This is a genomic window from Methanoculleus sp. 10 (assembly GCF_913757945.1).
Taxonomy (GTDB): domain Archaea; phylum Halobacteriota; class Methanomicrobia; order Methanomicrobiales; family Methanoculleaceae; genus Methanoculleus.
In genome coordinates this window covers 225450-279635 of sequence record NZ_CAJYDP010000001.1, presented here as the reverse complement: position 1 = coordinate 279635, position 54186 = coordinate 225450, and the positions used below count along the sequence as shown (strand labels likewise).

Annotated in this window: 63 protein-coding genes and 3 tRNA genes (1 of these 66 cut by a window edge); 19 read left to right on the top strand and 47 right to left on the bottom strand. The window is 62.6% G+C overall.

Annotated elements, in window-relative coordinates:
* Nucleotides 1-19: 19 nt before the first annotated feature.
* From QZ408_RS01450 to QZ408_RS01325, 26 genes are all read right to left on the bottom strand, one after another.
* Nucleotides 20-289, bottom strand: coding sequence for a hypothetical protein (locus QZ408_RS01450; RefSeq protein ID WP_292489072.1), 270 nt, complete (start codon nt 287-289; stop codon nt 20-22).
* Nucleotides 282-1760: a DUF4062 domain-containing protein gene (locus tag QZ408_RS01445; RefSeq protein ID WP_292489070.1), complete on the bottom strand. Its 1479-nt coding sequence runs from the start codon at nt 1758-1760 to the stop codon at nt 282-284. Before QZ408_RS01445 ends, QZ408_RS01450 begins: the two co-directional genes overlap by 8 nt.
* A 299-nt stretch (nt 1761-2059) precedes the next feature.
* Nucleotides 2060-2317 (bottom strand): hypothetical protein, encoded by a 258-nt coding sequence (locus QZ408_RS01440; protein ID WP_292489068.1) that lies wholly within the window; start codon nt 2315-2317, stop codon nt 2060-2062.
* The gene (locus QZ408_RS01435) at nt 2314-5184 is read right to left on the bottom strand and encodes a hypothetical protein (protein WP_292489066.1); all 2871 of its coding nucleotides are present in this window, start codon (nt 5182-5184) and stop codon (nt 2314-2316) included. The genes QZ408_RS01440 and QZ408_RS01435 overlap by 4 nt, the downstream gene beginning before the upstream one ends.
* Entirely contained in the window at nt 5181-5522 is a 342-nt protein-coding gene (locus QZ408_RS01430; RefSeq protein ID WP_292489064.1) for a hypothetical protein, read from the bottom strand. Before QZ408_RS01430 ends, QZ408_RS01435 begins: the two co-directional genes overlap by 4 nt.
* On the bottom strand, nt 5519-5686 hold the full coding sequence (locus QZ408_RS01425; RefSeq protein ID WP_292489062.1) for a hypothetical protein: 168 nt from the start codon (nt 5684-5686) through the stop codon (nt 5519-5521). The genes QZ408_RS01430 and QZ408_RS01425 overlap by 4 nt, the downstream gene beginning before the upstream one ends.
* Nucleotides 5683-5943: a hypothetical protein gene (locus QZ408_RS01420; protein WP_292489060.1), complete on the bottom strand. Its 261-nt coding sequence runs from the start codon at nt 5941-5943 to the stop codon at nt 5683-5685. Before QZ408_RS01420 ends, QZ408_RS01425 begins: the two co-directional genes overlap by 4 nt.
* Nucleotides 5944-6157: 214 nt before the next feature.
* On the bottom strand, nt 6158-7312 hold the full coding sequence (locus QZ408_RS01415; protein WP_292489059.1) for an ORC1-type DNA replication protein: 1155 nt from the start codon (nt 7310-7312) through the stop codon (nt 6158-6160).
* Between the two features lie 159 nt (nt 7313-7471).
* On the bottom strand, nt 7472-9388 hold the full coding sequence (locus QZ408_RS01410; protein ID WP_292489057.1) for an SIR2 family protein: 1917 nt from the start codon (nt 9386-9388) through the stop codon (nt 7472-7474).
* Between the two features lie 141 nt (nt 9389-9529).
* Nucleotides 9530-9790 carry a type II toxin-antitoxin system HicB family antitoxin gene (locus QZ408_RS01405; protein WP_292489056.1) on the bottom strand — a complete coding sequence of 87 codons (261 nt, stop codon included), beginning with the start codon at nt 9788-9790 and terminating at the stop codon, nt 9530-9532.
* Nucleotides 9780-10037, bottom strand: a complete 258-nt coding sequence (locus QZ408_RS01400; protein ID WP_292489055.1) for a type II toxin-antitoxin system HicA family toxin — start codon at nt 10035-10037, stop codon at nt 9780-9782. Before QZ408_RS01400 ends, QZ408_RS01405 begins: the two co-directional genes overlap by 11 nt.
* Nucleotides 10038-10048: 11 nt before the next feature.
* Complete coding sequence (locus tag QZ408_RS01395; RefSeq protein WP_292489054.1) at nt 10049-11278, bottom strand: site-specific integrase; 1230 nt, start codon at nt 11276-11278, stop codon at nt 10049-10051.
* 63 nt (nt 11279-11341) lie between these two features.
* Nucleotides 11342-11452 (bottom strand) — tRNA-Met (locus QZ408_RS01390).
* A gap of 72 nt (nt 11453-11524) precedes the next feature.
* On the bottom strand, nt 11525-13000 hold the full coding sequence (locus QZ408_RS01385; protein WP_292489051.1) for an acetyl-CoA carboxylase biotin carboxylase subunit: 1476 nt from the start codon (nt 12998-13000) through the stop codon (nt 11525-11527).
* A 41-nt stretch (nt 13001-13041) separates the two neighbouring features.
* Nucleotides 13042-14793: a sodium-extruding oxaloacetate decarboxylase subunit alpha gene (gene oadA / locus QZ408_RS01380; protein ID WP_292489050.1), complete on the bottom strand. Its 1752-nt coding sequence runs from the start codon at nt 14791-14793 to the stop codon at nt 13042-13044.
* A gap of 53 nt (nt 14794-14846) precedes the next feature.
* The gene (locus tag QZ408_RS01375; protein WP_292489049.1) at nt 14847-15500 is read right to left on the bottom strand and encodes an energy-coupling factor transporter transmembrane component T; all 654 of its coding nucleotides are present in this window, start codon (nt 15498-15500) and stop codon (nt 14847-14849) included.
* Nucleotides 15482-16174, bottom strand: a complete 693-nt coding sequence (locus QZ408_RS01370) for an ATP-binding cassette domain-containing protein (protein ID WP_292489047.1) — start codon at nt 16172-16174, stop codon at nt 15482-15484. The genes QZ408_RS01375 and QZ408_RS01370 overlap by 19 nt, the downstream gene beginning before the upstream one ends.
* Nucleotides 16175-16176: 2 nt before the next feature.
* Complete coding sequence (locus QZ408_RS01365) at nt 16177-16848, bottom strand: energy-coupling factor ABC transporter ATP-binding protein (protein ID WP_292489045.1); 672 nt, start codon at nt 16846-16848, stop codon at nt 16177-16179.
* The gene (locus tag QZ408_RS01360) at nt 16845-17354 is read right to left on the bottom strand and encodes a biotin transporter BioY (RefSeq protein WP_292489043.1); all 510 of its coding nucleotides are present in this window, start codon (nt 17352-17354) and stop codon (nt 16845-16847) included. Before QZ408_RS01360 ends, QZ408_RS01365 begins: the two co-directional genes overlap by 4 nt.
* Nucleotides 17355-17426: 72 nt before the next feature.
* Nucleotides 17427-18407 (bottom strand): biotin--[acetyl-CoA-carboxylase] ligase, encoded by a 981-nt coding sequence (locus QZ408_RS01355; protein ID WP_292489041.1) that lies wholly within the window; start codon nt 18405-18407, stop codon nt 17427-17429.
* A 5-nt stretch (nt 18408-18412) separates the two neighbouring features.
* Nucleotides 18413-18835, bottom strand: coding sequence for a DUF2111 domain-containing protein (locus QZ408_RS01350; protein ID WP_292489239.1), 423 nt, complete (start codon nt 18833-18835; stop codon nt 18413-18415).
* 31 nt (nt 18836-18866) lie between these two features.
* Complete coding sequence (locus tag QZ408_RS01345; protein WP_292489040.1) at nt 18867-19445, bottom strand: hypothetical protein; 579 nt, start codon at nt 19443-19445, stop codon at nt 18867-18869.
* Complete coding sequence (locus tag QZ408_RS01340; RefSeq protein ID WP_292489038.1) at nt 19442-20878, bottom strand: RtcB family protein; 1437 nt, start codon at nt 20876-20878, stop codon at nt 19442-19444. Before QZ408_RS01340 ends, QZ408_RS01345 begins: the two co-directional genes overlap by 4 nt.
* 9 nt (nt 20879-20887) lie before the next feature.
* A complete protein-coding gene (locus tag QZ408_RS01335) occupies nt 20888-21295 on the bottom strand; it encodes an archease (protein ID WP_292489036.1) in 408 nt (135 codons plus the stop codon).
* A 3-nt stretch (nt 21296-21298) separates the two neighbouring features.
* On the bottom strand, nt 21299-21568 hold the full coding sequence (locus QZ408_RS01330; RefSeq protein WP_292489034.1) for a hypothetical protein: 270 nt from the start codon (nt 21566-21568) through the stop codon (nt 21299-21301).
* A gap of 50 nt (nt 21569-21618) precedes the next feature.
* Entirely contained in the window at nt 21619-21933 is a 315-nt protein-coding gene (locus QZ408_RS01325) for a DUF2551 domain-containing protein (RefSeq protein ID WP_292489032.1), read from the bottom strand.
* A gap of 369 nt (nt 21934-22302) precedes the next feature.
* On the opposite strand from QZ408_RS01325, the gene QZ408_RS01320 reads away from it, so the two are divergent.
* The 5 genes from QZ408_RS01320 to QZ408_RS01300 all read left to right on the top strand — a co-directional run bounded on the left by QZ408_RS01320 (nt 22303) and on the right by QZ408_RS01300 (nt 26986).
* Nucleotides 22303-23157: a protein translocase subunit SecF gene (locus QZ408_RS01320; RefSeq protein WP_292489030.1), complete on the top strand. Its 855-nt coding sequence runs from the start codon at nt 22303-22305 to the stop codon at nt 23155-23157.
* Nucleotides 23154-24614 (top strand): preprotein translocase subunit SecD, encoded by a 1461-nt coding sequence (locus tag QZ408_RS01315; RefSeq protein WP_292489028.1) that lies wholly within the window; start codon nt 23154-23156, stop codon nt 24612-24614. Before QZ408_RS01320 ends, QZ408_RS01315 begins: the two co-directional genes overlap by 4 nt.
* Before the next feature lie 158 nt (nt 24615-24772).
* Nucleotides 24773-25060, top strand: coding sequence for a thioredoxin domain-containing protein (locus QZ408_RS01310; RefSeq protein WP_292489237.1), 288 nt, complete (start codon nt 24773-24775; stop codon nt 25058-25060).
* Nucleotides 25057-25707: an NADPH-dependent F420 reductase gene (gene npdG / locus QZ408_RS01305; RefSeq protein ID WP_292489026.1), complete on the top strand. Its 651-nt coding sequence runs from the start codon at nt 25057-25059 to the stop codon at nt 25705-25707. Before QZ408_RS01310 ends, npdG begins: the two co-directional genes overlap by 4 nt.
* Nucleotides 25708-26455: 748 nt before the next feature.
* A complete protein-coding gene (locus QZ408_RS01300; protein WP_292489024.1) occupies nt 26456-26986 on the top strand; it encodes an aldolase in 531 nt (176 codons plus the stop codon).
* Here QZ408_RS01300 and aglJ read toward each other — a convergent pair.
* On the bottom strand, nt 26969-27895 hold the full coding sequence (gene aglJ / locus QZ408_RS01295) for an S-layer glycoprotein N-glycosyltransferase AglJ (RefSeq protein WP_292489022.1): 927 nt from the start codon (nt 27893-27895) through the stop codon (nt 26969-26971). The two genes, QZ408_RS01300 and aglJ, sit on opposite strands and share 18 nt — an antisense overlap.
* A 39-nt stretch (nt 27896-27934) precedes the next feature.
* On the opposite strand from aglJ, the gene QZ408_RS01290 reads away from it, so the two are divergent.
* Entirely contained in the window at nt 27935-28516 is a 582-nt protein-coding gene (locus QZ408_RS01290) for a DUF99 family protein (RefSeq protein WP_292489020.1), read from the top strand.
* On the opposite strand, the gene QZ408_RS01285 is transcribed toward QZ408_RS01290, so the two are convergent.
* The 3 genes from QZ408_RS01285 to QZ408_RS01275 form a co-directional block, all read right to left on the bottom strand.
* Nucleotides 28506-28952, bottom strand: coding sequence for a universal stress protein (locus QZ408_RS01285; protein ID WP_292489018.1), 447 nt, complete (start codon nt 28950-28952; stop codon nt 28506-28508). The genes QZ408_RS01290 and QZ408_RS01285 overlap by 11 nt on opposite strands.
* Nucleotides 28953-28997: 45 nt before the next feature.
* Nucleotides 28998-29450 (bottom strand): type IV pilin, encoded by a 453-nt coding sequence (locus QZ408_RS01280; RefSeq protein WP_292489016.1) that lies wholly within the window; start codon nt 29448-29450, stop codon nt 28998-29000.
* Nucleotides 29451-29556: 106 nt separating this feature from the next.
* Nucleotides 29557-30465, bottom strand: coding sequence for a transglutaminase domain-containing protein (locus QZ408_RS01275; protein ID WP_292489014.1), 909 nt, complete (start codon nt 30463-30465; stop codon nt 29557-29559).
* Nucleotides 30466-30684: 219 nt separating this feature from the next.
* Here QZ408_RS01275 and QZ408_RS01270 point away from each other — a divergent pair, with 219 nt between their 5' ends.
* The 4 genes from QZ408_RS01270 to QZ408_RS01255 all read left to right on the top strand — a co-directional run bounded on the left by QZ408_RS01270 (nt 30685) and on the right by QZ408_RS01255 (nt 36279).
* A complete protein-coding gene (locus QZ408_RS01270) occupies nt 30685-31626 on the top strand; it encodes a radical SAM protein (protein WP_292489012.1) in 942 nt (313 codons plus the stop codon).
* Nucleotides 31627-31943: 317 nt separating this feature from the next.
* Nucleotides 31944-33362, top strand: a complete 1419-nt coding sequence (locus tag QZ408_RS01265; RefSeq protein ID WP_292489010.1) for a sugar porter family MFS transporter — start codon at nt 31944-31946, stop codon at nt 33360-33362.
* 1 nt (nt 33363) lies between these two features.
* Nucleotides 33364-35253 carry a glycoside hydrolase family 15 protein gene (locus QZ408_RS01260; protein ID WP_292489008.1) on the top strand — a complete coding sequence of 630 codons (1890 nt, stop codon included), beginning with the start codon at nt 33364-33366 and terminating at the stop codon, nt 35251-35253.
* Nucleotides 35254-35283: 30 nt separating this feature from the next.
* Nucleotides 35284-36279: a protein phosphatase 2C domain-containing protein gene (locus QZ408_RS01255; protein WP_365995295.1), complete on the top strand. Its 996-nt coding sequence runs from the start codon at nt 35284-35286 to the stop codon at nt 36277-36279.
* Nucleotides 36280-36890: 611 nt separating this feature from the next.
* Here QZ408_RS01255 and QZ408_RS01250 read toward each other — a convergent pair.
* The 4 genes from QZ408_RS01250 to QZ408_RS01235 all read right to left on the bottom strand — a co-directional run bounded on the left by QZ408_RS01250 (nt 36891) and on the right by QZ408_RS01235 (nt 38203).
* On the bottom strand, nt 36891-37409 hold the full coding sequence (locus tag QZ408_RS01250; RefSeq protein WP_292489006.1) for a HEAT repeat domain-containing protein: 519 nt from the start codon (nt 37407-37409) through the stop codon (nt 36891-36893).
* Nucleotides 37410-37656: 247 nt separating this feature from the next.
* On the bottom strand, nt 37657-37782 hold the full coding sequence (locus QZ408_RS01245; protein ID WP_292489004.1) for a hypothetical protein: 126 nt from the start codon (nt 37780-37782) through the stop codon (nt 37657-37659).
* A gap of 225 nt (nt 37783-38007) precedes the next feature.
* Nucleotides 38008-38080: transfer RNA gene (locus QZ408_RS01240), tRNA-Asp, on the bottom strand.
* A gap of 16 nt (nt 38081-38096) precedes the next feature.
* A tRNA-Tyr gene (locus QZ408_RS01235) sits at nt 38097-38203 on the bottom strand.
* A gap of 147 nt (nt 38204-38350) precedes the next feature.
* Here QZ408_RS01235 and QZ408_RS01230 point away from each other — a divergent pair.
* The gene (locus QZ408_RS01230; RefSeq protein WP_292489233.1) at nt 38351-39895 is read left to right on the top strand and encodes a 2-isopropylmalate synthase; all 1545 of its coding nucleotides are present in this window, start codon (nt 38351-38353) and stop codon (nt 39893-39895) included.
* Nucleotides 39896-39933: 38 nt separating this feature from the next.
* On the opposite strand, the gene QZ408_RS01225 is transcribed toward QZ408_RS01230, so the two are convergent.
* The 12 genes from QZ408_RS01225 to QZ408_RS01170 form a co-directional block, all read right to left on the bottom strand.
* Nucleotides 39934-40299: a prefoldin subunit beta gene (locus tag QZ408_RS01225; protein WP_292489003.1), complete on the bottom strand. Its 366-nt coding sequence runs from the start codon at nt 40297-40299 to the stop codon at nt 39934-39936.
* A gap of 171 nt (nt 40300-40470) precedes the next feature.
* The gene (locus QZ408_RS01220) at nt 40471-40710 is read right to left on the bottom strand and encodes a KEOPS complex subunit Pcc1 (protein WP_292489002.1); all 240 of its coding nucleotides are present in this window, start codon (nt 40708-40710) and stop codon (nt 40471-40473) included.
* On the bottom strand, nt 40707-41111 hold the full coding sequence (locus tag QZ408_RS01215; RefSeq protein ID WP_292489001.1) for a hypothetical protein: 405 nt from the start codon (nt 41109-41111) through the stop codon (nt 40707-40709). Before QZ408_RS01215 ends, QZ408_RS01220 begins: the two co-directional genes overlap by 4 nt.
* The gene (locus tag QZ408_RS01210; protein ID WP_011844513.1) at nt 41108-41239 is read right to left on the bottom strand and encodes a DNA-directed RNA polymerase subunit P; all 132 of its coding nucleotides are present in this window, start codon (nt 41237-41239) and stop codon (nt 41108-41110) included. The genes QZ408_RS01215 and QZ408_RS01210 overlap by 4 nt, the downstream gene beginning before the upstream one ends.
* A gap of 6 nt (nt 41240-41245) precedes the next feature.
* Nucleotides 41246-41536, bottom strand: a complete 291-nt coding sequence (locus QZ408_RS01205) for a 50S ribosomal protein L37ae (protein ID WP_292489000.1) — start codon at nt 41534-41536, stop codon at nt 41246-41248.
* 55 nt (nt 41537-41591) lie between these two features.
* Complete coding sequence (locus QZ408_RS01200) at nt 41592-42296, bottom strand: ribosome assembly factor SBDS (protein ID WP_292488999.1); 705 nt, start codon at nt 42294-42296, stop codon at nt 41592-41594.
* Nucleotides 42297-42308: 12 nt separating this feature from the next.
* Nucleotides 42309-43031: an archaeal proteasome endopeptidase complex subunit alpha gene (gene psmA / locus QZ408_RS01195; protein WP_292488997.1), complete on the bottom strand. Its 723-nt coding sequence runs from the start codon at nt 43029-43031 to the stop codon at nt 42309-42311.
* The gene (locus QZ408_RS01190) at nt 43031-43513 is read right to left on the bottom strand and encodes an Rpp14/Pop5 family protein (protein WP_292488995.1); all 483 of its coding nucleotides are present in this window, start codon (nt 43511-43513) and stop codon (nt 43031-43033) included. Before QZ408_RS01190 ends, psmA begins: the two co-directional genes overlap by 1 nt.
* Nucleotides 43510-44154, bottom strand: coding sequence for an RNase P subunit p30 family protein (locus tag QZ408_RS01185; protein ID WP_292488993.1), 645 nt, complete (start codon nt 44152-44154; stop codon nt 43510-43512). The genes QZ408_RS01190 and QZ408_RS01185 overlap by 4 nt, the downstream gene beginning before the upstream one ends.
* 32 nt (nt 44155-44186) lie before the next feature.
* Entirely contained in the window at nt 44187-44777 is a 591-nt protein-coding gene (locus QZ408_RS01180) for a 50S ribosomal protein L15e (RefSeq protein ID WP_292488991.1), read from the bottom strand.
* 129 nt (nt 44778-44906) lie between these two features.
* Nucleotides 44907-45401, bottom strand: coding sequence for a cyclic pyranopterin monophosphate synthase MoaC (moaC, locus tag QZ408_RS01175; protein WP_292488988.1), 495 nt, complete (start codon nt 45399-45401; stop codon nt 44907-44909).
* Between the two features lie 128 nt (nt 45402-45529).
* A complete protein-coding gene (locus tag QZ408_RS01170) occupies nt 45530-46933 on the bottom strand; it encodes an NAD(P)H-hydrate dehydratase (RefSeq protein WP_292488986.1) in 1404 nt (467 codons plus the stop codon).
* Nucleotides 46934-47212: 279 nt separating this feature from the next.
* On the opposite strand from QZ408_RS01170, the gene QZ408_RS01165 reads away from it, so the two are divergent.
* The 6 genes from QZ408_RS01165 (at nt 47213) to pyrI (ending at nt 51859) form a co-directional block, all read left to right on the top strand.
* The gene (locus tag QZ408_RS01165; protein WP_292488984.1) at nt 47213-48610 is read left to right on the top strand and encodes a DHH family phosphoesterase; all 1398 of its coding nucleotides are present in this window, start codon (nt 47213-47215) and stop codon (nt 48608-48610) included.
* A complete protein-coding gene (locus QZ408_RS01160) occupies nt 48552-49052 on the top strand; it encodes a PUA domain-containing protein (RefSeq protein WP_292488982.1) in 501 nt (166 codons plus the stop codon). Before QZ408_RS01165 ends, QZ408_RS01160 begins: the two co-directional genes overlap by 59 nt.
* Nucleotides 49034-49375 (top strand): nascent polypeptide-associated complex protein, encoded by a 342-nt coding sequence (locus QZ408_RS01155; protein WP_292488981.1) that lies wholly within the window; start codon nt 49034-49036, stop codon nt 49373-49375. Before QZ408_RS01160 ends, QZ408_RS01155 begins: the two co-directional genes overlap by 19 nt.
* Entirely contained in the window at nt 49372-50097 is a 726-nt protein-coding gene (locus QZ408_RS01150; RefSeq protein WP_292488979.1) for a methyltransferase domain-containing protein, read from the top strand. Before QZ408_RS01155 ends, QZ408_RS01150 begins: the two co-directional genes overlap by 4 nt.
* A gap of 401 nt (nt 50098-50498) precedes the next feature.
* The gene (pyrB, locus tag QZ408_RS01145; RefSeq protein WP_292488977.1) at nt 50499-51395 is read left to right on the top strand and encodes an aspartate carbamoyltransferase; all 897 of its coding nucleotides are present in this window, start codon (nt 50499-50501) and stop codon (nt 51393-51395) included.
* On the top strand, nt 51392-51859 hold the full coding sequence (gene pyrI, locus QZ408_RS01140) for an aspartate carbamoyltransferase regulatory subunit (protein WP_292488975.1): 468 nt from the start codon (nt 51392-51394) through the stop codon (nt 51857-51859). The genes pyrB and pyrI overlap by 4 nt, the downstream gene beginning before the upstream one ends.
* Here the strand turns inward: pyrI and QZ408_RS01135 are convergent.
* Nucleotides 51852-52310 (bottom strand): phosphopantetheine adenylyltransferase, encoded by a 459-nt coding sequence (locus QZ408_RS01135; protein ID WP_292488972.1) that lies wholly within the window; start codon nt 52308-52310, stop codon nt 51852-51854. The genes pyrI and QZ408_RS01135 overlap by 8 nt on opposite strands.
* 619 nt (nt 52311-52929) lie before the next feature.
* On the opposite strand from QZ408_RS01135, the gene QZ408_RS01130 reads away from it, so the two are divergent.
* Both QZ408_RS01130 and QZ408_RS01125 read left to right on the top strand, forming a co-directional pair.
* Nucleotides 52930-53421, top strand: a complete 492-nt coding sequence (locus QZ408_RS01130; RefSeq protein WP_292488971.1) for a gamma carbonic anhydrase family protein — start codon at nt 52930-52932, stop codon at nt 53419-53421.
* Nucleotides 53414-54186: the 5' portion of a CoB--CoM heterodisulfide reductase iron-sulfur subunit A family protein gene (locus tag QZ408_RS01125; RefSeq protein ID WP_292488970.1), read on the top strand. 502 nt of this gene lie beyond the right edge of the window; 773 of the gene's 1275 nt are visible here — the first part of the coding sequence; it begins with the start codon at nt 53414-53416; its stop codon lies beyond the right edge, outside the window. Before QZ408_RS01130 ends, QZ408_RS01125 begins: the two co-directional genes overlap by 8 nt.

Sequence of the window (54186 nt, the reverse complement as noted above, 5' to 3'; positions counted from 1 at the left end):
GGCAGCGGGGAGCTTGTAATCAAATGTTCGGAGCTCGGCTTCGAACAGATCCCAGGAGCTCCGAACATCCACCCTCCATCGGGCGGCGGCCGGGGCGGTAGGAGAACGTGCTCCGGCCCGACCCCTCGCTCATCAGAAGCCCTTTCCCGACCAGGCCACCAGGAGCCACGGTGATGTCGTGCGGATGCTCCTTCGTCACCTCTTTGAGCCTGCCGTGGTTAATGCATCCCCGGAAGAAGGTGACGACCAGCATCTGCGTGAAAATCCCACGCTCACCGACGCTACTCATCACCGCCTTCGGTGATCTCCCAGCGGCCACCCTTCTTTGGACCTACCCGTTTGAGCTGACCCGCCCGCTTCAGTTGCTGGATCTGCCATTCAATCCCTTTGGGTGTGATACCGATCTGCTCTGCGAGCTCATTCGTGCTGATAGATGGGTTGGCTGCGATCAGGGCCAGGATCTTATCCCTAGTTTTTTCCCTAGTTTCTTCCCTAGTTTCTTCCCTAGTTTCTTCCCTAGGTTTTTCCCTAGGTTCGCCGGCACCTCTACCCCGGATCCGGCGGATGATCGTCTGGAACCCATCACTGACAGCAAACTCCGGCTCCGGCAGCCCGGCCTCGGTGCAGCGCCGGATCATGTCCCGCGTCCCCGTGCCCATCCGCTCGATGTAGCCGGTGAGATACATAGGTTCGGCAAGGAGCGGGTTGCCCGGCACCGAGCCGTGGGCCTGCCGGAGTTTCTCGAGCGTCAGGGACGGCGGGAGCGTGCCCGGGTTCCAGACCTCCAGGCGGTCGGCGAAGAGCATCACCTGGACGCTGCCGTTGCTCGTGTAGTCGCGGTGGGCGACCGCGTTCACGATCGCCTCCGCCACCACCTCTTTAGGGATCTCGTAGCGCACCGGCGCCTGCGGGCCGGCCTCGCGGGTGCCCACCGAGAGGGCGATCTTGCTCAGGACGAAGTCCACCGCCGCGTCCACGAGATCGAAGACCGTGCCCTTGTAGACCTGGTAGGAGGGGATCGGTTTGGCCACCTCCGTGCCGTGGAAGTGGGCGCACTTGATCTCGGAGGAGATCAGGAATCGTTGCGGCTGCTTCCCGAAGAGGAGGACTGCCGCGTTCGTCACCCGCCCGTCGCCGAGCAGGTTCAGGTGCTCCAGCAGGTCAGCGGGAGAGGCATCGGGGGCGAGGGGGAACCGGCGGGTTGCCCTGGCCGTGCGGAGGAACCACGCCATCCGCTCAGGATCCAGGTGTTCGAGTGTCGCCTTCGTGCACGGGGCCGCGTCGAAGGGGCCGGAGCGGATGAGCTGCCTCTCCTCCAGGTACTCGACCAGCGCCGCATACAGCCCGGCGACGAGTTCGGAGGGAGTGTTGAACCGTTTCCGGATCAGGCCCGCCTGCGCTCTGCCAACGAGCGCACGCATCTTCGGGTGGCGGGCGGCGTCATCCATGCCCCTGACGTAGATGAGCCGGTACTTCCTTTCAGCGGTGGCGAGGTCGAACTCCCGCTCGGTCGGCGAGACCCCGCCGGCGTTCTCGGAGCCGTAGTCGTCCCCGAAGAGCCCGACATAGATATCGCAGCGCCGGACCTCGTCGAGGTACAGGTCGTCGGTGCGGCGGTCGGCGGCAGGGACGTCCTCGAAGAGGAAGACCTCGAAGAACCGCCGCATCAGTGCGTCGCCCCGCAGGTAATCGCGGAGAGCCGCCCGCTCGTCGGCGAACTCCTTCTGCACGCTGCTGATGAAGATGCGGACGGGGTTCATGCCGCAGCTCTTATGACGTTCATCGCAGATGCTCCCAAATGTGTCCAGGCACCGATCTTTCCGACTGCCATCTCTCCCCTCTCTATGCCTCTGATCTCGTTCTGAGTATTCTCCCGGGAATGAAGAAGAATGTAACGTGTTTATGCCGGCAGGGTTGTTTGCTGCTATCGGAATGAGATTCAATCCGAACTGCATTGACGTTAACGGTTTGCACCGTGCCGCGTCGGATGATGGTGCAATGAGATGGCGTTCTGCTCTAACGAACTATTGAGCGGGTAACCGTTCTGCATCCGTCAGTTTTACGGTGCGAACCGAGCCGTTGCCTCCCGCTCCCGCGTGTTCATCAGCCCCAGTGCTGCCGTGACCCAGTAAAACCCGAAGAGGGTCATCATATAGGCGTTCCCCTCCACCGTCGCGTATATCACCCACAGCAGGTTCCCCACAATCCAGGCCCCGAACCCTGCCCGTCGGATGCCCTGCGAACGCGAAGCCACCAGCGCCGCTCCGGCCATGCCGAGCACCACGGCCGGCCCCTGCAGGGGATCGACGGGGATCACCGTATTCCCTCCTTTGCGTTCCCTTCCCGCACGAGCCGTGCATAACACCCCTCGCAGACCTTCGCCTGCGCCTCTCGCGAGCGGTAGACCGCCTTCGCGGCGCCGCATACGTCGCACCGGCCGAGCTCGACCTTCACCCGGGCAAACGACCTGGGGTCAAGCACCCCGGAGAGTGGCCGGACGCCGTTTGCAGCATTTGCACCCGTGCTGCAAAGGGGTGCGCAAATAGGAGCGCAAACACTTTTGGTGTGCGGAATCTTCGATATGCCGTAATTTTTACAATTCGACGATAAATCAGCGTGTTCGATCTTTTTATTTGCAGCAGGTCTGGAACCACACGGCAACTCCTGTCCATGCATGGGATCAAGATGCTCTTCCAGTGGAACGGGATCCGGTGAACTGTGTGATCCGGATTTTGCTGCAAACGACCTCTGATCGCCACGATCGATCTTGGACACGCACTCTCCGTTCATCAAATCCGTCTCGCCCCGTTGAGAATCCCCCTTCCCGATCTCTTTGCAACTATGTTTGCGCTCCCCTTTGCAGCAAGGTTGTCGATGTTGCAAACCGTCACCAGAAGGGGGCGGGGAGTCCTCCTCCCCCTCGCCCTCGTCCTCCAGCCAGACCGCGAGCTGCGCTGTCCACTCCCGGTAGCGCTCGGCGTCGAACTGGAAGTGGGACTCGTGCCGGCGGACGGTCGTCCCGGTGCTCTCATCGATGACCGTCGCGTCCACCACGGCGAGCGCCGGGCACTTCTCCAGCAGCCCGCAGTAGACCGTGCCCCTCGTGGTGTAACCCTGCAGGATCCGCCGGACCTGATGATAGGACAATCCGGTCGCCTGCTGCAGCATCCTGACCGTGAACGTCTCCCACCCCATCCGGGCAATCGTGGCGAGCGCCGCGGCCTCGTTCCGGGTCATCTTCGAGTCCTGCCCGCCGCCCTCCTGGTTGATCGCAGCGTAGAGCCGGGCAGCCGCGTCGAAGTCCTGCCGGGCCGCCTCGATCCGGACCTCGTCGCCGGTCTCTTTCCCCTCCCGCTGCAGGAACCGCAGGGCCGCGTGACACTTGATCAGGTCAAAGAGCATCGCGGGGTTCCTGCGGTTCGCGACGTTCGAGAACTGGATCCTGCGGGCGAAGGGAATGCGGACGAAGATCCGCTGCTGCTTCAGGACCGACCAGAGTGCCCGGCAGGTGAGAACGTCCGGGTCGTCTCCCCTCCGATACACGCCTGCCTCCGTCTCCTTGAGGTGCTCGAGCACGCGCCGGTCCTGCTCGGCCGAGTCGTCGATCCATACCGTGAGCATCCGGTTCATCACCTGGTCGTCGCCGGGGTTCTCGACCTTCGCGAGCCACCAGACGCACCGCTCGGGTATCGAGCAGACCCGGAGCTGCCGGTCGGCCGTGACGGTCCGGTGCTCGATGGGTTCGTGGAAGGACGAGGTGGCCGACTTCAGCACCTCCTGCAGGTCGTCCGAGAGCGAGGTGTCGTCGAAGAGGATCACCGTCCCCGGCCGGAGGTCGTCAGCGTAGTAGAGCGCTTTGTTCGAGACGGTGCCGGTCATCCTGTGGGACTCAGGGATGAGGTTGAGCATCGTGGTGCAGGCGTGGCTCTTCCCCTTCCCGGAGTTGCCGGAGATCGAGACGTGCAGCCCCTTCGTGTTCGCCACCGACTGCGAGGCGACGGACATCACCAGGCACTCCGCGACGGTCCGGTCGCCGACGTGGGCTTTGTTGAAGGTGTCGAGGAGGAAGGCGAGCGGGTCGCCGGTCCGGAGGATCTCAATGGCACGCGCCTGGTGCTCATCCTCGATGAGAACGGGAGGAGGGAGCGGTATCTCCTCGGCCTTCTTTGCCGGGGTCCTGGTCCGCTTCGGCTCGTACATCCCCCGGAGTTCCGGCCACCGCTGGGCGCCCCCACCACAACTCTGGTGGTGACAGCCGGCGAAGACGGCGCCGTTCGCGAACTGGATCGCAAACGCCCCGTCTTTGTGGGCTGACGAGAACGGGCACTCGTCGAGGACGTAGAGGGTCCCGCCCTGGTAGGGCCGTGTGCTCCGGACCGCGATCCCGTGGTCGAGGAGCCACGAGGCGAGGTCGATGCCGGGCCTGTTGCCGTTTGGTTTCTTCGACCGCAATGGCTCCTCCCGCGGGAGGAGCGCCGCAAGGTGCTGCAGATACTCCCGCGGCACCATGCGGACATCGTCCGGCACGGCGAGGACCTTCGCCCGCCGGTGCGGTCGCTCCACCGTGTTGTCGCCCTTCCGCGAGAGGGTGCCGTAGAGTTTCCAGATCCGGGCGGCGTTGTGGTTCGCGGTATCGACGGTGACGGCCTCGTTGGAGAAGAGGGCGTCGAGGGTCGCGAGTGCCCCCTTCACAAGCGCGGTGGCCGCATCGTCGTTCGGGAGGTCCACCCGGTAGAGGAGATGCGCCCCGTTCCCGGAGTCAGCCCGGACGGGCGCAGGGAACCCCTGCTCCGCGAGGTAGGTTGCGATCCGCTCCGCAGCGGCGAGCGCCGCGTCGTGCTCGGCGTCCGTGGATGAGACCCCGCTCGGCCGGACCGGGTCGATGTCGACCGGGAACCAGCGCCGGCGGTTGATGTCGGCGTCGGCCGTGGTGGCATCCTTCCGGGACAGCCGCATCTTGATCCGGTTCGCCCGCCGGGCGAGAAGGGCCGGGTTCACGGTGTTGAGGGTGACGTAGATGCCGGCGACCGCTGGATCTGCGTCGAGTGCCTCCACGGCCCGGGCGAGCACCTCGTGGTCGTCGAAGTAGCCAGAGTGGGTGACGCCATCAGCGAGTGCCCGGACCTCGACCACGCTGCCAGAGGCAGCGAGGACGTTCACCGTGTTTCTGATCTCGTCTATCATGCGGTCACCCCCGGCACAAGGGGGAAGAGGGGGGCGGAGATGGCCTCCCCGCGGGCGACCCGCTGGAAACTGATGAGCGGGATGATGTAGGAACCGACGCGGGTGTGGAGCATCACTGCCTTGCCCGAAGCGTTCATCGCCGCGTGGCCCTCAATGGAAGTTTCGCTGACCAGGATCCCGCCCGGGGTCGTCCGCGAGCGGTCCTCCGTGATCGGGATCACCCTGCCGTAGAAGAGCAGGTTCCTGAGGTCCTCAGGCTCGATACGGTAGCGCTCGGCGTCGACTGCGATCCGGAGAGCTCCGCCGGTGCCGTGGGAGAGGGTGCCGGGCTCAGTCATGGCCGGCCGCCTCCGGTAATGGTCGTGACCGTGTAGAAGTGGCAGCCGGTCCGGACGATGTGGATCTCCCGGATCGCCTTGCCGTGCCGGCCGACTTCGGTTGCCACCACCTGCGAGATGAGGTAGAGCGGGACCGGGTTCGGTCTGCATCCTTCCCGACTCATAGCGGGCACGCTCCCGGGGTGGGCATCCTTATATCGTTGCAGTGCCGAGTACCATTGGCGGCCCGGTGCACCCTGGTGCTGTGAACATTTGGTTGTGCCTGGCTGCCGCCGCAGATTGCTTCGTGTTCTCTTCTCGATTCTACCAGGGTCCAGATGCCCTCGCGGATCATCAGTCTCCCGATGCCCCGGTACAGCGGATACCGCTTCTCGAAGGCGTCGACATCGTCCTGGGTTACGAGTCGTGGTTGTCGTTTCATGCGTAACCTCTCTGTTGCAGTTCGCGGCGCACCGGCGCTCTTCTGAGAAAGCACCCGGCGTGCACCGCTTGATTCAACGTGAGAGTACGCGGCTTAAAAACGTGTTGTGCGTAGGGTGATGGTGAAAAGAGGCGTTATTTAACCGTTACTTTATCGGAAAACGGGAAATTGGCCGGAAGGGGGTGGATCCGGCATTCCTCGATACGAAGGGGCATTATGCCGCGCTGGTTTTCCCGATCTTTTCGCAGGCGGCGAGCACCTGATCGGGGGCGAAGCGGAGCAGGATCTCCCGGGTCCGTCCCCGGTCGGTGCGGAGCGGCAGGTCGACGAGACCCGCTTCCTCGAGCCGCTTCAACCGTGTCCGGTAGGTCGTCGCTCCGGTCGAGGTGTACTCCTGCGTCGCCTCATAGACCGCTCCCGACGTCATGTCCGCATCGGTCTGCTGCGCCATCTCCGCGATCCGGTAGAGCAGGGCACGCTCGCCATCGTTCAGGTCCGCGGCCCGCTTCTGCAGGGTGGGCGTGATGATCGACCGGGAGGCGTCCATCACATCCTTCCGGGTGACGGTCCGGCGCCCGGCGCCCTCCGCGTTCTCGGCCGCCGCCCGGACGAGGTCGATCCCGACCCGGATGTCCTGCTCTCTCGCGGTGAGGTCCGCGATGAGGTTCACGTTCGTCTTCGGCACCACGTTAGGGTACAACCCCTGCCGGATCCGGTCGCCGAGGATCTCCTGGATCTCCGACTTTGCGTACGGCGAGAAGTAGACCTCGGTCGGGTGGAAGACCGACCGGACACGCTCGTCGAGCCCGGTGTAGAGGTTCAGGCGAAGGTCGCTGGAGATGGCGAAAACGCCGGGCTTCCTGACGTCCCACGCCTCGTAGAGGCGGAGGATCCGGTAGAGAAGATCGTTGAGCTGCCGGGCTTCGTGCAGGTAGTTGGCGTCGTCCAGGCAGACGAGCAGCGCGGCATCCCGTTCGCCGAGGCGTTTGGCCGCCACCCGTACGACCTCGTCGAGGTGCTTGCCGGTCGCCGGGGGCGTGTAGCCGACGACCGCCTCAAAGATGCACGCGAAGACGGCGAACGGCGTCCGGTGCTGCTTGCAGTTGATGTAGACCGGGGCGATCTGCTGTGTCGTCTCCTCGATCTCGGCAAACAGCCGGCGGACGGTGGTGGTCTTGCCGGTGCCGGGCGGCCCGCGGAGGATCGCGCTCCTCGGACTGCCGCTCCGGAGAGCCGGCCGGGCGAGGAGGGCGAGTTCGCGGATCTGGGCGTCGCGGTGGTGGATCTCGTCGGGCATGTAGGTGAACTCGAAGACCTCGCGATCGCGGAAGACCGTCTGGTCGTAGCGAAGGGTTTCTCTCTGCCTCATAGGTAAGCGATCAGGAAACGGGGGTATATGAACACGCGCCGCGGGCGGGGTGAAAGTGAAGGGAGGGTTTCTATCATTGATTGAAGGGTTACTCTTGCGACGCAAAAGGATAGGGGAGAGTCCTGCCCTTCAGAGGATGCTGAATAGAGTGGACTCTGGTCAGTCGCCCATTGTAACTGATTTGTACCAAACTTTCAGCCGCCCATCTATACTCTTCAGAGTTACCGGTATTTCATTAGCGTTTTTAACAACTAATGCTGTAACTTCCTCCAAGTTTTGAATGATTAGATTTTCTCCTTCCACTTGTATCTCTTGAATGGTAAATTTGCGACCAAAGATGTTGTATGCTCTAAAATAATTGAGAGTCACCCTAATATTTGGCACTCCCTGCTCGCACCAATCGCGGACAAGTTCTTTGTTGTTCATTTTCAAGGTCATGTCGTTAACCTTCCGCTTTTTGCCATCAATGGCTGCCACAATATCTATGAGGGCTTCCTCGTAAGACTCGGATATTTCACCTACCTCAATATGCAGTTTAATTCCAAAATGGGTTTGAATTTTATTAATCTGGGATGTAAGTTGATGCCCTATTCCGATAATTCTCCTTGATTCAGCGGTTGGATCTACTATGTAACTCGACGGGAGGGTGAAAATAGGATCTGAGGACTCAGCAAAGATGAGAATGTCATCCCCGGTCATCCATATATAAAAGAATTCGTATATTTCACTTGCTTGCGCGATATCCTCTAACCCTGGCAGTTTTAAGTTGAATGTATTTTTTTCTCCGTCGTCTTTGTGAGCAAAAATTGACACGGTGAACAGTGGGTGAATAAGTTTGAGATGCATTTTGGTTGGAGTCATGTAGTGCTCCACTTTTACGTTGAACAATCGCTTCCCACTGTTCCGCAATAGGAGTTCTGCGTTAAACTCTTTGAGAGGATGAGGTTGGACTGTCAGAGTTATGTGCTCAAGGCTTTTCGAGTCGAACAAGGGTATGTTTCCAATCTTTGGCTTAAAAATCAGGTCAACTTCTTCGGGAGACAGAGTGAGCTCCTCTACCAACTCGCCTGAAAATAGGTCGTGAATCTTTTCAGCAAGAACACTGTTGGTCGGATCAAGACTTCGAACTCCAAAGTCAAATGTTAGCGGCGGACCCCCAATTTGAGACGACACAGAACTTAACTTGACACCGTCCCTACCTGCACTAAATTTTGCATCAATTTTTCTAGCTGTTAGACCTTTTAAGGCCGATTTAAGGTCTAAACGTCCACTATATGTATCGATAATGAGATTCTCTTCAACCTTTTCTCTTATTAAGGAGACCGCCTCTTCGGCAGACAAGTCGATGTACTTTAAACCATACTTTTCTCTCCATTCGTTCTGTGTGTGTTCTGGAAGCCCTGGCACGATGAGATAACTTTTGACATCCTCGACATTTAGCTTGCTAAAAATCTCCTTGAGAATATATTTCACATTAATGTCGCTTAAGGAGTATCCAATGAAAAGGATTGTATACTTCGACGTTATCGATCGAATTTCGTTCCATAAGAGTCCATTTTTTTCGTCAGAGAAAAAATCGACGTAATCATCCGCAGTGATCAAAATCGTATCCGGTTGGTCGATATCCCCATGGATCTTAAATAGATTTACTTTGTTTCCAGCAACAACTCTTCTGATTTGCTCATCTGTAACAATGACATTTATTCCGGTACCATACACCCGCTCAAACAACGTATCATAGTTTGTCGTAATTATTTGCTCGAAATGAGGTAACAGGGCGATCATTTCGTGATATTCGGTAGAAATAGGATCCTTTTTGAAGGTATCTCGAAGAATCTCTAAAAGTTCATCTCTTGAACCTTTCAGCGATACAAATTCTTGCGCCACTTCATCAAGTCTATGCACTTGCTTAAGATGCTTAATTTCTGTATCAGAAGCATGTGATTTGATAATCTCTGCCAACTTAGTCCCTGTTGGATACCCTGCATAACGCGAAAAACCTGAACCCACCCATAAAACAACTCTTCTTTCTCGAATCTCGGAGACTAAGTCGTTGAGATTATCCTGGGTTTGCATACGTGTGGATTACTCGCATGAATTATAAAAGGTAAGCGAATTGGAACCGCTAGCAGAGAGCTTGATTTACCTATTCTAACTGTGGAAAAGATTCAAAGTTGAATGTGTGAAAAATCGGGGGGTTGAGAACCATTACAAGACCTAAGCAATTTCCCGTGATTCACACGCAACGCCCTTCCCCGCAAGAATATCCCGCAGGTGCTCCCGGCCGCTCGGCTCCGGGATCTCCCGTCCCTCTTGCCGGGCAGTATCGAGCCAGAGGCCGATAGCCACCTTCACTTCGGAGAGCGCCTCCTCTTCGGTCTCGCCGAACGCGGAGCATCCCGGAAGCTCCGGGACGACGGCGATGAAACCCTCGTCCTCGTCGCTGAAGAAGATCTCGATTGCGTATTTATGCGGCATCTTCGTCCTCCAACAGAGTATAGTGCTCAATGATCTTAAGAAGTTGTCTTACCTGGTACGGTTTTGCTTTACCCTTCACGTCCTGGAAGTTGAGGATCTCAGGGATGCCGTCCCGCACATAGACCGTGTGGCTGCCCTTCCCGCCCTTCCGGTGAAAACCGAAGGCCTCCGCCGCATGGCAGAGGTCTTCGAACCGCACGTTTTTCGGGTTGTGCTTCAGGTGCTCGTATGTCTCGCGCCGGTTCATGCTGGGCACCCTTACAACTCACCCTTCCGCTTCTTCTCCTCGATCAACTCGTTCAACAGTTTCCGCACGAGCTCCGGGTTGTCGAGCACGTCCTTGCCCATCGCCTCCTGCACATCCTCCCCGTCGCCGGTGAACGACCTGCCGCAGGTGGAGCAGTAGTTCGCACAGGGGGCGTTGATGGTCTTGCATCCGGGGCACTGCACTGGTTCGAGGTGCCGCTCCTCCGTTTCTTCCTGCTGGATGATGCCGTACTGGCCAAGGACCTCCTTATCGATGTCCTGGCCGGTGAGGTGGGCGTAGGTGGCGAACATATCGGTGTTGAGGTTCCCCCACATCATCAGCTTGATGACGGACTCCTTCATCCCCTGGTTGATGAGGTGCGTGATCCGCGAGTGCCGGAAGATGTGCGGGGTGATCTTCTTGGTGATGCCGGCTCGTTTTGCGATCTTGGGGAGATGCCCGTAGATGGTGGCATGCTGGAGCGGCCGCTTCTGGTGCGTGATGAAGACCAGGGCGTCGCTGGCGGGTTCAAAGGGATAGTCGTTCTTCCAGGCCGCGAGGTACGGCGTGGCCATGACCAGCCGCACGTAACGCTGGGTATGGCACTTGGTATCCTCGACGGAGATTACCGTGCCGTAGGTGTCGAACTGCACGCGACGCCAGGTGAGCCGGCCGAGTTCTCCGATGCGGCACCCGGACTCGTAGAGGAGTGCGATGATCGCCCGGTCGCGGGAGGACCGGCAGGCCCGCAGGAGCGCTCCGACCTCTTCCTGCGAGAGCATCTGGTCGGGGAGTTTGGTGCAGCGATCCATCCGCGGCGGTTTGATCTTCCGGATCTTGGCCTGCGATAGGTCCGAGTAATCGTTCTCGATCATCCAGAGGTAGAACCGCTTGAGGAACATGATGTAGTCGTGCAGGGTGTTCTGCTTGAACGGCCTGTCGCGCTGGTTCCTGGCCTCTTTGATGGTGGCTATGGCAGAGAAGATATCGCCGATGGTCGCTTCCCGGTAGGGGCAGATGTAGCGGCGCCAGTTGACCAGGTGCGACGTGATCTTGTTTACCCGGACGGTTGTGATCCCTTGCGATGCCTGGAGCTCCGTCACGAACTCGGTGATGAGGTCGGCATCGTCGCGGGTGAGGAGGCCCGTGGCCAATGCTTTTCGGACGGCTGTGGCGGCGTAGGTTTTATCGACAGGATGGAACTCTCTGTCAGTTTGGATTGGTGCTGTGAACGCTCCCATGCAAGGGAGGTCTGAATAGAGGTGTAAAAGCGTTTGCTGACAGATCTGAACCTGAATAATAGATGCTGCGGGTGGGATCCGAACCCACGATTTCCAGATGTCCCAGGTTTGGACGCACCGTTTCTCTCGAAAACCCTATGAGTCTGGCGCCCTAACCGACTAGGCCACCGCAGCACACAAAGTGCATTATAACAATGATGTGTTGGCAAATAAACCTTCTGCATCCCGGAAAATAGAGATGAGGGGTCACTTCATGTTTTTCCGGAGGTACACGTCGACCACCGCGGCGATCGCCGCCACTTCCTTCCCCTGCCGGAGCGATGCAGCCAGCGTCTGCATGCGCGTCTCCTCCTCGCGGAGGTAGCGGCGCAGGCTCGCGGCGATGTGCTCCTCCTGCAGGAAGTGCGTGTGCGTATCGCCGGCGACGAAGTGCGGGTTCCTCATGATCGCGTAATGGAGCGGGAGCGTCGTCTTCACACCCAGGACGACATATTCATAGATGGCCCGGCGCATCCGCTGGATCGCCTCCTCGCGGTTGGACCCCCAGGCGCAGAGTTTCGCAATCATCGAGTCGTAGTGCGGGGGGATGGTGTAGCCCATGTGGATGCCGGAGTCGACCCGTATCCCGGGTCCGCCCGGAGACCGGTAGCGGACGATCTTGCCCGGATCCGCGGTGAAATTGTTCAGCGGGTCCTCCGCGTTGATCCGGCACTCGATCGCGTGCCCCCGGAGGCTGACGTCCTCCTGGTCCATCGAGAGGTCCTCACCGGCGGCGACGGCGATCTGCTGCTTCACGATATCGATCCCGGTGATGAACTCCGTGATGGTGTGCTCCACCTGCAGCCGGGTGTTCACCTCCATGAAGTAGTAGTTGCCGTTCGCGTAGAGGAACTCCACCGTACCGGCGTTCCTGTAGTTCGCCGCCTTTGCCGCGGCGATGGCCGACGCCGTCATCCGCTCCCGGAGATCGGGCGTCATGATCGGACAGGGCGCCTCCTCGAGGAGTTTCTGGTGCCGGCGCTGGATGGAGCACTCCCGGTCGTAGAGGTGGAGAGTATGCCCTTTCGCGTCGGCAAGGATCTGGACCTCGATATGGCGGGGTTTCGCGAGGTACTTCTCCACGAAGACCGTTGGATCCCCGAAGGCGGACCCTGCGATCCGCATCCCCATATCGATCGCCTCCTCAAGCCCCTCCTCGCTCTCGACGATGTGCATACCGATGCCGCCGCCGCCCGCGCTCGCCTTCACGACCACCGGGTAGCCGATAGCGGCGGCGACCTTCTTTGCCTCGTCGAGACTGGTGACGCCGTCAGGCGTGCCGGGAAGGACCGGGACGCCTGCCTCGCGCATCATCCGCTTCGACCCGATCTTCGAACCCAGCGCCTCAATCGTCTGCCACGATGGCCCGATGAACGTCAGCCCCTCATCCTCGACCAGCTTTGCAAACCGGTAGTTCTCGGCGAGGAACCCGTATCCGGGGTGGATCGCCTCGGCCCCCGACTTCTGGGCGATATCGCAGATCCGCTCCTTATTCAGGTAACTTTTGGACGGGTGGGCCTCACCGACATAGAAGGCCTCGTCGGCGTATTTGACGTGGAGCGCATTCTTATCGGGCTCCGAATAGATTGCAACCGTATCGATCCCGAGCTCCCGGCAGGCGCGCATAACCCGGATGGCGATCTCGCCGCGGTTGGCGATCAGGATCTTGTCAAAATATTTCATTGTGCAGGTTCTCTTTCCTGATAGGTAACCCGGGGCGACCCTCACTCGATGATCATCAGCACGTCGCCGTTCTGCACGACGTCCCCGGCGTTCACAAAGATCTCCTCGACCCTGCCGTCACGCGGACTCCTTATGGGGTTCTCCATCTTCATTGCCTCAAGAACAATGAGCGTATCCCCCTTCCTGACAGCGCTCCCCTTCTGGGTCAGCACCTGCAGGACCATGCCCTGCATGTTGCTCTTGACGCCGCCGGCGACATCCCCGCGCGGGATCCTCTCTCTCGCCGCCGAGGCGGCCGCCGGGACCGTGACCGAACTCCCCTCCACGGTGACGATCCGGACCGAGAAGATCTCGCCGTCAACCTCCACCTCCATGGAGCTCGGGATCTCCGCGGTCCGCACCGGTTCGGCTGCCGCCGGTTTCGGGATCACCTCGGCCTGGCGCTCACCCCGGAGGAACGACGGGGCGACGCTCGGGTAGAGGATGTAGGTGAGGACGTCCTCCTCCCGGGTGACGAGCCCCTGCTCCACCGCCTCTTTGCGCATCTGCTCGTATATGGGCGCAAGAAGGTCCGCCGGGCGAACCGTGACCGGTTCTTCGCCGTCGATGATCAACTCCCGTATCCCGGGGCTGATCGGGGCGGGAGGGCGCCCGTAGAGGCCGCGGACGTAGTCTTTGACCTCCGTCGTCACGTTCCGGTAGCGTTCTCCGCCCATGAGGACGTTGAAGACCGCCTGGGTGCCCACGATCTGGCTCGTCGGCGTCACGAGCGGCGGGTAGCCAAGGTCCTTCCTCACCCGGGGGATCTCCTGGAAGACCTCTTCCAGGCGGTCGAGCGCATCCTGCTCCTTCAACTGGGAGATGAGATTTGATATCATGCCGCCCGGGAGCTGGTAGATCAGGACGTCCAAGTCGACCCGATCCGCGATGGCGGAAAAGAGCGGTTCGTACTTCTCCCGCATCTCCCGGCAGACGTTGCGCACATTGCGCAGCGGCAGCAGGTCGATGCCGGTATCGCGCGGCGTCCCGATGACGCTTGCAACAACGCTCTCCGTCGGGGGCTGGGAAGTCCCGAGCGCGAACGGCGACATCGCCGTATCGAGGATATCCACACCCGCATCGATCGCCGCCTGGTAACTCAGGGGCGCGACGCCGCTCGTGCAGTGGGAGTGGAGGCAGACCCTGACGTCCACCGTCTCCTTGATCCCGGTGATCAGGTCGCGGGCGTCGTGGGGCATGATCAGCCCCGCCATATCCTTGATGCAGATCGAGTCGCACCCAAGCGAGTAGAGCTCCTCGGCCATATCGATGAACGACGCGACGGAGTGGACCGGGCTTGTCGTGTAGGATATCGCGCCCTGCAGGTGCGCCCCGACGTTCCGCACCTCCTCCATCGCCTTCTTCATGTTCCGGACGTCGTTCAACGCATCAAAGACCCGGAAGATATCGACCCCGTTCTTTGCGGATGCCTCCACGAACCTCTCCACGACGTCGTCGGGATAATGCCGGTAACCCACGAGGTTCTGGCCTCGCAGGAGCATCTGGATGGGCGTGCGCCGAAGCTCGGCCTTCAGCATCCGGAGGCGTTCCCAGGGATCGTCGTTTAAGAACCTGATGCAGCTGTCAAAGGTCGCCCCGCCCCAGGCCTCGACCGAGAAGAAGCCGACTTCGTCAATGGCCCGGGCAAGAGGGAGCATATCCTCAGTCCGGAGCCGGGTGGCGATCAGCGACTGATGCGCGTCCCTAAGCGTGGTATCGGTGATATGGAGTGTATCAGATTTGGCAGCACACATCGAATTTTGCACCTCGAAGGGCTGAGGAGATTGCAATAAAGCCTCTAAAAAATTCACTGTAATAATATAAAAACATCTCGAACGGGTAGGCAGGATAAAAGCCCGAGTATCACCGCCGATAAGGATGCCAGAATGTCTCGCGGGTCTGTTTTGAACCGGGGACATATCCGCCCGCCGAGCGTGTATCCCCGTACCACCAGCAGTCTGGCGACTTCGTCGGCCCTCCGGATCTGGGTGACGATGAGGAGGACTGCGATCGGCACGATCGAGCGGGCGCCGATCGGGACCCCCTTGAGCGCCAGTGCAACCCGCATCTGATCGATCTCCTGCCGGATCACGAGGAGCCCGGTAAGCCCCATCTCGGCGATGAGCCCGATCTCGAACCCGATCCGTCTCCCGAGCCCCCAGACCGCCACGGCAAGCACCTCTCCTTCCTCCGTCTCGGCATACGCCCACGCGGCAAGGAGCAGGACCGCGACCATCCGGACCAGGTAGGAGAGACCGGGGCCGCCCCCCCACGCTGAGAAGAGCGCTGTTACGGCGATCATCGCGATGAGGGAGAGGAGCACTCCGGGCCGCGGGAGAGCCTTTGTGCGCGGCGTGAAGACGAGCCACCAGGCCAGGGCGGCGACGGCGCCCGTCGTGCTCGCGAACGCAGAAAGCGAGAGGACCACGGTGGAGAGAAGCCTCAGCCTTGGATCCTGCATATCGCCTCCCGCGCGTCTTCGAGCCTGATGTTCTCCGGGCGGGCGCCCTGGTCGAGGGCATAGAGAAGATAGGGCGGGGCGTGCCGCCACCGCGGGATCGCGCCGGGCACGCTGCCGAGGGCGGTCAGGGTCCCGCCCTCCATCTCCCAGATGGCGTCCACCCGGGGGAGGACCGCGCGCTCGTGCGAGAAGATGATGGTGATCCCCCGGTCCCTCTCCTCGATCATCCTGCAGGCCTTCCGTTTGGCGGCGCAGTCGAGCGAGCTGAACGGTTCGTCCAGCATCAGCAGGTCCGGGTCCCGCATGATCGTGCAGGCCAGGATCAACCGCTTCAGTTCGCCGCGGGAGAGGTGGAACGGGTCATCATCGCCGCGCCCGGCAAGGTCCGCCCGTGCGAGCACGTCGTCCGGCGCGAGCCCCCAGGACCCGGCCTCTTCGGCAACGGTTGGGCAGGTGACGTGGTATTCGGGGAACTGCAGCAGGAGCAGGGCCGACGTTATCCCCTGCCGCCGGACCGATCCGCTCCCGGGATGGAGGAGCCCGGCGAGCAGGAGGGCGAGCGTCGATTTCCCGCTCCCCACCGCCCCGCTGACCAGATGCACACCCTCGTCGAAGGAGCCGCTGCCCCGGAGGGTGAACGGGCCCCGGGAGAGGAGAGTATCCTCAAGATCCACCCTCACCGGCGGATCCTCCACATCGTGGGGTAGAAACACGTCTCCTCGAGCTGCGCGAAGACCTCTTCGGGCGTGCCGTGGTGCCGGATCGTCCCGCCCGCCATGAAGATGACGTAGTCAGCGCTAGCTGCGAGATCCATCGACTGCGTGCACCAGAGCACGTGGACCGCCGTGCTCTTCCTCACGGCGCTCTGGATGCGCGCGGTCGTCCCGGCGTCCAGGTGCGAGTCGGCCTCGTCCAGGATGAGCACCTCGGGGTCGTCGACATCTGCGGCGGCCAGCGCAACGAGAGCCTTTTCGCCCCCCGAGAGGGCCGATATCTTCTTATCAAGGAGGTGCAGGATGCCGATTGTCCCGGCGACTGCCCTGACCCGCTCATCCGTCTCCGGGCAGGAGCGGTGACGGAACCGGGGGGACGACGCGATCTCATCGTATACCCGGGAGAAAAGAAGCGCCCGGTCGGGGAACTCCCCCACCCACCCGATCCTCACGGCGGACGGCGGCCTCCCGGAGAGCCGGACCGTACCCGCAGAGGGTTCCTCGATGCCGGAACAGACGGCAAGAAGCGTCGTCTTGCCGCTCCCGTTCGGTCCGATCACGGCGATGTGGCTCGCGTCCACCGCCAGATCGGGGATATCGATGATCCGGTGCCGCAGGTTGACGATCCGGATCATGCCACCCGTCTTCCTATAGTGTACGCCGCGAGGACCTTCACGACCTCTCCGGCGATGAACGGGGCGACCCCGAGCAGGACCGCCTGGACGGGCGAGAGCGACGCCGAGTAGGCGAGCCATGCCACACCGAAGAGGTAGGTCGTGAAGGTCGCTGCAATCAGACCAAAAGCCCGGTATCTCATCGACTGCCGTTCGTAGGCAAGCCCGGCGATGAGGGCGGCGGGGATGAAACCGATCAGGAACCCTCCCGTGGGGCCGAGAAGGACCCCGGGGCCCGCCGTGCCGTTGTGAAAGACCGGGAGGCTCATCGCCCCGAGGAGGACGTAGAGGGCGACGGGGATCACGGCATACCGCTTCATGACGACCCCGGCGAGGAGCACAAAGAGCGTCTGGAGCGTTATCGGGACCGGGGGCAGCGGTATGGATATCCAGCTCCCGGCAGCGATGAGCGCAACGAATGTGCCGCTGTAAGCAAGGACCTGGGCGCGGTGTTTCATGTAAACCATCTTACGTTGGCGGGTTGACGATAAAAATCCTGTCAACCAAAAAATTATTGGGGGTCGACATGACCCGGAACGCTAGAGCTGGAAGCAGTCGCCGGCGATAACCCGCTCTATTCTCCCGTTATCCTTGCGGATGATCAGGGCGCCGTGGTCGTCGATATCGATCGCCACCCCTTCAAAGGTCTTGTTGATGGTCCTGATGGCCACCCGCTGGTCGAGCGTCAGGGAGAGGCTCTTCCACTCGCGGATGATGGAGTCGTACTCGCCATCCTCGAGCTGCTGGTAGCGCAGTTCAAACTCCCGCAGGACCCGGGCAAGAAGCGCCACGCGGTCGACTTCGTGACCGACCTCCGCCTCGAGCGAGGTCACCGTATCTTTCAGGTTCGGCGGGAGGTCGGCAAGCGATATGTTTGCGTCGATCCCTATCCCGAGAAGGCCGTAATGGACGGTATCCGCCTCCGCGGCGAGTTCCAGGAGCAGCCCGCCGACCTTCTTATCCCCGGCGAAGATGTCGTTGGGCCACTTGATGAGCGCACTGATGTTGTACTCTTTCCTGATGGCGCGGGCGATCGCGATCGCCCCGGCCATGGTGATCATGAAGAGGTGGTCGAGGGGTATCTTCGGTTTCAAGACGATGGTGATCCAGATGCCGCCGGCAGGCGAGACCCAGGCGCGCCCGAGCCTGCCGACCCCGCCGGTCTGCTCTTCGGCGATGATCACCATGCCGTGCAGTTTCTCGGGATCGGTCTCGCTTGCAAGCTGCTTTGCGACCCAGCTCGTCGAGGCGGTGCGATCGAAGTGGCGGATCTGCTTTCCGATGAACCGGGTGCGGAGCCGTTTATGGATCTCGTACGGGAGGAGTTTACTGGTCGTCGACTCAAGGCGATAACCCTCTGCGCGGGACGATGCAATGCCGTATCCCAGCCGCCGGAGTTCCCGCACCTGTTTCCAGACGGCCGATCGAGTGATACCCAGTTGCTCTGCGATCCGCTCGCCCGATATCGGGCCGGGAGATTCCTCGAGAATCTTCAGTACATTGATTGCCGTGTCCTTCATGTGCATTACCTTTTCGCTGCAGGCGACTCAGTCGGGAGCGGGCACGGGTCCTCGCCGCATACCTGCTTCCTGACTCCCGCGTTCTGCTCCATAAAGCCCGCCAGATCAAAGATGCCGGTCACATCGACGATGCCGATCGCACCGATAGCCCCGCCGTTGCCGTCTCTCACCGGCGCTACCACCACCGGAATGCCCCGGTAAGGGCCTGTGGGGGGTCTGACCCGCTTCACCGTGTTTTCGGCCAGGACCTCCTCGAGGATGGGGCCCGTGTAGGCCTGGTCGATGACCTTCCCTTCCTCGATCCTGATCCCCGGATGATCACGGGACCGCGCCGTGACGGGCAGACGGCCGAGCAGATCATGGATGCACATCATGACGGGAGCGAGATCGCGCGCTGTCGAGGAGGCAGAGATGACGTATTGCTCCATGGCCATATCCATACTTTTCATCATGTTATAGCTAGAATAAGGTTTCCCTCTCGCCGCAGGCGAACTCCCTGATGAATTCGCGCGACGGGTATTCATGGATGCTGGAGATCAGGATCATGCCGTCGCCGATCGCTTTTCCGACGAGAAGCGCCTCGCCGGCCGCCGAGGCGGCAAGGGTTTCACCCCCGTGGGCAGGGAAGGACCCGTCGCATTCGACGGCGGCAGGATCGTACCCCGCAAGCAGGGAGGCGTACCGGCTCTCCCCGGCGAACCGGACGGCACGCGGCCCGTATCCGAACGAGTAGGTCACTGGGAACGGGAGCCAGTCGTAGGCGTCTTCCCGCGGGCACCCCGCGCCGAAGGCGAGCAGCCGCCCCCCGTTCTCGACGAAACGCCGGATGCGCCCCTCGGAGGCCCGGAGTGCCGGGAGGAGGTTTGAGTAGGCCGGGTTTGCAAACCCGGTCGGCACGATGAGCGCAACAAACCGCCCCCGCCAGAAGGGGGAGGCGAGCATGTAGGGGTTGACCATCTCGCAGCAGGCGCCGCAATCCTCGATAAGCCGCGAGAACATGAGAGGGCTGTCCCAGAGCAGCCCGACCCTGCAGGTCACCCCTTGATCACCCCGAGCGGGTTTAACCGGGCGACGATGCCCGACAGACCCGCTTCGTGTACGACGCGCACCACTTCATGGCTCGGCTTATACACCTCGGGCGCCTCCTCCGCGAGGACGGAGTCGTGGGAAGCACGCACCAGGATGCCTTCTTCTGCAAGTTGCAGCCGGAGTTCCTTCCCCCGGACCTCTTTCTTCGCCTTCGACCGGCTGAGCACCCGGCCGGCGCCGTGGCAGGTGCTCCCCCAGGTCTTCTGCATCGCGGTCGTCGTGCCGTGGAGGAGGTAGGAGGACGTCCCCATGCTCCCGGGGATGAGGACCGGCTGCCCGACCGCGGCATACGCGTGGGGGATCCCCGGGGCGCCCGGCCCGAACGCCCGCGTCGCGCCTTTGCGGTGGACGCAGACCTCCGCCTGCGCGCCGTCGACGTCGTGGCGCTCGAACTTGGCGACGTTGTGCGCGACGTCGTAGACGAGCCGCATCTCGTCGTAGTCGATCCCGTACATCTCCGCAAAGACCTTCCGGGCCTCGTGCATGATGACCTGCCGGTTTGCCCAGGCGTAGTTTGCAGCAGAGGCCATGCCGCCGTAGTAAGCGCGGCCTTCCGGGGAGTCGACCGGAGCGCAGGCGAGCTGCCGGTCGGGGAGTTGTATCCGGTACTTCCCGAGCGCGCTCTCGAGTATCCGTAAGTGGTCGGTGGCGACCTGGTGGCCGAGACCCCGTGAACCGCAGTGGACCATGAAACAGACCTGCCCCTCGACAATCCCGAAGACCCGTGCCGCCTCCGGGTCGACGATCTCCTTCACCACCTGGATCTCGAGGAAGTGGTTGCCGGCGCCGAGCGTCCCGAGCTGCGGCGCGCCCCGCTGGCGCGCCTTGGCGCTGACCGCGTCCGGGTCCGCACCCGGCATCGCGCCTTCTTCCTCACACCGGGCAAGGTCCGCCCCGGTGCCGAACCCGCGTTCAACCGCCCACCGCGCGCCGTTCACCATGACCTCGGAGAGCTCCCTGTTCGAGACCCGCAGGGTGCTCTTTGCACCCACGCCCGTCGGCACGGCGGCAAAAAGCCTCTCGATCAGGTCCCGTTTCCTGCCGGCGAGATCAGCCTCGGAGAGAGGCGTCGTGATCAACCGGACGCCGCAGTTGATGTCGAACCCGACCCCGCCGGGCGATATGACGCCCTCGGTCATGTCGAACGCCGCGACACCGCCGATGGGAAACCCGTACCCCCAGTGGATATCGGGCATGGCAAGTGAATGTTTCACAATCCCGGGCAGGGTTGCGACGTTCGCGAGCTGGCGGACGGCCCCTTCCTCGAGCGTCTCCGCGAGGGCCCGGGAGAGGAAGAAACGTCCCGGTACCCGCATGTTGGCGACGTATCCGATGGGGACCTCCCACTCGAGGTCTCCGATCTTATTGATTCCTTCAAGCATATCGATCCCTCAGATATCGAAGATGATATCCACAGCATAGGCCTCCTCTTCTTTAACGATTTCGAGCCCGAAGTAGGATATTCCCTTGATAAGCGCCCCTGCGGAGTGCCGCGCGGGGTCGAAGGGTTCGCCCCTGGCGGTTGCGGAGAGCCGGGTGCCCTGGATATCGAGATCAAAGGTGCAGAAGACGATGTTCTCGACGTCGGTGATGAAGAGCAGTTCCGAGAGGTAGTCGATGAGGAGGGATTCAAGGTCCTCCGCCTCAAGGGAGAACCGTCGTTCGACACCCCGGTCCTCGCAGGGGCCGTACATCACGTGGAACATGGCCCGGCCTGCGTCGGCGAAGAGCTCCGTTATGGTTGCGCCCCGTACCCGCATGAGGACGTCGGCGGTATGGTCCAGTTCTTCAAAACTCATGGCTTAAAAATCTTCAAAGAATATGGGAATCATGCCCCGGTGGATGGCGTCGACGTAGCGCGCCTGGTACTTCGAGATGTAGACGGTATAGTCGCCGACCGGGACCTGCAGGTCGGTCGGTTTGGGCGGTTTCACCGACGTCGGCAGGAGAATCGGGCCGCTGCAGGACGTGCTGACCCGGAAATCGCGTTTCCTCTGGAGGATGTATGACCGGACGTCGTCTGTGACGTATATGCTCCGTGACTGTCCCGGCTCCCTGGTATCGCTCTGCATGGTAGTCCTTCATGTTGGTTCTGGGTAAAAAAAAGGGTATGGTTTTGAATCTATGTGGTCACCAGGATGTTTGCCACCACATCCACGTACTGGTCCTTCAACTCGTAGATCGTGTTCGTTCCGTCCGCGTTCCGTCTCACATGCAGGATGCCTATCCGGGACGCGATGATGCCTACCATGGATGCGACGGAGTGGTAACTGATGGAGAACTGCTCCTGCAACCTCCCGTAGATCTGGGGTATGGTCAGGGATTTCACTTTTACGAAGAGTTTGAGCAGTTCGTGCCGGATTCCGTCCCGGTCCCGTGAGAGATAACCTTTGAGTCGAGCTTCTATCTCATTTTTGAGCTCATAGGGTGATCTCATATGTGCTTGTGATTCGGTATTTTATATATATCTTTTCTTTTCGCTCATTTAATCGGAGATTATGCCAGGAGGACGACAATTGTCTGACAGAATGGGATGCGGGCGGTTATGGAAACCCCGTTAACCTTAACAGTGCCTATCCGGGGTCAAATCCCCGTTTCAGGCGATATCTGCCCGCATGGTTCCCTCCCCGGCGCACCCTCCCGCAGTGCCGCCGCCGGAGCGGACGACAGGGGGATCTATGGGGCGCCCGGACCCCCTCCTCCGGGGGGTATCGGGACAATGCAGCCCCACAGCGAGAGAAACCCGATTCCCGCCTTATATCCATGAGCAACCCTTTAACCTATCACAATCGTACACTAATACAGCATGGAATTTGCCAGATACGACATCAACAAATACTCTCCGCGGCAGATGGTAGCGCTGCCCCTCGTTCTCCTCCTCCTTGCCGGGATCGTGCTTGGCTACACCACGCTCACCACCGGCCTGCCCTTGAAACCGGGCATCGACTTTGCGGGAGGAACGGCGGTCACCGCATTCACCTCTGACAGCAGAGAGACAATAGAGGCGACATTCGCCGGGTACCCGCTTCTATCGGTGGGTGAGGGGATCGGCGGCGGGAAGTACATCCAGTTCGGCCCCATGGACGACGCCCGGTACCAGAGCCTCGTTGCGCTCATCAACGAGAAGTATCCCGATGCAAAGGTGGACCAGATCGGCGAGACGTTCGGGAAGACGCTCCAGGGCCAGGCTTTCCTCGCCCTGCTCTTCTCGTTCATCGGGATGTCCGTCGTGGTCGTCATAGCGTTCCGGAACCTGGTACCGGCGGGTGCGGTCGTCCTGTCGGCCTTTGCCGACATCGCCGTCACCGCCGCGATCATGCAGATCATCGGCATCCCGCTCTCCCTCGGGACGACGGCGGCCCTGCTGATGCTGATCGGCTACTCCGTCGACAGTGATATCCTGCTGACCACGCGCCTCCTGAAGCGCAAGGGGAAGCTTGACGAGAAACTCGCCGGGGCCTTCAGGACCGGGATCATCATGACGACCACGACGCTTGCGGCCATCGCCGCCATGTGGGTCGTCTCCACGGCGGGGCAGGTCCAGATCATCAGCGAGATCGCAAGCGTCCTCCTCATCGGGCTCTTCGTCGACCTGATGAATACCTGGATGCTGAACGCCGGGATTCTCAAGGAGTACATCCTCAGGGGCGGTAAGAAATGAAGAGCGAAACCATCGTGCACCTCATCAAGGACTGGCGGGTTGCCCTGCTGATCGTGCTGGTCGCCGGCTCCCTCATCGGCATCTACCTCACCCCCCCAAACCCGGCGAACGGGCTTGAGGGGAACCTCCAGTTCGGCCTCGACCTCCAGGGCGGTTCATGGCTGCAGATGGAGTTCCAGTCCGTGGTCGTGGCCTATTCGACCGACAAACCGGTCGGGGACCTCATCGAGAACCTTCAGAAGAGCCTCGAAGCGGACGTCATCCAGATCGACGAAAACCACCTGGAGATCAGAAAGGGCGTCTCGCGCGCCGACCTCGAACCGCTATTCGCAGCATCCGATGCGAAGATCGTCGGCTACCAGGAAGGCGTATCCTCCTTCACCGCAGATGAGGTGAAACGGATCCTCAACGACAAGGTGAATGCCCTCGGTATGCAGGACGCGCGGATCAACCTCCTCACCCCGACGGGAAGCGAGTACCCGCAGTACGTGCGGATAGAACTCGCCGGGGTGGATATGGCGACGGCGCAGGAGATCGTCGGCAAACAGGGTATGTTCGAGATCCGGATCCAGACAACCGGAAACGAGACCGAGCATGTCCTCTACGGGGACCAGATCACCAGCGTCGGCGTGCCGCAGAGGAGCCCCGAGACCCAGGCATGGGGTGTCGGGTTCACGCTCTCCGATGCGGGCGCCCAGGCCTTCCGGGATGCTGCCCTCAGGTATGGGGCGGTCGACAACCCGAACGCTCACAACCTCGTGATGCTCCTCGATAACAAGACCGTCTACAGCGCCCCGCTCTCCGGCGACCTTGCGGCGGGACTCCGGTCGGCCCCGGTCAGGTCGCTCTCCGCGAGCACCGGGACCGGCGATGCGGGGCTTGAGGATGCGATGACGCTCGAGATCCACCTGCGCGCCGGCGCCCTGCCGGTGAAGGTGAACGTCGTCGGATCCGGGTCGGTCCCGGCGGCGCTCGGCGAGCACTTCAAGACGACGGTCGCCATTGCCGGGCTACTCGCGCTCCTCACTGTGGGGGTCGTCGTCTACTACCGGTACCGCGAGCCCTCGATCGTGATCCCGATGCTTGCGATCAACCTCTCCGAGATCATTATCCTGCTCGGCATCGCCCGGTTCATCCAGCAACTCGATCTCGCCTCCATAGCAGGCCTGATAGCAGTGATCGGTACCGGCATCGACCAGCTCGTCATCATCACGGACGAGGTTCTCCACGAAGGGCGTGTCCCATCGCCGAACCTCTACATGAAGCGGTACGGGCGGGCGTTCGGGATCATCGCCATTGCTGCGGCGACGGTCATCATCGCCATGCTCCCGCTGGCGCTGATGGATCTCTCCACCTTGAGAGGATTTGCCATCATCACCATACTCGGCACCATGATCGGTATCCTGGTCACGAGGCCGGCGTACGGGAAGGTTATCATGGAGATCCTCTCAAAATAACAACCCTCCATTTTTCGCCACCAGGCGGGGCTTACTCACGGTACACCAGTCTCACGCCTCCTTTTGCCCGAATCCTGCATACAAAACGCTCTGTTGGCTGCAGAACAACAACCTTTATTGCCCCGTTCACACACAATGTGTGAATGGGGTATAGCCTTATGGGAAAACCGGTTTTAATGGACTTCTTTGCCGAGTGGTGCGGTCCGTGCCACCAGCAGTCACCGATCATCGATGAGCTCAAAAAGAGAATGGGCGACCAGGTCGATATCAGAAAGATCGATGTCGGCGTCGACTCCGAACAGACGCGGCAGTATGCCGCGAAATACGACATTCAGTTCGTACCCACCCTTATCATCGAGAAAGACGGGGTCCTCGTCCGGAAGCTGGTGGGAGTCCAGGACCTCAAGAGTCTTGAGAGCATCTTAAAGCCGCTGGTGGGGCAGTGAAGATCGGCATCGTTGGTGGAACCGGCGATATCGGGGAGGGCATGGCGCTCCGGCTCTCTTCGAAGTACGATGTGATCGTGGGGTCGCGCGAGGAGACAAAGGCGATTGCAACCTGCGAAACCTGCCGGGAGGCCCTGCAGGTGCGGGGTCTGGAATGCAGCCTTGCCGGCGTCACCAACCAGCGTGCGGTCGATGAGGCGGAGATCGTCGTTCTTGCGATACCGTTCAAGCACGTGGCCCCCACCCTGAAATCCCTGACGGGGTTTGAGGAGAAGATCGTCGTCAGTCCCGTCAACCCGATTGAGCGCACGACCTACTTCTACTACGCTCCTCCCCCGGAGGGCTCCGCCGCGGTGATGATCAAGGGGATGCTCCCCGAAAGTGCGACCGTCTGTGCCGCGTTCAACAACATTGCCGCAAACAGGTGGCAGATGCTCGACGAGGAGCTGGACTACTCCGTCGCCGTCTGCTGCGATGACGACGGTGCGAAGCAGACCGTGATGGACCTCATCAACAGCATATCAAGCCTCCGCGCCTATGATGCGGGCCCACTTGCAGCCGCATCCATCGTCGAGAGCGTCACGCCCCTCCTCCTCAACATCGCCCGCTTCAACAGGATGAGGGACGTCGGCATCAGGTTCGTATAAGGTCACGCTATTTTTCCGGTGTCTGTGCGGAAGAGTGCGGGGTCCCCCCTCCCGGCCCGGAAAACCGGCCCGGGGAGATGCCGCTTCCTCCGTCCATCTCCCCTCTCCGCGCAGGGGTGCAGACGGCCGACGGTGGGCCCCGGCATCCGCTGTTTCACACTCTCTTCGCGGACTTCGGGCGAGGCTGCGCCATTGGCCCGTGCGTTCGGCACGAGAGGCCGCGAAAGGGATTGCCAGCAACGATCCGGACGTCGTGTGAGGCTGGTGCATCGATTCTCAATTACCGGCACTACCAACGGAGGAGGGTATCGATCTGTTTCGCACTGCCGGTGAGTTTGCACCCCCGGGCACGGCTTCCCACCGGATATCGCAAGCACTGCCCCCCTGCCCCGGTCCCTCCCCGGCGATAGCCACCACGATCCACTGCACGGGGAGATCCGGGAAGAACCGGATACGGCCTTCCCTGGATATCGCAAACACTGCCCCCGCTCTCCCGGGAGGGGCATGAGAGCGCATAGCGCGGGCGGGGGGGCTGCCGGAGAAGGGCGTATAGGTATCCCCTACGAAGCGGGGGGGGGCTGTCGACCCGATTTGAGAGTGGTGCCGGGCGGGGCGAGGGACGGAGCGGAGTGCCGCCGGGGACGAACTCCGGGGAAATCCCGGCTCCGGCACCTGCCCCCTGCCGGAGGGGCATGCACATATCCCCGGGCACGCCAACGTATTCTGCAAGGAAGTCCGGGTGCAGAAGATGCTTGACCAGGAGTTTGAACGGATAGGAAAACGCCTCTTTCTCGAAGGGCTTGTCGGAGCAAATTTTGGAAACATGAGCATGCGGGCGGAGGGCGGGTTCTCCATCACCCGGACCGGTGCTTACCTCGACGCCCGGGAGACGCCGGCCTATGTGCCTGATGTGGGCGACGCCCCGCGCGAAGCCTCAAGCGAGTACCGGGTTCACCGGGCGGTCTACCGGGTGACACCGCACCACGCGATCGTCCACGCCCACCCGGTCCACGCCGTCGCCGCCTCGCTCGATGCCGACTTCATCCGACCCGCCGACAGCGAGGGAGGGATGCTCTGCCCGGAGATCCCGGTCGTCTCAGGGAACCCGGGAACCGACGAGATCGCACACAACGTCGCGGAAGCGCTCTGTCGCGGCCATATCGTCATCGTCCGGGGACACGGGACGTTTGCCGCCGGAAAAACGCTCGATGAGGCGTACATCTACACGTCGGTCGCCGAGTACGCCTGCCGGATCCTCTTCCTATCGGGGCGGCTTTGAGACGTCCTGCAACTGCTCGATCTGGCGGATCGTCTCGCGGTGGAACCCTAGAAGCATATCGCTGATGACCCCGAACATGAAGATCTGAAACCCTATGGTGATCAGGAGGACCGTGAGGATGGTGAGCGGCAGGTGTTCGATGTTCCTGAGCCATTCAAGGACGACGTAGACGCCGATGACGCCCCCGGCAAGCGATATGAAGAGGCCGATGATCCCGAAGTAAAAGATCGGGTTGTTCATCTTTGCAAGCCGGTATATGGTCGAGAAGATCCTCGCGCCGTCCTGGAGGGGGTTTAACTTGGTGACGGTGCCGGGCCGCGCGAGGTACCGGACCGGGACGACCGCGATCCGCTGCCCGTGCCTCACCGCCTCGACCGCCATCTCCGTCTCGATCTCGAACCCCGCCTCTTTGAGGGTCATCTGCCGGATCGAGGGGAGGGTAAAGGCGCGGTAGCCGGAGAGGATGTCGCGGAGGTCTCTTCCGTGTGCGAGTTTGAACATGAGGTTGAGGATCTGGTTGCCGATGAGGTTTAACCGGGTGAATGCTTTCCCGTCGGGGCTGCCGAGCCGGTCGCCGATGACGTGGTCGAACCCGAGGCCGAGCGGGTCGAGCATCCGCTCCGCATCGTCCGGCGCGTAGGTGCCGTCGCCGTCGAGCATGAGCACGTAGGGCTTATCGATGATCGCCACGGCCTCGATGATGGCGTTGCCCTTCCCCCTGCCCGTCTGTGTCCGGACGACCGCTCCGGCAGACCGGGCGATATCGGGCGTTCCGTCGGTGCTGTTCCCGTCCATGACGAGTACGTGCCGAAAACCACGCTCCTTAAACCCCTTGACCAGTTCAGCGATCGTCGGGGCCTCATTCAGCGTGGGAATGAAGATACAGACCTCATCTCGCTCGATGTTCATCGGTGTACTATATCCGATTGAGCAACATAAGGACTTCGCATGCACGCAGCCAAACCGGGGCTCCGTGCTCTCGGTATCGCCGAGAGCTACTCGGGGCGGGAGCAATCCACCCTTGCCGGCGTCGTGATGCGAAAAGACCTCCTGATCGACGGGGCGGCCTTCACCCGGGTGACTGTCGGGGGGTCGGATGCGACCGATGCGGTCGTCCGGCTTGTTGCCGGTCTTGCACGCCGGGACATCAACCTCCTCATGATCAGCGGGTGCGTCATCGCCTGGTACAACATCATCGATCCGGGGGCGGTGCAGGAGGCGACCGGTTTACCCGTCATCGTCGCCACCTACGAGGAGTCGGAGGGGCTTGCAGACGATATCCGCCACCACTTCCCGGACGATCCCGACCGGCTCGCGGCATACCGGCGGCTCGGCGACCGGACGCCCGTCCGGCTCCATACCGGGTATACGCTCTTCATCCGCCCCTGTGGCATCTCCCCCAGCGATGCGGCAAGGCTCTGCAACGACTTCACGCACGAAGGGCGGGTGCCCGAACCGCTCAGGGTGGCGCGGCTCGTCGCCCGCGGCGTCGTCCGGTCGGCCCTGTGCGGCGGGGTCGTCAGCCCCTGACGATCATGACCGTCGAACTCGCGTGGTCGACGACGTAGGAGCTGACGCTCCCGAGGAAGAAGCGGTCGATCCGGCTCCTGCCGTGTGACCCGACAACGGTCAGGTCGGCGCCGAGTTCCTGCGCCAGTGCGGTTATCCCGGCTCCCGGATGGCCCCTGTGCTTATGGACGGTTATCCGGAGGCCGGCAGCGGCCGCCTGCCGTTCTGCGTCGGCAAGGATCCTGTCCGCCTCCCGTTCGAGCGAATCAAGGAGCGCCTGCCGCGCTATATCGGGGGGCTCGATCTCGTTCGGGGTCAGTACAGGGTATGCTCCGGTCGGGATGACATGCACGACGTGCATGGAGGCCTGCATCGCACGGGCGATCGCCAGCGCCTCTTCGAGTGCACGGTGGCTGATCTCCGACCCGTCGACCGCCGCAAGTATCGTCTTGAACATAACTCTCCTTTAGGCGTGTGCCGGTACAAATACATGTCTTCGCGGTCATGCCCGGACGGTGTGCTTCGATACCACCTTCCCCGTCAGCCTGTCCACGATCTCCACGGTGACCATCACGCCCGGGGGGAGAGTATCATTATTAAGGTTGACCTCCATAACCTCGCCCGGGTTCCAGTAATGGGAGCGGCAACCCGGGCCTTTGAGGTGTTGCGACCCGATATGGTGCGACGAGATGAAGCGGTGGCCGTTCAAGGTCGAGATGGTGCAGAACCTCTGGCCGTCCCGGTAAAAGACCGCTCTCAGGCAATCGTTCTCGTAGACCGTGCTGCCGTTGTTGAGGAGGTAGACCCGGCTTGCACAGGTCGTCCCCGCATCGGTGTGGACGATCTCGGTGATGACGATCGGGGGCAGCGGAGGCTCCGCCCACGACCACGAGGGGATCATCCCGAGCAGCATCAGGAGGAGGAGGATGGCGAGGATGACCGTGATGGCGACCATCAGGAGCGCGGCATGGGTGTGCGAGAGGCCGCGGTCGTCTGCGGAGACGTTCCAGCGCCTGAGAGGGAGTTTCGGTGCCCTCTTTGTGGCACCCGGCGGCCGGGCCCTAATACGGCATCCCGTACCACTGGGCCAGGTTCCGGTACCGCCCGTAGGTATACTGGTCTAACGCGCTATCCATGCCCCGGATCCTGTTCCACTCGGCAGCATCGGTATGCTCCCGCCAGATCCCCTCAAAGGAGTCCCCGTCCGCCACGACGAAGACCTCCGGGGCCGACCTCAACCTTCCGGCCCCGGCATAGTCCCCTCCTGCATCGGTCGGAATGGCCGGGACGGTGGTCTCAATGAATGCGTAGCCCGTCTTCCCGTAGCAGTACCGGGCAGGCGCCCTGATGCCCACGACCATGTGCTGCTCCTGCTCAAAGCGCAGGACCGCAACGCCGTACCCCAGCTCCCGGAGAAGATACGCGAGCAGGAGCGACTTCTCGTCACAGTCCCCGTTCTGGTGGTAGAGCACGTGGTAGGGGTACTTGGCGAGTGTATCGAATGGGTAATCGATGTAGGGGATCTGCTGCACCATGCTGATCGCGGCCCGCACCTGGTCGTCGGGTTTCTCCTCCGCCGCCCGGATGCTCCGGGCCAGGTCTTTGAGGTACCGGCCCTGGATGCTCTCGTCGACGAACTGGAGCCAGTATTCGCGCTCGTCGTCGTACGAGGCGGGGTACTTCGTGGAGAGGTAGTCGTTGACACCCCGGTAGGCGTCGAACCGGATCATGCCCGGCTTACCGCGGACGACATACGGGTAATTAATAGTCTTTTGCCCCGTCTCCAGGTCTTCGGCGGTGGCCTGAAGGGAGCCGGGCGTGCCCGGCAGCCCGGCAACCAGCGCCCCGACCGATGAAGAGATCTCTCCACCCCAGACGACGGCTATGCCGATGATGACGAGAACGGCGATCACCCCGCCGGGAGGGATTCTCTGTGTGCGGCTGCGCGCACGGGTACGTTCGCCGGGCATACGGTAATGAGGAATTTGTCACCCAGGATATAAACGTTACTAAAATAATTCTTTGCCCGGCGGGGGAAACAGGAAATAGTATTCGAGGCAAACCGTGATGCCGGTGTTCGGCGCCGCAGCGGCACGAGGCATTCGCCCGGCGCTCTTCACCCACCCTCCCGCCGCCGCATCGTCCACCGCGAGGTAAACTTTCTTCTGTTTCACGCCCAGGGAAGGATCATGGCCGAAGCACAACGATCACAACGGCCCGGGTACCTGCACTTATCCGGGAGCGGCGAACTGGAGGAGCGGGCACGCCGGGCGCACGAGGTGCTCCGCGACTGCGTCGTCTGCCCCCAGGAGTGCCGTGTGAACCGTATCGAAGGCGAACTGGGGTTCTGCAGGACCGGCCTCCTCCCAATGGTTTCGAGTTACAGCCCGCATTTCGGCGAAGAATCGCCGCTCGTCGGGAGGAACGGGTCGGGGACGATCTTCTTTGCAGGCTGCAACATGCGCTGCGAGTTCTGCCAGAACTTCTCGATCAGCCAGTGCGGCATCGGCACGGCGGTCTCGTGCGAAGACCTCGCGGGGATCATGCTTCGCCTGCAGGAACGCCGGTGCCACAACATCAACTTCGTCTCCCCCTCGCACGTCGTCCCCCAGATCCTCCGCGCGGTCGCCATAGCCGCCGATCGCGGCCTTTCCCTCCCGCTGGTCTACAACAGCGGGGGCTACGACTCCGTGGAGACCCTCCGGCTCCTTGACGGCGTCATCGATATCTACATGCCGGATGCGAAGTACGGGCGCGACGACGTGGCGTGGGAACTCTCCCATGCCCCTGGTTACACCGCCCGCATGCAGGCCGCGCTCGCGGAGATGCACCGGCAGGTCGGGGACCTTGTCGTCGATGCCGACGGTATCGCGGTGCGGGGCATGATCATCCGTCACCTGGTGCTCCCGGGGAACCTTGCAAACAGCGAGATCGTGATGAAGTTCATCGCCGAGGAGATCTCGCGGGACTCCTACGTGAACATCATGGCCCAGTACCACCCGGCATGGAGGGCGGCCGAAGGGGGGAGGAGCCCGGTGCTTGCGGCGCTGCAGCGCCCGATCACGGCGCGGGAGTATGCGTACGCTATTGAGTGCGCCAGAGAGAACGGGCTTTCCCGCGGGTTCCCTTAGTTACTCCAGAACCCCCTCAACATCTGAGCACACGAGTCGTCCGGCCCCATGGGTCACGAAACGGATGGGAAAGGCGGCGGAGAGCGACCCCGGCCCTTCCGGGGCCGGTTGAGTCTCGATCCCGCCGGGCGCGTTCCATCACTATATTTATGTAGGTGCGGATGAAGCATCCGTCACCCGAAGAGAAACCGCCGAACGCAGGACCCGGGTACTGCGGAGGTACGGGATGCAGTACGCGCCTCGTCCCGGGATATATGTCTGTTTCAGGTTAATCTGCCCCTGAGAAACCGGTTCACGCATTAAGCAGGGAGCGAAGTATGAAAACACAGGGCGGAACGGTGAAGAGGACGGCCCTCACGCTATTCGTCTCCATCGCCGTTGCAGTGGCGGCCGTCGGAGGAATCCTCTTCGGGTACGATACGGGAGTCATTTCCGGGGCGATCCTCTTCATAACCAGCGAGTTTGCTCTCCCGCCGACCCTGGAAGAGATCGCGACCAGTTCGGTGCTCGTCGGCGCAATCCTGGGCGCGATCGCCGGCGGCCTCCTTGCCGACAGGGCCGGGCGGCGCCTCTCGATCATCGCCGCGTCGGCCGCGTTCCTTGCAGGCACCGGGATCGTCGTCGTTGCAGCAGGCCTGCCTGTCTTCCTCGCCGGCCGCGTGCTGATCGGTATGGCCATCGGCGTCGCGTCGTTCGTCGTCCCTCTCTATATATCGGAGATTGCGCCTTCGGCACTCCGCGGCGGCATGGTATCGATCAACCAGCTCTTCATCACGCTCGGGATCCTCATCTCCTACGGGGTTGATTACCTCTTCTCTTCAAGCGGCGACTGGCGTGCCATGTTCGCTTTAGGTGCGGTGCCGGCCGCGGTTCTCCTCGTCGGAATGCTCCTGCTCCCGGACAGTCCCCGGTGGCTCGCGTCCCGGCAGCAGACAGACCGGGCAACCGCCGTTCTCCAAAAGATCCGCGGAACCAGGGAGGTATCAGGCGAACTCGACGATATCAGGAAGTCGATTAAGGCGCAAAAAGGCGGCAGATGGTCGGACCTGCTGGCGCCGTCGGTGCGAATGCCCCTGATCGTCGGTCTCGGCCTGGCCGTCCTGCAGCAGCTGACCGGCATCAACACCGTCATCTACTACGCCCCGACAATCTTCCAGTTTGCAGGGCTGCATTCTGCCGGTGCTTCGATCGCGGCGACTGCGGGCGTCGGCACCGTGAACGTCCTCGCCACCGCCGCCGCTGTCGTGCTCATCGACCGGACGGGGCGCCGTCCTCTTCTCCTTGCAGGGATCGCGGGCATGGCCGTAAGTCTCGCCGTACTCGGGGCCGGGTTTGCTTTCAGCGGAGCGGTGCAGGGCGGGAGTCTCCTCGGGCTGATCACCGCGGTCAGCCTGACGGCATACATCGCCTCGTTCGCTATCGGCCTCGGGCCGGTGTTCTGGCTGCTGATTGCTGAGATCTACCCGCTCAATGTGCGGGGACGGGCCATGAGCGTCGCAACCGTCGCCAACTGGGCCGCGAACTTCCTCATCACCCTGACGTTCCTGACGCTGGTCGGAATACTGGATCAGGCCGGCGTCTTCTGGCTCTATGCACTCGTGAGCATCATTGCGTGGTTCTTCGTCCTCAGGCTGGTGCCCGAGACGAAAGGGCTCACGCTCGAAGAGATCGAAGAACACTTCAGGGCCGGCAGGCACCCCCGTGAACTGAAAGGTGTAGCGCGACCACGTGATTGATATGTCCGACCAGATCCAATCGCAGACGCCCGTGCAGCCCCGTGACGAGTACCGGCCGATCGAGGACTACGGGGTGATCGGGAACGGGCACACCGCGGCGCTCATCAGCAGCAGAGGGTCCGTCGACTGGCTCTGCTTCCATAGGTTCGATTCTCCATCGCTCTTTGCCCGGATCCTCGATCCCGACCGCGGTGGCTACTGGAGCGTACAGCCGGAGGAACCGTTCGAGAGTTCGCACCGGTATCGGGAGGCGACGAACATCCTTGAGACGACCTTCCAGTGCACCGGTGGAACCGTGGTTATCCGGGACTTCATGGACATCGCAAGTGTTGCCCGGCTCCGCCGGCTTCCGGCTCCCGGCAGGATTATACGCATCGCGGAATGCACCGACGGGAAGGTCAGGGTTATCTCAAGCTGCCTGCCCCGGCCGAACTACGCCCGCACGCCCCCGGAGTTTGCACTTCATGGGAATCAGGCGACGTTTGGGGGATATACGCTCACTGGACCGGCGATATGGGAGGCAGACGATGCAGGCGAAGCACTGGCCTGCCGGGTCACGCTTCGCGCGGGTGAAACGGCAGATTTCACGCTCGCAACGGAGGATGATGCCACCCTGCCGCAGCTCGGCCCGGCAGATGCCCTGAAGGCGACGACCGATTACTGGCGGAACTGGAGCGGCGCCTGCACGTACGAAGGACCGTATCGCGATACCGTGATCCGTAGCGCTCTCACCCTCAAGTTGATGACCTACGAACCATCCGGGGCCATCGTTGCCGCGCCGACGACATCCCTTCCGGAGACCTTCGGCGGCGAGCGAAACTGGGATTACCGCTTCACCTGGATACGCGATGCATCGTTCACGCTGTACGCACTCCTCCTTGCCGGGTACCTCGACGATGAACAACCGTTCTTCGACTGGCTCGTGCGCACGGTCAAACTGAAGGGGACGGGCATCTCGACCCTGTATCCGATTGTCCCGGAGAGCGGAACCGCCGAAGAGGTGCTCGACCACTTCAGGGGATACCGGGACTCCCGGCCGGTGAGGATCGGGAATCAGGCGGCGGTCCAGGAACAACTCGACGTCTACGGCGAAGTCATGGGAGCCATTCAGTTCGCCTGGCGGATCGGGAAATACGATCCGACGCCGCTCTGGGAGACGATGCGGCAGATGCTCGACTGGGTGACCCGGCACTGGCATGACCGTGATAGCGGGCTCTGGGAGGTCAGGGGCGGCGTGCGGCATTTCGTCTACAGTAAAGCCATGATGTGGTTCGCCCTCGACTGCGGGATCGAGATCGCGGAAGAGATGCGGCTCCCGGGCGACATTGAAGTCTGGCGCCGCGAACGTGACATGATCCACGAGGAAGTGCTCAACAAGGGATGGAGCGATGCGCTGGGCGCATTCAAACAGTCGTACGAAGACGAGCACCTCGATGCCGCGAACCTGCGCCTCTCCACCATCAACTTCATCAGGGGAGATGACCCGCGGATGCTCTCGACGATAGATGCGACGCTTGAGCACCTTGTCGTCGATGGCCTCTGCTATCGCTACATCGACGCCCCGGAAGGCGTGACCGGGAAGGAAGGGTCTTTCGTCGTCTGCACGACCTGGCTCATCAACGCGCTGATGCGTGCCGGGCGCACAGGGGAGGCGCACCGGATGTTCCAGAACCTCCTTGCACGCGCGAGTCCGCTCGGCCTCTACGCCGAAGAGATCCAGCCGGCGACCGGAACCCATATGGGCAACTTCCCGCAGTCGTTCTCACAGATCGGGATCATCAACGCTGCCGTTTCACTTGCCCACGCAGGATACGTCGGCACGGTCAGTCCGCATCACGCCGTCGCCGCAGATGCGGCGGGACATGGCGGCGGGGGTAAGCGTAGCCGCTGAGCCGCACGAACAGATACTCTCCCGTCTTCTGTGCCTCTCCGGCGCCGGGCGGGTACGATCTTCCATACCCTGCCGGTACAGGATCGGTCTCTGTCTTCAAACCCGGGTCCCGATCCCCGTAACTCCGGCATTGACGCCCCTCCTTTCCCCCCGGAAAAGGAGAATGGCGATGGTGAGGGAGGACCGGTCTCCCGCGGGAGATCAAGCACCAAAAGGCTATTCGCCCGGACACCCAGAGTGGTATACGTGAAGGAAAGGCCAGGGCTCCGATACGCGGCAGTGAGCGACATCGGCGGGCGGGAGCAGAACGAGGACGCGTTCTTTGCCGGCGAAGCGGCCGGGTACTCCGTGTACGCCGTCGCGGACGGGCTCGGGGGGCATGCCCGCGGGGATGTTGCGAGCAGGATGGCGATCCGGGTCCTGGAAGTGACCGCAGGCGAATGCCTTCCAGGGCTAAAACCCGCCGCAGTGCTCGAACAGGCATTCCAGCGCGTAAACGCCGGGATATACGCATATAACCAGGAGAACCGCCTGAACGCTGGAACAACCCTCTCGGCGGCGATCGTTGACGGCTCCAGGAGGTGCTGGATCGGCACCGTCGGCGACAGCAGGGCATACGTCATCACACCGTCGTCTGTCTGGCATACGCGCGACCAGAGTTACGTGCAGGGCCTGGTGGACGCGGGGTTCTCTCCCCCGCCGAGGCGATGCTCCACCCGGGAAGAACATCCTGACCCAGGCGCTCGGCCTCTCGGCCGGGGTATGGGTCGACCTCGACTTCGCGGAGATCGCCGGGGCGGTCCTGGTGCTCAGTTCGGACGGGCTCCACGACTATGTCCCGGCAGGTGTCATCCAGGAGATCGTGCTCGCCGACGAACCCGATACGGCATGCCGGAGACTGATCGATGCCGCGAAGGACGCGGGAAGCACCGACAACATCACGGTGATCGTCGCGAGAGGATGACGGGCTTATATCCGGGGTTAAGGTGCAGAAACAGGCCCCTGGTTCACTATGATCTGCTGTAGCGATGTAGGCTCACCTTCGCGGCTTCGCGGCTTCGCGGCTCTTCGCGAGAGGCCGTATCGTTATCCCCATCCACTAATGCAGTGATTCCAAACTAACGGGCCAGATCTGGCCTTCGTCCCCTCCACCCATAGCGCTCTTCTCTGTCCCCCACCCCGCCCGGCCTCCTCCCCCGCCCCTCCCGGGGTGCAGTGCGGGGATAGGGATAGCCCGGGATGAGCCGTATCCGGTTCTCCTCCGGGATCTCCCCAGGAGTGGACCATGGGGATATCGCCATGGAGGGAGGGACCGGGGGTTTCCCCTCCCGCAGGTGGGGTACTCGCATCGTTCCTCCTCAAAGCCCCCGCCCCGGAGGGGGCGGGGACGGTGCACGGGAATACCCGGGAAAATCCGTGCCCGGGGATGCAAACGCCCGGGCGGTGCGAAACACGATCGATGATCTCCTCCGGTGAGAGTGCCGGCAATTGAGAATCGATGCACTAACTCACGCGAAGCCGCGAAGAACGCGAATTCTGGTGTCTGGTTACTTGCAACTCCTTTCGCGGCTTCGGCTCTTCGCGAGAGACTGCATCGCCATCCGCACCCGTTAAACACGCCCGGGCCGGGAAATGTGTCAGGCACCCTCGACTCCCGCATCGCGGAGGGCCGCAAGGATTGCCGCACGGACGCCTTCGGTCGCCTCGTCCCCGAGCGCCGCACGAAGCAGGCCGATCGCCTCCGCGCCGCCGATCATGCCGAGGGAGCGGGCGGCGCTCCGCCGCACGAACTCGTTCTCGTCGCGCTGCATCGCCCCGGGCGTGCAACCGCCCGGGGTCGCCGAGCAGCCCGAGCCCCTTCGCCGCCATGTAGCGGACATGGTCTTTTCCGTCGCCGAGTGCGGCAACGAGGGCGTATACGCCTCGCCGTCGCCGATCAGGCCGAGAGCCTCCGCCGCACGGTAGCGCACCCTCCAGTCGGCGTCCTGCAGTAAGGCGATGCAGGCAGGCACGGCGGGTCTTCCAATCGCTGCAAGCCCCTGCACGGCCTGTGCCCGCACAACCTTGTCCGGGTCAAAGAGCCGGGAAAGGAGAGGTTGCAGGTCATGCTCATGCGGGTGTTCGTCTCCGGTCTCCGGCAGCATAGCGTGGGTCATCTCAAGTCACATCCGCGGGTCGTAACCGCTCGCATCACACGTTGAGGCGGAGTTGTGATAAGGGTTGATCATTCGGCTTCAGGCGGCCGGTGCCCGGCGCATCGCACGGGCGAGGGCGGCACCGGCAGGCTCTCCGCAGGGTGCCCGGCCCGGCTCAGACCGCGCCGGGAATACCGCCGCACGAGTATTCCGGGCCGCCGCCGGGAGCCGCCATACGGTGCAGTATCCCGGCGGCCGCGGCATGCCGTCAGATCAGATATCCCCAGGCATATAGTATCAGGCCTGCAAGAAGCAGGATACCGGTCCCGACGATGAGCGCCCCCAGAGTCTCGAATACGGGATCACTCTCAATCCATTTTACCAGAGCGTGCATGGCACCGGATACAGCATTCAGGTATATATATTTTATCTGGAAAATAAAAATAAGATCTAATATTTAACAGTATCTCATCGTGCGGTTACCGGATCGGCGCAGTTCACGATTATCCGGTAAACCCGTGACAGTTTCCGGCCTATTCCCGGAGGCAAAGGGCGGTTTTTCCTCTGCCGGTGGACGGAAGATACGCTCTGCTCTTCCTTTGAAAATGGGAGAAAATGACGCCCAGGACGGAATTCGAATCCGTGTCGACGGCGTGACAGGCCGTCATGATAGGCCACTACACTACCTGGGCACTTTTGATGGGTGGATCCCGCCTCCCGGATTCGAACCGGGGACATCGCGGTAGCCGCGCAGTTCGCCCGAGAGCGAAGACTATACTACAGCCGCGCACTCTACCAGTCTGAGTTAAGGCGGGTTTCTGCTCTAATAATGTTGTCGGGGGTTGTTATTAAAGATTTCGCCGAATCGCCGGGGCGTTGCACGGCCCGGGGCTCAGAGTATATATACAACCTCTGATAATGAGTAAGTATGAACCCTACAAACGCTGAAGCACCCAGGAACGCTGAAGCGTACTGTCTTCTTCACCGATAGCCGTGCGAAAAAGAACGTCACTGTTTTCGACACCACATTGCGCGACGGTGAACAAACACCGGGCATCTCATTCACGCGTGAAGAGAAACTCGGTATTGCAGAGCATCTCTCGAACATAGGAGTCCACACCATCGAAGCGGGCTTTCCCGCGTCCTCCGCAGCCGAGCACGAGATCGTCAGAGCCATCAGGGGCCTCGATCTGTCCGCGCAGGTATGCGGCCTCGCGCGATCGCTCCCGGCCGATGTCGATGCGTGCATCGACTGCGACGTCGATATGGTCCACGTCTTCATCCCGACGTCCGACGTCCAGCGCGAGTACACCATCAGAAAGACCCGTGAACAGGTCCTCGCGGCCACCGGCGACATCATCACGTACGTCCGCGACCACGTCGGCCAGTGTATGTTCTCCGCCATGGACGCCACGAGGACCGACTGGGATTACCTGATGGAGGTCTACCGCGTCGCGGTGGATGCGGGAGCGACGATCATCAACGTCCCCGATACCGTCGGCGTGATCACCCCGACAGCCATGAAACACCTCATCACCCGGATCGGCCGGGAGGTAAACTGCCCGATCGACGTCCACTGCCACAACGACTTCGGGCTTGCGGTGGCAAACACCATCGCGGCGGTCGAGGGCGGCGCCTCCCAGGTGCAGGTGACGGTGAACGGCATCGGCGAACGGGCGGGGAACGCCGATCTCGCGCAGACGGTGATGATCCTCTCATCCATCTACGGGATCGAGACCGGCATCAGGACGACAAGCCTCGTCGAGACCTCAAGGCTCGTCTCACGCTACGCCGGGATGAGCATCCCCGCCATACAACCGGTCGTCGGCGAGAACGCCTTCGCCCACGAGAGCGGGATCCACTCCCACGGCGTGATCACGCGGTCGGACACCTTCGAGCCCGGGATCATGACACCGGAGATGGTCGGTCACCGCCGCAGGCTGAAACTCGGCAAACACGCCGGCAGGCATGCGGTCAGGCAGATGCTCGCCGAGGCGCACATGGAGCCCGACGACGCGCAGCTCGACGAGATCATCCTGCGCGTGAAGGCGATTGCCGGCAAGGGCAAGCGGGTGACGGACGCGGACCTCTACGAGATCGCGGAGAGCGTCATGCAGGTTGCTCCCGACGAGAAGACCCTGGAACTCCGGGACGTCGCCGTCATGACCGGCAACCACGTCATCCCGACGGCGAGCGTCAGGGCGACCGTCGAGGGAGTTGAGCACGTCTTCTCGAGCATCGGCAACGGGCCGGTGGATGCGGCCGTCCGGGCGATCCTCGGGATCATCCCGGCCCCGGTCCACTTGAAGGAGTTCAACATCGAGGCGATCTCCGGGGGCACCGATGCCCTCGGGCACGTCACCATCACCGTCGAAGACGAGCGGGGCCGGGTATTCGATGCCAGCGCCTCAAGCGACGACATCATCCTCGCATCGGTCGAGGCGGTGATCAACGCGATCAACCTCGTCTGCCGGACGCAGAAGAACGACAAAAGGCGGGAAGAGTGAATATCTCACTCCTTCTCGCTCGATAAAAAAATCCGGGTTCAGGCGGCGCCGGGAGGCTGCTGTTTGCCTTCCAGCGCTCCCCGGATCTGTGAGGAGAGCTGCTCGAACCTGCCCTGCAGGGCCTTCTCCTGCTTTTCAAGTGACTTGACCCGGAGTTCGAGCGTCTCGATCCGCTCGTTTAAGGAAGCGAGCACCTGTTCCCTGCTCTTCTGCATCATGACGCTGCCGACGTTCATGAAGACCGCCGCATCCTCGGGGACGTCGCCGAGATCCTCGACCGCCCGCCTGGCTTCGCGGATCGTCAGTTCGTACTGCGCTTTCTGTGAGACCACAGTCTGCATCTGCTGCTGCATCTGCTGGAGCATCGCCAGCTGGTTCTGGACTTTCGGTGGAATACTCTCCATATTCATCAATCCTCCTTGAATGGGACGGGGATCAGTAACATGATTTCGGGTGGCAGACAGGGGCCTTCGCGGCCCTCTGTCCATTCTCTACATGATAGGGCGTGGAACCCATAAAAGGTGAGGGTTCAGGGGGGAGAACGTTGTCGCCGGCTGTTGCCGGTCCTGGCATCGTTACGGGGCGGCGATCTCCCGCATCTCGATCGCTATATTGATCAGCCGCAGCCAGGTGTTGAGGGCCGCACGGAGCGCCGGTATATCGGCGGCAGTCACCTCGAGGAGGAGCGTATCGTCGCCCGCGAGCCGTACGCGGACGGACGACCGCCCCCCCACGTCGTCCATCTCCTGGCAGACGGAGAGGTAGAGGGCACGCGCATCGCCGGTCGTGAACGAAAAGACCGCCGTATGCGTCACGGGACAACCTCCAGGGTATAGCGTCTCCGCTGCGTCCCGTCAAAGACGATCCGGTGTCCCGGGAGGGTCTCGCCGGCAAACACCGCGTCGATCTGGTCCTTGAGCGCCTCGTATACGGGGCGATCGGAGATGAAGAGCCCGCGGGCGATCCCCCCGGTTCGTTCTTCGACGGTGAACGACCGGAGAGCGATCTCCGTCACTGCCTCACCATTTACAAAGGTCTGGATGAGAAAAAAAGGACCTGATTTTGAGACGATCACGACCGAACCGTCACGGGAGAAGAGGTCACCCATGCCCGCCTTGCCACGGGTGACATACTCGGCGCCGATCGCAAACGCCAGATCCCGGGAGAGGGAGCGCACCTCAGGGAGCGGCTTACGTGACGTTGTGACGACCGTCATCGGGCCTTCAGATCTTTTATGCCGGCCCCGCGCTCTTTGAAGAGGATACGGTGTCCACAGTAAGGACAGCGTATATTGACGTCGATCTCCACTTTCTGCTTGCAACGAGCGCACTTATAGGCGGCCACGACCGGTTAGCCCTCCTTCTGCAGCGAGCGCTCGATGCTCCGGAGAGCGACGCGCATCACCGGCGTCTCGGGGACGTAACTTCCGCCTGCAAACTTAAACCCGCACTTGCGGCACGCCCAGATCCCGGTACCCTCACGCCGGACCGCTTTCTGGTCGCAGCGGGGGCACGCGTGGCTCGCGCGGGAGACCTGCTCGAGCTGGTTTATTCTCTTCCGGATAAACCGGCCATACCGCGGACCAAACCGCCCTGAACTTCCGACTACCCTGCCCTTGGCACTCTGTTTGCGCCTTGCCATTTCGCGTACCTCTTATATGTCCTCTAATTTTTGTGCTGTCGATTAATATAGTTACTCACGACTTGCGTTCGATGATCCGGGTCTCTGCATTTCCCCGGGAGATCTTGTTAACCAGGTCGTAGAACTCTTCCTGGATACCTGCCGGAATTCTGACGACGGCGATCCAGGAACCGTCCTTCTGCCACTCGTTCTGCTCGAGCGTCACCGCGCTCTGGAGCTCGCCGTAGGCCCTCGCGGCATAATCCGCCGGGATCTTCACGGCGATGCGGATCTCCTCGAACCGGATGGGGATAAGGGGCCGGAGTGCTTTGACCACCTCTTTGACCTGTTCCTCGACGGACTTGAAGGGGTCGACGTTCACCCTTGCCTCCTCCATGGCAAGCTCGATGCGCTGCGGGGGGTGAGGGAAACCGGTCTGGGGGTTGACCGCGTTCCTCGATATGAACGTGATGATCCGGTTCCGCTTCCCGGCGATGAGGTGGCGGCGCTGTTCCGAAGTGAGATGGATCTCGCCTTTCTGGATGATCCGGAGTGCTGCCGGCTCGAACTCGGTCGTCTTGAAGACTTTCAGGAGGGCCTCGTCAGAGGCCCGTTCGGCATGAGCGGCGTTTGAGAAGACATAATCGGCTGCAACGACCTCCTCGAGGTCGATCTCCTCCCCCTGCCGGATACGCATGGCCTGGTCGGGGTCGACAAGCACTTCAAACCGTTCTCCGTGGCTCTCAAGCCGCGCTACAACTGCCTGATCCAGAGGTATCATAGGGGGTGACGCTCACTCTTCGAACTGGTCGACGTAGGTCTTTACTTCGTCTTTCCCGAGTTTCCGGAACTCCCGGGTCGCGATGGAGACGATACCGATCTCGATGGCGCTCACGTCCAGCTTGCCTTCTGTTGCGGCATGCAGGGCCTTGATACCGAGTTTGATGGCGCCGGAAAAGTCAGCATCCTCCTGGTACTCGTCCTCGAAGACCTTCATGACCGCAGGCCGGCCCGTGCCGATCCCGGTCGCCTTGTACTCGAGCAGCGTGCCGCTCGGATCGGTCTCAAACAACCGTGCTTCCCCGTCGCTGACCCCGGCGATCAGGAGAGCGGTCCCGTAGGGGCGTGCACCGCCGAACTGGGTGTAGGTCTGCATGTGGTCGCAGAGCTTCTTTGCGAGGATCTCGACGTTGATAGGCTCGTTGTAGGAGACCCGGTTGATCTGGGACTCGACCCGTGCCCTGTCCACGAGGGCCCGCGCATCGCCGACGAGGCCGGAGGACGCCACGCCGATGTGCGTGTCGATCTTGAAGATCTTCTCGATGGAGACGGGCTCGAGGAGGCGGGACGTCACTCTTTTGTCCACGATCAGCACGACTCCCTCGCGGCACTTGATGCCGACGGCCGTCGTTCCCCGTTTCACTGCTTCTCTGGCGTACTCAACCTGGTAGAGCCTTCCGTCCGGGCTGAACACCGTGATCGCCCGGTCATATCCCATCTGATATTGTGGTTGCATTATCGTTCCTCCAAATCGGCTTCGGTGAAAAACAATGGCTTCTGATGCTTAATACCTTTTTCAACCAAATCAACCTTTTGACGGGGATAGCGGTACACTGTAAAACAGTTCTCCCCGATCTTTGCTTCCCCGGCCCCGGAGAGGGGGCAGATCGGCTTTATCCGGCGCCGGAGCGCGTGAATGGTCCCGGAAACCGCGACCGTCCGGAGTGCGGCCCGCTCATCGCCGAACGCGGTGACCGTCGCAAGAGCGGTGGCGATCTCCTTCTCCGTTCCCCGCCGGCACCGGACCACGGCGTACCCACCGTCGCAGAAGACCACCGCCGGTTGTGCGAGACCGACGGCCGCATCGCCAAAGAGCGAGGTCGCAGCCTCGATGACCGAGAGGTAGACCCCTTTCTGGTCTACGACCATCCCGTAAGGGAGGATCCGCGCCAGGATATAGCGCCGCTTTGTCCGCATCACCGGCGGCCTCGGTTTCATCCGACCACCCTCACGGGCTGTTCCGGTTCAATGAGCCGGCCGACGGACGCGAGAGCCTCGCTCACTTCCACCCCGGTCATCCCGAAGAGCGCGCAGAGGCCCCGGATCTCCCGGACCGACCGCTGCTCGAGGATCGAGCATGCGCCCGACGATATCGTCAGTGGAAACCCGTAACGCCGGTGCAGCAGGAGGATATCCTCATACCGCTGCAGCGCCCTCTGGCGCTTCGTCCCCCGGTACTGGATGAGGGGTACCATCGAGATATCCACCGCCACGCCGCGCTCCGCCGCCGACCGTGCGGCGACGTGGTCGAAGGCATTCTTCCGGGTGGTGTGGATGTTCCTGAGGACCTGCACCTCTTTGACCGAGACGACGGCACGGTTGAAGGAGATGTCCCCCGCGTTGACAAAGACCACGTCGGCACGCCGGACGGCGGGCTCGCGCACCTGCCTGATGACCTCCTTATGGGACGCGGCACCGATCACGGCACCGCGGAGAACCGCCGGCCCCCGGCCCGGGAGAGCGCCCTCGCCGATGGCGACGATGCTGTCGAACCCGAGTTCTGCCGCCTCGGCCGCTATCCGCGCAAGCGACGAGTCGCCGGCGGGATAGGGACGTACGCTCGCATCTGTGATCTTCATTGTAGAGAGGCCGTATGTAAAAAAAGGGTTATTTATTTGCCGCGGTTCGCGTGAGAGCGGATGCTCGGGCGGGTCTTCTCGGTCCCGCGCCCGCGCGTCCGCATGCCGCGGCCCTTCATGCCGGCAGAGGTCTTGCCGCGCTCCGCCCGGCCCCGGTGAGTCGGGTCGGCCAGCCACGCGAGGTTGCGGTCGCTCCGGATCGACGGGTGGTGGCCGTCGACAAGGATCACCTCAAACCATTTGGACCGTCCGTCTTCCCCGACCCAGTAGGAGTTCAAGGCCTCCATGTTCGGGAACTTGCGGGACGCACGTTCCTCGGCCATACGCTGCAGGCTCTTTGCCGGGGTCATCCGGCGCATGCCCATGCGTGCGGTCCTGCGCCCGCGGACGTACCGGGGTTTTCTCCGGCCGCCCCGGCGGACCTTGACCCGCACGACGACGATACCCTGTTTGGCCTTGTATCCAAGCGAGCGGGCCCGGTCGATCCGGGTCGGGCGCTCCACGCGCACGACGCTCCCCTCGCGGCGCCACTGCTGAAGGCGCTCCCAGAGGAGGCTTTTCACTTCCGACCTGTCTGGCCGCTTCCATGCCTCGCGAACGTAGGCATACATCGATTTTGCCATTCTCAAATCACCTCAGGTTCAGCGTTTCCGCCACATTCCTTTCCGGGACGCATCCCGTGGTTCCTAACAGGTTGACGAGAGCGCTAATAAAGAATTCCTTTTTGCCGGGTCCCGCGCCCGCGGGTGGACCTACATCCCCTTGCGCTTCTCCACGACGCGGACGGCATCGATCCGGGTGACCGGGTACTGCCCGTCCTCGTCCTTCTCCGCCGACTTGACCATATCCCAGACGGTGAGGAGGGCGACCGAGACGCCGGTGAGGGCCTCCATCTCGACGCCCGTCTTCCCGTAGGACTTCACGCGGGCGGTCGCCTCGATGTAGCCGTCGCCCTCCGCAAAGTCGATGGTGATGCCCCCGAGCGGTATGGGGTGGCACATGGGGATGATGCGCGGGGTATCCTTCACCGCGAGGGTGGCCGCCACCCGTGCGGTCGCGAGCACGTTGCCTTTGACCGTGGTTCCTTCCCGGATGGCCCGGAGCGTCTCGCCCCGGAGGTAGATCCTGCCGCTTGCAACCGCTTCCCGGGGGACCTCGGCCTTCGCCGTGATATCCACCATCTGCGCGCGGTCGTTCTCGATGTGCGTGAAGACAGGGATCTTGCCGTGTTTGCCGGACTCGTTCATGTGTATCGCAAGAGATCTTCTGTCTCCCGGGGGATAAAAGAAGGCGTCTTCGGGCAGGGTGCTGTACCGGGTCGCCGCGCCCCGGAGGTTCCGGCGCCCGCCCTGCCGGGGGGCAACGGTATAGAGGACTACTCCGGTGCCCCCCGGGGGAAGAGTTCCTCCGGGATGTAGTCGAGCATATCGGTTGCGAGCATCCCGCACCAGCGCTCTCCGGCCGCCCGCATGCCGGCTTTCCCGCTCGCGTATGCGGCGATAGAGGCCGCCTCGAAGGCCGGGAGGTGGCAGAAGAGCGCTCCCGCGACACCGGCAAGCAGGTCGCCCGTCCCTCCGACGGTCATGGCGGGAGTCCCGGTCCGGTTGAACCTGACCCGCGCCCCGTCGGAGACGATGTCGACCGGGCCTTTAAGGAGGATGGTCCCCGCCGTTGCGGCGGCCTTCACGCACCGGGCGCGCGCGACGAGGTCCGCCGGGGGTTCCCTCCCGGTCATCCGGGCGAACTCGCCCGCGTGCGGGGTGTAGATCGTCTCCTTTGCGGCAGGCAGGGGGCGGGCGAGCGCATCGGCATCAAAGACCGCCCGCTCTGCCGCCTCCGCGATGGCGAGCACGACGTCGTGGCTCTCTTTCCCGAGGCCCATGCCGCAGACGACGACGTCGGCCCGGTCGACGAGGGGGAGGATCGTCTCCAGGTGCTCCTCTGTGATCGTCCTCCCCTCCAGACGCTCGTAGATCAGGTCGGGCATGGGGATACAGGCAGGGGAGGCGACCCGCACGATGTCGGCCCCGGCACGCAGCGCCCCCAGGGCCGCGATGTAGGGCGCCCCCTGGTAGGGCCCGCCCCCGACGACGAGGACCTCGCCGCCGGCGCCCTTGTGGGCACCGGGTGCCCGCGCCGGGATGAGCAGGAGGTCGCCGGGGCCGGTGAAGACCTCCGCCTCGATGGGGATGCCGATATCCGCGACGTCCGCGCCCTCGACCTTCGGCCGGTGGAATGATAGGATCCGGCCCGCCCGGATGCCGGGGGTGGGGATATCGACGGCGATGACCGGTGCCGGGCCCGCGTTTGCCCGGGTAACAAGGGTCGCGAGCGGCTCCCGCACCGCGCCCGATGCCCCGGTCCCGAGCATCGCGTCGACGATGATGTCCGCTTCCTCGAAAAGGCGGCCGAGGGGCTCGACGTCGGCCGCGCACCTGACCGGGTGGAGGGCGACGGAGCAGTGTCGGAGGAGGGATGCCTGGGCTGCGGCCGCGGGGGTCATCGGGCCGGAGTCCGGGTAGACGACGTCGACCGCGCCGAGGTGCTGGAGGTACCGGGCCGCAACCATCCCGTCGCCGCCGTTGTTCCCCTTCCCGCAGAGGACGAGGACGCGGTCGGGGTTATAGGCGAGGACGGCCTCCGCGACCGCCCGGCCGGCGCTCTCCATCATCAGAAGCGACGACTGGCCGAGCGCAGCAGCGTTCTCCTCGATTGCCCGCATCCGGCCCGCATCGATCACGCCGACCTCCAGAAACTCCCGCATACCGTTTGCTCCCATCCCTCGCCCTCCCGGAAGGTTGCCTGATGGGTGCTATGGTATTCTTCTCATAGATACCTTTTGAGTGGGATTCTCCGGGAAGCGGGTCGGTGCGAGCGGCGGCCGGCCGAAGGGCAGGGGTGCAGCGGGCCGCGGGAGTATCGCCACGGAGGGCACGGAGTGGGGAGAGGAGAGGCGGTTTCAACCGCTTCCCCTGCGCCCGCCCGCCCCACTCCCGGGCACCACGTTCTCCCCCGCGCTCGCATGGTTTATTGACACCCGCGACGCACTACTATGGAGATGGGCCTCGAACGTGATGCGCGGAGAGCAGCAGATCGGATTGCTGAAGCGGAGTCGGTGACGATCATCTCCCACATCGACGCCGACGGTATCAGCACGGAGTCGATCCTTGCGCAGGCGCTCGCCCGTGCAGGCATATCCGTCACCTCCGTCTTCGTCCGCCAGCTCGAACCGATGGCGATGCGCCACGTCCCGAAGGATGACTCCCTGAAACTCTTCACCGACCTCGGGGCCGGCCAGCAGATCCTTCTCTCGGACCACGGTCTCGATGCGGACGACGTCCTGATCATCGACCACCACGTCAGCCAGCCCTGCGGCACGGCCTATCCCCAGGTGAACTGCCTTGATTTCGGCATCACCCGGATGAGCGCCGCGGGCATCGCCTACCTGGTCGCAAAAGCGATCGACCCGGCCAACGCCGACCTTGCAAAGCTCGCCGTGGTCGGGAACGTCGGCGACATGATGGCCCGCGAGAACTGCGGACTGGTCGGCCCGGCGCGCGATATCGTCCAGGACGGCGTGGCGTACGGCAACATCGTCGTGCAGAAACCGGACCTGAACTGCTACGGGACGTCCACCCGCCCCGTCCACGTCTGCCTCGGCTACTGCGACGACCCCTACATCGACGGGATATCGAACAGCACAACCGGGGCGCTCCGGTTCCTCGAGAAGCTCGGCGTGACGCTGAAGAACCCACAGGGCGGCTGGCTCGTCTGGGAGGAACTTCCGTTCGACGACAGGCGCACGATCATCAGCGCCCTTGCCCAGCAGCTCATCGCGCACGGGAGAGAGACCGACCGCCTCCTCGCCGAGACCTACATCTTCCCCGACGAACCCGGGCGGACTGTGCTCCGGAACGCCTCCGAGTACGCCACCCTGCTCAACGCCTGCGGCCGGTGGGCAAAGCCCAAGGTCGGGAGCAGCATCTGCTGCGGAGACCGCGGCGACGCCTACCGCGACGCGGAGTACATGCTCGCCCACCACCGCTCGGTCATCCGCGACCTGCTCCAGTATATCCTCGATACCGGGGTGACGGAACTCTCCCACCTCCAGTACATCCACACCGGCGACCGGTTCCCCGACACCATCGTCGGGATCGGGGCGGGCATGGCGCTCTCCAAACTGAACTGGAGAAAACCGATCATGGTGCTCGCCGTGATGGTGGACGAACCGGAGGTCACCAAGGTCTCGATGCGGACGAACGAATGGGCGATCGCCCGGGGAGTCGACCTGCAGGGAGCGCTCGTCGAGGCGTCGGCAGCGGTGGGCGGCGCGGGCGGGGGGCACCGGATCGCGGCCGGGGCGTTCATCCCCCACGATGCAGAAGAGGAGTTTATTGATGGTGTCAACCGAATACTCAAACGACAGTTCGCTCCGGCGGATACGGGTGATAGCTGACTTCCAGTTCGGCGCCGGGTCGGGAGAGGCCCTCTTTCCCGACGGGTGCACGTTCCAGTTCTCGACGACCGGGCGCATCCGCCAGGTGCGGCTCGGAAACGAGCGGCTTGCGACCGTTCGCGCACAGGACGGCCGCCTGACCCTCGGGATCGCCGGGGCGACGCGCCTTCTGGCCGTCCTCGCCCCCCCGGCCTACCGGGTGGCGGTGCAGGAGGATGTGGCAGCGTTCATCGCGGACGGGAAGAATGCGATGGCAAAGCACGTCGTCGCTGCCGACGAGCGTATCCGCGCAGGGGACGAGGTGCTGGTGGTGACCGGGAACGACGTGCTCCTTGCCACGGGCGCAGCCCTGCTCTCCGGCCGGGAGATGCTGGCATTTAATTACGGTGTAGCGGTAAAAGTACGACAGGGGAGAGGATCCGAATGTTTCCAGGTAAGATAAACCCGAAAAAGATGAAGCAGATGATGAAGCAGATGGGCATGGAGATGGAGGAGATCGAGGGCGTCGAGAAGGTGGTGATCTACACGCCCGCGGGAAACTACGTCTTTGACGATGCCCAGGTCGTCGCGACCACGATGCAGGGGGTCACCACCTACCAGCTCACCGGGGAGGCCCGGTTTGAAGAGGCGGTCCCGGAGATCCCCGACGAAGACGTCGCCCTCGTCGCATCCCAGGCCGGGGCTACCGAGGAGGCCGCGAAGAAGGCGCTCATCGAGACCCGCGGCGACATCGCCGAAGCGATCCTGAGACTCGCACAACAATGATCGAGACCGGTGAACACCTCCTGCTCGTCGGTGAGGACCGCGAGTACTTCGTGACGGCGGGCGAGGGGCAGTTCTCCACCGACCGGGGGATGATCGACCGCGGGGCGCTCGTGGGGATGAACCCCGGCGACGAGATCAGGACCCACCTCGGCACCCCGTTTACGGTCCTCCGCCCCCGGGCGACCGACTTCTTCGTCCACGCAAAAAGGAGCGGCGCCCCGATGCTCCCGAAGGATATCGGTATCGTGATCGCCTACACGGGGATGAACCGTGAGGACCGTGTCCTTGACGCCGGCACCGGGAGCGGTGTCGCCGCGATCTACTTCGGGAAGATCGCCCGCGAGGTGAAGACCTACGAGGTGCGCCCGGAGTTTGCCCGGCTCGCGGAGAAGAACATCAGGGCCGCCCGCCTCGATAACGTCGAGGTGATCGCGGCCGACGTGCTCACGGCGACCGGTGCGTTCGACGTCGTCCACCTGGACCTCACGATAACACCGGCGCACGTGGAGCACGCCTTCTCGCTCCTCTCGCCCGGCGGCTACCTCGCGACCTACACGCCGTTCCTCGAGCACACGTTCATCGCGCTCGACGCCGCAATGCCGCTCTTCCGCGACGTCCACTGCTACGAGTGCATGGAGCGTGAACTGACACGCTCCGCCCGGGGGACGCGGCCGTCGACCAGGGTCGCCCACAGCGGCTACATCACGATCGCACGAAAATAGGGGTTAGTACTCTTTCAGCGGGCGTTCCCATCCGGTGTACCCGCAGTATATGCAGCAGTCGCCGCCGCAATGCGTGCACTTCTGCGACGGCTGCGGCACCATCACGGTGCCCTTTTTGTTACAGTATGTGCATCCAAGCCCGCCGCAGTGGCAACAGACCTCGGGGGCATACACTTCCTCTGGTTCGGACACAATTCTCCTCCCGGAGTAGTATGAGGGGCAAAGATGAGAAAGGTTGTCATGAGGGATCGGCCGCAGTTTCGGAAAAAAAGTATTAGTGGGTTTGGGGCGAACCAGTATTCAGGAGAGAAGAGGGGTTTTATCCGCACCGCAGCGGGGGAGGGGTGGATCTTTGCGCCCGCACGCCGGCGGCCGGAAAACCCCCGGAAGGTAGCCGCACGATGTACCACATTATCTCTATCCGCGATTTTGAGAGGAGCGATCTTGATTACCTGCTCGACAGGGCAGAGGAGTTCGACACCCGGGGATACCGGTCCCGGGCACTTGAGGATAAACTTGCCGCCCTCCTCTTCTTCGAACCGAGCACCCGGACACGGATGTCGTTTGCGACGGCCATGGCGCGGCTCGGCGGAAGGTGGATCAGCGTCGATTCGGTCGAGGCAAGTTCCATCGTCAAGGGGGAGACACTGGCCGACACCATCAGGGTGTTGAGCAGTTACGCGGACACCATCGTGCTCCGCCACCCAAAGGAAGGGGCCGCGCGGCTGGCAAGCGAGTTCTCCGCGGTGCCGGTCATCAACGCCGGGGACGGCGCGGGGCAGCACCCGAGCCAGACGCTGCTTGACCTCTACACCATCAGGCAGTCGATGCCGATCGACGGCATCGATGTCGGGCTCCTCGGGGACCTGCGTTATGGGAGGACCGCACATTCGCTCGCGCTCGCCCTCTCCCTCTACGGGGTCACGCTTCATACGATCGCGCCGGGAGGGCTCGAGATGCCGGCGAACATAACCCTCGAACTCCGCGAACGCGGCACGGAGGTGATCGAGCACGCGGACGTCGGGGAGGTGATCCGGGATCTCGACGTCCTCTACGTCACGAGGATCCAGCGCGAGCGGTTCCCGGATTCGGCGTCGTACTACAACGTCGCGTCCAGTTACCGGATCGTGCCCGATCTCCTTGCCGGGGTCAGGGAGAACCTGATGATCCTCCACCCCCTCCCGCGCGCCGGGGAGATCGACCCGGCGGTTGACCGCACGCCGTATGCACGCTACTTTGAGCAGGCAAAGAACGGTGTGCCCGTCAGGATGGCGCTCCTCCATGAGGTGATGAAATGACCAGAAAAGACCCGTCAGGGGGGCTGCTCGTCAGCCCTATCAGGAACGGCACCGTCATCGACCATATCACCGCCGGCGAGGCGCTCAACGTGCTCCGGATCCTCGGGATCACCGGGTCGACGCGGGAGTGCCTGAGCATCGCGACGAACGTCGAGAGCAAGCGGCTCGGAAAGAAGGACATCGTCAAGATAGAGAACCGGGAGCTCCGCACGGAAGAGGTGGACCGGATCGCCCTGATCGCGCCGCACGCAAGGATCAACATCATCCGCGACTACCATGTGGCGGAGAAGAAGGGTGTGGAGATCCCGAAGGTCCTCAAAGGCGTGGTCAGGTGCCCGAACCCCGGGTGCATCACGAACACGAACGAGCCGGTGGCGAGCACGTTTGAGGTGCTCGACAAAGGGCTGCACTGCCTCTACTGCGACTGGTTGATCAAGAACGATATAGCAAGTCACATCATCTGATCAGGCGGCCCTGCCGGTCGATCTCCCCCCGGCAGATCCGGGTGCTCGATATCCGCCGGCCGTCTTCGGCAAGGACACACGAGATCTCGTGGAGGTCCACCCTTCTTTTTCCCCGCTTCCGCCGGAGGTCGTTGATCTCTACGGCGACCGGGAAGGTCTCCTCGGAGACGACGAGGATGTCGAAGTCGGCGTCGAGAGCGCTGCCGTAGCGGTCGGAGAGCGGCTCGACCCTCCATGCCGCCGTGTAGCCGCGTTCCCTGATGAAGGACGCGACGTTTGCCAGCCGTTCCTGGTAGGGGCGGACGGGGTGCACCTTCGCCCCGGCAAACTCGTCGGTCGTCAGTCCGATGACCACCTCGCCGTCAGGCCCGGCGAGTTCAAAGGAACGGGAGAGGAGTTTCCTGTGCCCGGCATGCAGGGGATCGAACGTACCCCCGACCATCACTTTCATCAGGAACGGTTTGCCGCGAGGAGGTTTATGGATAGTGCATTGATTCTCCATCGCGACCCTCACAGGCAGAGGGTACCGACCGGGTTTCGTACTTATGAGAAGGTCGGATCTCAGGCTACGCCCGGGCACAACCGTGGGGGGTTCAGGGAGGGAACGTATGGGTATTCGCCCATGAAGCACAGGCAGGGTGAGGTCGATGGGAAGTACGGAGTTTGGGAGTTGGAGGCAGGGGAGGGGGGAGCGAGTCCCCCCGTCGGCCCCTCCCCCAGGGGCGATAGCCACCACGGTCCACTCCACGGGGAGAACCCGGAGAGGAGCCGGGCACGGCTGCCCACCGGGTATCGCGAGCACTGCCCCCGCCCCCGAGGGGCGGGGAGGAGGCCGAAGGCCTGGTGGGGTGGGGCTACCGAAGAAGTATCCCCCTGCGAAGGCGCGGGCGGGGTGGGGGATGCCGGAGAGTGTGTATGAGTAGCCCACCTGCAGGGAAGCGCGGGCAGGCCCGGGCTCCTGCCCGTCGCACCTCACGTGAGACCACGCATCTCCCCGCCCGGCGCGTGCGCCCTTCCCTCACCGGCGAGGGAGAGGATTTTGTATCGCTGCAACCAACAGTAGACGTACTATGGAGAGCGGAACAGTTGTGGGGGACCGCGTCTTTATTGCAGAGAATGCAACCGTCATCGGAGACGTGACGCTCGCCGACGACGTGAACATCTGGTTCGGCGCCGTGGTCCGGGCTGATCGGGATACGATCACGGTGGGAGCGGGCTCAAACATCCAGGACAACGCCGTCGTCCACACCACGATCGGGTTCCCGGTCGATATCGGGTCGGACGTCTCGGTCGGCCACGGCGCCATCCTGCACGGCTGCATCATCCACGATGAGGTGCTCGTCGGGATGGGTGCCGTCATCCTGAACGGCGCGGTGGTGGGGGAAGGCTCCATCATCGGCGCCGGCACCGTGGTGACCGAGGGGAAGGAGATCCCGCCAAACTCGCTGGTCCTCGGGGTTCCCGGCAAGGTGGTCAGGGAGACGACGCCCGAGCAGCGGGACGGCATCGTCCGCAACGCGCGGGAATACGTCAAACTCGCAGGGAGGTACCGCCGTGGCTGACGTCGTGGTCATCGGTGCCGGGGTTGCCGGCATCCAGGCTGCGCTCGACCTTGCGGACCACAACGTCCACGTCCATCTCGTCGAGCGCGAACCGACCATCGGCGGGCACATGGCCCAGCTCGATAAGACGTTCCCGACAAACGACTGCTCGATGTGCATCCTCTCTCCAAAGATGGTGGAGGTGGCCCGGCATCCAAACGTCACGATCCACACCTGTTCCGAGGTCGAGTCGGTCGAGGGCGAGGTGGGGAACTTCCGGGTCCGGGTCAGGAAGCACCCCCGCTACATCATCGAGGACGAGTGCAACGGGTGCGGGGACTGCACCCGGATCTGCCCGATCGAGGTCTACAACCGGTTCGACGCCGGGATCGGCGTCCGGAAGGTGATCTACAAACCCCACGCCCAGGCGGTCCCCGACATCGTCGTCAAGGATAAAGAGCACTGCATCGAGTGCGGCCTCTGCTACGATGTCTGCGGCAAGGAGGCGATCCTCCGCGAGGACGAGGAACACGTGATCGATATCCCGGCGGCAAGCATCGTCGTCGCGACCGGCTACCGGACGTTCGATGCCCGGAACAAGGCGCAGCTCCGCTATCTCACCATCCCCGATGTCATCACGAGCCTTGAGTTTGAGCGGATGATCAACGCAAGCGGCCCGACGGGCGGCCGCCTGAGGAGGCTCTCGAACGGCAACACCCCCCGGAGCATAGCGTTCGTCCAGTGCGTCGGCTCCCGTGACGTCGCCGCCGGCCGCCCCTACTGCTC

What these genes read in the sequence shown, in the direction of transcription:
- QZ408_RS01425 (WP_292489062.1), bottom strand. Translation starts at nt 5,686, where the DNA reads ATGAGTCGGGAAGGATGCAGACCGAACCCGGTCCCGCTCTACCTCATC.
- QZ408_RS01310 (WP_292489237.1), top strand. Translation starts at nt 24,773, where the DNA reads ATGGGAAAACCGGTTTTAATGGACTTCTTTGCCGAGTGGTGCGGTCCG.
- oadA (WP_292489050.1), bottom strand. Translation starts at nt 14,793, where the DNA reads ATGTGTGCTGCCAAATCTGATACACTCCATATCACCGATACCACGCTT.
- QZ408_RS01400 (WP_292489055.1), bottom strand. Translation starts at nt 10,037, where the DNA reads ATGAACCGGCGCGAGACATACGAGCACCTGAAGCACAACCCGAAAAAC.
- QZ408_RS01350 (WP_292489239.1), bottom strand. Translation starts at nt 18,835, where the DNA reads ATGGAGCAATACGTCATCTCTGCCTCCTCGACAGCGCGCGATCTCGCT.
- QZ408_RS01395 (WP_292489054.1), bottom strand. Translation starts at nt 11,278, where the DNA reads ATGGGAGCGTTCACAGCACCAATCCAAACTGACAGAGAGTTCCATCCT.
- QZ408_RS01155 (WP_292488981.1), top strand. Translation starts at nt 49,034, where the DNA reads ATGTTTCCAGGTAAGATAAACCCGAAAAAGATGAAGCAGATGATGAAG.
- QZ408_RS01340 (WP_292489038.1), bottom strand. Translation starts at nt 20,878, where the DNA reads ATGCTTGAAGGAATCAATAAGATCGGAGACCTCGAGTGGGAGGTCCCC.
- pyrI (WP_292488975.1), top strand. Translation starts at nt 51,392, where the DNA reads ATGACCAGAAAAGACCCGTCAGGGGGGCTGCTCGTCAGCCCTATCAGG.
- QZ408_RS01320 (WP_292489030.1), top strand. Translation starts at nt 22,303, where the DNA reads ATGGAATTTGCCAGATACGACATCAACAAATACTCTCCGCGGCAGATG.
- QZ408_RS01385 (WP_292489051.1), bottom strand. Translation starts at nt 13,000, where the DNA reads ATGAAATATTTTGACAAGATCCTGATCGCCAACCGCGGCGAGATCGCC.
- moaC (WP_292488988.1), bottom strand. Translation starts at nt 45,401, where the DNA reads ATGAACGAGTCCGGCAAACACGGCAAGATCCCTGTCTTCACGCACATC.
- QZ408_RS01445 (WP_292489070.1), bottom strand. Translation starts at nt 1,760, where the DNA reads ATGAACCCCGTCCGCATCTTCATCAGCAGCGTGCAGAAGGAGTTCGCC.
- QZ408_RS01325 (WP_292489032.1), bottom strand. Translation starts at nt 21,933, where the DNA reads ATGAGATCACCCTATGAGCTCAAAAATGAGATAGAAGCTCGACTCAAA.
- QZ408_RS01275 (WP_292489014.1), bottom strand. Translation starts at nt 30,465, where the DNA reads ATGCCCGGCGAACGTACCCGTGCGCGCAGCCGCACACAGAGAATCCCT.
- QZ408_RS01270 (WP_292489012.1), top strand. Translation starts at nt 30,685, where the DNA reads ATGGCCGAAGCACAACGATCACAACGGCCCGGGTACCTGCACTTATCC.
- QZ408_RS01410 (WP_292489057.1), bottom strand. Translation starts at nt 9,388, where the DNA reads ATGCAAACCCAGGATAATCTCAACGACTTAGTCTCCGAGATTCGAGAA.
- QZ408_RS01130 (WP_292488971.1), top strand. Translation starts at nt 52,930, where the DNA reads ATGGAGAGCGGAACAGTTGTGGGGGACCGCGTCTTTATTGCAGAGAAT.
- QZ408_RS01280 (WP_292489016.1), bottom strand. Translation starts at nt 29,450, where the DNA reads ATGGTCGCCATCACGGTCATCCTCGCCATCCTCCTCCTCCTGATGCTG.
- QZ408_RS01165 (WP_292488984.1), top strand. Translation starts at nt 47,213, where the DNA reads ATGGGCCTCGAACGTGATGCGCGGAGAGCAGCAGATCGGATTGCTGAA.
- QZ408_RS01250 (WP_292489006.1), bottom strand. Translation starts at nt 37,409, where the DNA reads ATGACCCACGCTATGCTGCCGGAGACCGGAGACGAACACCCGCATGAG.
- QZ408_RS01405 (WP_292489056.1), bottom strand. Translation starts at nt 9,790, where the DNA reads ATGCCGCATAAATACGCAATCGAGATCTTCTTCAGCGACGAGGACGAG.
- QZ408_RS01365 (WP_292489045.1), bottom strand. Translation starts at nt 16,848, where the DNA reads ATGATCCGGATCGTCAACCTGCGGCACCGGATCATCGATATCCCCGAT.
- QZ408_RS01170 (WP_292488986.1), bottom strand. Translation starts at nt 46,933, where the DNA reads ATGGGAGCAAACGGTATGCGGGAGTTTCTGGAGGTCGGCGTGATCGAT.
- QZ408_RS01360 (WP_292489043.1), bottom strand. Translation starts at nt 17,354, where the DNA reads ATGGTTTACATGAAACACCGCGCCCAGGTCCTTGCTTACAGCGGCACA.
- QZ408_RS01300 (WP_292489024.1), top strand. Translation starts at nt 26,456, where the DNA reads ATGCTTGACCAGGAGTTTGAACGGATAGGAAAACGCCTCTTTCTCGAA.
- QZ408_RS01200 (WP_292488999.1), bottom strand. Translation starts at nt 42,296, where the DNA reads ATGATACCTCTGGATCAGGCAGTTGTAGCGCGGCTTGAGAGCCACGGA.
- QZ408_RS01205 (WP_292489000.1), bottom strand. Translation starts at nt 41,536, where the DNA reads ATGGCAAGGCGCAAACAGAGTGCCAAGGGCAGGGTAGTCGGAAGTTCA.
- QZ408_RS01265 (WP_292489010.1), top strand. Translation starts at nt 31,944, where the DNA reads ATGAAAACACAGGGCGGAACGGTGAAGAGGACGGCCCTCACGCTATTC.
- QZ408_RS01160 (WP_292488982.1), top strand. Translation starts at nt 48,552, where the DNA reads ATGGTGTCAACCGAATACTCAAACGACAGTTCGCTCCGGCGGATACGG.
- psmA (WP_292488997.1), bottom strand. Translation starts at nt 43,031, where the DNA reads ATGCAACCACAATATCAGATGGGATATGACCGGGCGATCACGGTGTTC.
- aglJ (WP_292489022.1), bottom strand. Translation starts at nt 27,895, where the DNA reads ATGAACATCGAGCGAGATGAGGTCTGTATCTTCATTCCCACGCTGAAT.
- QZ408_RS01435 (WP_292489066.1), bottom strand. Translation starts at nt 5,184, where the DNA reads ATGATAGACGAGATCAGAAACACGGTGAACGTCCTCGCTGCCTCTGGC.
- QZ408_RS01285 (WP_292489018.1), bottom strand. Translation starts at nt 28,952, where the DNA reads ATGTTCAAGACGATACTTGCGGCGGTCGACGGGTCGGAGATCAGCCAC.
- QZ408_RS01420 (WP_292489060.1), bottom strand. Translation starts at nt 5,943, where the DNA reads ATGAAACGACAACCACGACTCGTAACCCAGGACGATGTCGACGCCTTC.
- QZ408_RS01315 (WP_292489028.1), top strand. Translation starts at nt 23,154, where the DNA reads ATGAAGAGCGAAACCATCGTGCACCTCATCAAGGACTGGCGGGTTGCC.
- QZ408_RS01150 (WP_292488979.1), top strand. Translation starts at nt 49,372, where the DNA reads ATGATCGAGACCGGTGAACACCTCCTGCTCGTCGGTGAGGACCGCGAG.
- QZ408_RS01290 (WP_292489020.1), top strand. Translation starts at nt 27,935, where the DNA reads ATGCACGCAGCCAAACCGGGGCTCCGTGCTCTCGGTATCGCCGAGAGC.
- QZ408_RS01245 (WP_292489004.1), bottom strand. Translation starts at nt 37,782, where the DNA reads ATGCACGCTCTGGTAAAATGGATTGAGAGTGATCCCGTATTCGAGACT.
- QZ408_RS01260 (WP_292489008.1), top strand. Translation starts at nt 33,364, where the DNA reads ATGTCCGACCAGATCCAATCGCAGACGCCCGTGCAGCCCCGTGACGAG.
- QZ408_RS01225 (WP_292489003.1), bottom strand. Translation starts at nt 40,299, where the DNA reads ATGGAGAGTATTCCACCGAAAGTCCAGAACCAGCTGGCGATGCTCCAG.
- QZ408_RS01335 (WP_292489036.1), bottom strand. Translation starts at nt 21,295, where the DNA reads ATGAGTTTTGAAGAACTGGACCATACCGCCGACGTCCTCATGCGGGTA.
- QZ408_RS01185 (WP_292488993.1), bottom strand. Translation starts at nt 44,154, where the DNA reads ATGAAGATCACAGATGCGAGCGTACGTCCCTATCCCGCCGGCGACTCG.
- QZ408_RS01430 (WP_292489064.1), bottom strand. Translation starts at nt 5,522, where the DNA reads ATGACTGAGCCCGGCACCCTCTCCCACGGCACCGGCGGAGCTCTCCGG.
- QZ408_RS01375 (WP_292489049.1), bottom strand. Translation starts at nt 15,500, where the DNA reads ATGCAGGATCCAAGGCTGAGGCTTCTCTCCACCGTGGTCCTCTCGCTT.
- QZ408_RS01450 (WP_292489072.1), bottom strand. Translation starts at nt 289, where the DNA reads ATGAGTAGCGTCGGTGAGCGTGGGATTTTCACGCAGATGCTGGTCGTC.
- QZ408_RS01215 (WP_292489001.1), bottom strand. Translation starts at nt 41,111, where the DNA reads ATGACGGTCGTCACAACGTCACGTAAGCCGCTCCCTGAGGTGCGCTCC.
- QZ408_RS01180 (WP_292488991.1), bottom strand. Translation starts at nt 44,777, where the DNA reads ATGGCAAAATCGATGTATGCCTACGTTCGCGAGGCATGGAAGCGGCCA.
- QZ408_RS01190 (WP_292488995.1), bottom strand. Translation starts at nt 43,513, where the DNA reads ATGAAACCGAGGCCGCCGGTGATGCGGACAAAGCGGCGCTATATCCTG.
- QZ408_RS01135 (WP_292488972.1), bottom strand. Translation starts at nt 52,310, where the DNA reads ATGAAAGTGATGGTCGGGGGTACGTTCGATCCCCTGCATGCCGGGCAC.
- QZ408_RS01330 (WP_292489034.1), bottom strand. Translation starts at nt 21,568, where the DNA reads ATGCAGAGCGATACCAGGGAGCCGGGACAGTCACGGAGCATATACGTC.
- QZ408_RS01355 (WP_292489041.1), bottom strand. Translation starts at nt 18,407, where the DNA reads ATGAAGGACACGGCAATCAATGTACTGAAGATTCTCGAGGAATCTCCC.
- QZ408_RS01415 (WP_292489059.1), bottom strand. Translation starts at nt 7,312, where the DNA reads ATGAGGCAGAGAGAAACCCTTCGCTACGACCAGACGGTCTTCCGCGAT.
- pyrB (WP_292488977.1), top strand. Translation starts at nt 50,499, where the DNA reads ATGTACCACATTATCTCTATCCGCGATTTTGAGAGGAGCGATCTTGAT.